This is a genomic window from Algoriphagus alkaliphilus (assembly GCF_900103735.1).
Taxonomy (GTDB): Bacteria; Bacteroidota; Bacteroidia; order Cytophagales; family Cyclobacteriaceae; genus Algoriphagus; species Algoriphagus alkaliphilus.
Window position 1 is genome coordinate 1 of the sequence record NZ_FMXE01000015.1, and the last position, 57,671, is coordinate 57,671.

Annotated in this window: 52 protein-coding genes and 2 pseudogenes (1 of these 54 running past the window's edge); 12 read left to right on the forward strand and 42 right to left on the reverse strand. The window is 43.8% G+C overall.

Translation table 11 applies throughout. The annotated features are described in order from the left end of the window. The 12 genes and pseudogenes from BLQ81_RS11510 to BLQ81_RS11555 all read right to left on the reverse strand — a co-directional run. Positions 1 to 301, reverse strand: a pseudogene (locus BLQ81_RS11510) (transposase family protein); the annotation flags it as partial. Between the two features lie 194 nt (positions 302 to 495). After that, a complete protein-coding gene (locus tag BLQ81_RS22000) occupies positions 496 to 669 on the reverse strand; it encodes a Blp family class II bacteriocin (RefSeq protein WP_139183619.1) in 174 nt (57 codons plus the stop codon). Positions 670 to 912: 243 nt separating this feature from the next. Continuing rightward, complete coding sequence (locus tag BLQ81_RS22490; RefSeq protein WP_217636663.1) at positions 913 to 1,083, reverse strand: hypothetical protein; 171 nt, start codon at positions 1,081 to 1,083, stop codon at positions 913 to 915. 288 nt (positions 1,084 to 1,371) lie between these two features. Beyond that, the gene (locus BLQ81_RS11520) at positions 1,372 to 2,019 is read right to left on the reverse strand and encodes a CPBP family glutamic-type intramembrane protease (protein ID WP_092730112.1); all 648 of its coding nucleotides are present in this window, start codon (positions 2,017 to 2,019) and stop codon (positions 1,372 to 1,374) included. A 44-nt stretch (positions 2,020 to 2,063) separates the two neighbouring features. Beyond that, positions 2,064 to 2,717, reverse strand: a complete 654-nt coding sequence (locus BLQ81_RS11525) for a CPBP family intramembrane glutamic endopeptidase (protein WP_217636664.1) — start codon at positions 2,715 to 2,717, stop codon at positions 2,064 to 2,066. 118 nt (positions 2,718 to 2,835) lie between these two features. Then, positions 2,836 to 3,024 (reverse strand): hypothetical protein, encoded by a 189-nt coding sequence (locus tag BLQ81_RS11530; protein WP_092730114.1) that lies wholly within the window; start codon positions 3,022 to 3,024, stop codon positions 2,836 to 2,838. Continuing rightward, on the reverse strand, positions 3,005 to 3,181 hold the full coding sequence (locus tag BLQ81_RS22005) for a class IIb bacteriocin, lactobin A/cerein 7B family (protein WP_139183620.1): 177 nt from the start codon (positions 3,179 to 3,181) through the stop codon (positions 3,005 to 3,007). Before BLQ81_RS22005 ends, BLQ81_RS11530 begins: the two co-directional genes overlap by 20 nt. Positions 3,182 to 3,289: 108 nt before the next feature. Continuing rightward, positions 3,290 to 3,616: a DNA-binding protein gene (locus tag BLQ81_RS11535; RefSeq protein WP_092730116.1), complete on the reverse strand. Its 327-nt coding sequence runs from the start codon at positions 3,614 to 3,616 to the stop codon at positions 3,290 to 3,292. 111 nt (positions 3,617 to 3,727) lie between these two features. Next, complete coding sequence (locus BLQ81_RS11540; RefSeq protein WP_092730118.1) at positions 3,728 to 5,878, reverse strand: peptidase domain-containing ABC transporter; 2,151 nt, start codon at positions 5,876 to 5,878, stop codon at positions 3,728 to 3,730. 12 nt (positions 5,879 to 5,890) lie between these two features. Next, positions 5,891 to 7,063 (reverse strand): HlyD family secretion protein, encoded by a 1,173-nt coding sequence (locus tag BLQ81_RS11545; RefSeq protein WP_092730120.1) that lies wholly within the window; start codon positions 7,061 to 7,063, stop codon positions 5,891 to 5,893. Beyond that, entirely contained in the window at positions 7,053 to 7,328 is a 276-nt protein-coding gene (locus tag BLQ81_RS11550) for a hypothetical protein (protein WP_092730122.1), read from the reverse strand. The genes BLQ81_RS11545 and BLQ81_RS11550 overlap by 11 nt, the downstream gene beginning before the upstream one ends. Positions 7,329 to 7,792: 464 nt before the next feature. After that, positions 7,793 to 8,491, reverse strand: a complete 699-nt coding sequence (locus tag BLQ81_RS11555) for an SDR family oxidoreductase (RefSeq protein WP_092730124.1) — start codon at positions 8,489 to 8,491, stop codon at positions 7,793 to 7,795. 149 nt (positions 8,492 to 8,640) lie between these two features. On the opposite strand from BLQ81_RS11555, the gene BLQ81_RS11560 reads away from it, so the two are divergent. Continuing rightward, on the forward strand, positions 8,641 to 9,933 hold the full coding sequence (locus tag BLQ81_RS11560) for an amidohydrolase (RefSeq protein ID WP_092730126.1): 1,293 nt from the start codon (positions 8,641 to 8,643) through the stop codon (positions 9,931 to 9,933). Positions 9,934 to 10,055: 122 nt separating this feature from the next. Beyond that, positions 10,056 to 11,333, forward strand: coding sequence for an amidohydrolase (locus BLQ81_RS11565; protein ID WP_175454224.1), 1,278 nt, complete (start codon positions 10,056 to 10,058; stop codon positions 11,331 to 11,333). 156 nt (positions 11,334 to 11,489) lie between these two features. Here the strand turns inward: BLQ81_RS11565 and BLQ81_RS11570 are convergent, their stop codons facing one another. From BLQ81_RS11570 to BLQ81_RS11580, 3 genes are all read right to left on the reverse strand, one after another. Further along, positions 11,490 to 12,596 (reverse strand): DUF4249 family protein, encoded by a 1,107-nt coding sequence (locus BLQ81_RS11570; protein WP_175454220.1) that lies wholly within the window; start codon positions 12,594 to 12,596, stop codon positions 11,490 to 11,492. Next, positions 12,593 to 15,007: a TonB-dependent receptor gene (locus tag BLQ81_RS11575; protein WP_092730132.1), complete on the reverse strand. Its 2,415-nt coding sequence runs from the start codon at positions 15,005 to 15,007 to the stop codon at positions 12,593 to 12,595. Before BLQ81_RS11575 ends, BLQ81_RS11570 begins: the two co-directional genes overlap by 4 nt. A gap of 240 nt (positions 15,008 to 15,247) precedes the next feature. Next, positions 15,248 to 16,066 (reverse strand): purine-nucleoside phosphorylase, encoded by an 819-nt coding sequence (locus BLQ81_RS11580; RefSeq protein WP_092730134.1) that lies wholly within the window; start codon positions 16,064 to 16,066, stop codon positions 15,248 to 15,250. 97 nt (positions 16,067 to 16,163) lie between these two features. Between BLQ81_RS11580 and BLQ81_RS11585 the strand changes: the two genes are divergently transcribed. Then, complete coding sequence (locus BLQ81_RS11585; protein WP_092730297.1) at positions 16,164 to 16,688, forward strand: NADPH-dependent FMN reductase; 525 nt, start codon at positions 16,164 to 16,166, stop codon at positions 16,686 to 16,688. A 3-nt stretch (positions 16,689 to 16,691) separates the two neighbouring features. Here the strand turns inward: BLQ81_RS11585 and ftsZ are convergent, their stop codons facing one another. The 16 genes from ftsZ to BLQ81_RS11665 all read right to left on the reverse strand — a co-directional run bounded on the left by ftsZ (position 16,692) and on the right by BLQ81_RS11665 (position 35,891). Then, a complete protein-coding gene (gene ftsZ, locus BLQ81_RS11590) occupies positions 16,692 to 18,311 on the reverse strand; it encodes a cell division protein FtsZ (protein WP_092730136.1) in 1,620 nt (539 codons plus the stop codon). Positions 18,312 to 18,432: 121 nt separating this feature from the next. Continuing rightward, a complete protein-coding gene (gene ftsA, locus BLQ81_RS11595; protein WP_092730138.1) occupies positions 18,433 to 19,740 on the reverse strand; it encodes a cell division protein FtsA in 1,308 nt (435 codons plus the stop codon). A gap of 9 nt (positions 19,741 to 19,749) precedes the next feature. Then, a complete protein-coding gene (locus BLQ81_RS11600; protein ID WP_092730140.1) occupies positions 19,750 to 20,505 on the reverse strand; it encodes a cell division protein FtsQ/DivIB in 756 nt (251 codons plus the stop codon). Continuing rightward, on the reverse strand, positions 20,502 to 21,908 hold the full coding sequence (murC, locus tag BLQ81_RS11605; protein WP_092730142.1) for a UDP-N-acetylmuramate--L-alanine ligase: 1,407 nt from the start codon (positions 21,906 to 21,908) through the stop codon (positions 20,502 to 20,504). The genes BLQ81_RS11600 and murC overlap by 4 nt, the downstream gene beginning before the upstream one ends. Further along, positions 21,905 to 23,014 carry an undecaprenyldiphospho-muramoylpentapeptide beta-N-acetylglucosaminyltransferase gene (gene murG / locus BLQ81_RS11610; RefSeq protein WP_092730144.1) on the reverse strand — a complete coding sequence of 370 codons (1,110 nt, stop codon included), beginning with the start codon at positions 23,012 to 23,014 and terminating at the stop codon, positions 21,905 to 21,907. Before murG ends, murC begins: the two co-directional genes overlap by 4 nt. 12 nt (positions 23,015 to 23,026) lie before the next feature. Then, entirely contained in the window at positions 23,027 to 24,199 is a 1,173-nt protein-coding gene (locus tag BLQ81_RS11615; protein ID WP_092730146.1) for an FtsW/RodA/SpoVE family cell cycle protein, read from the reverse strand. Beyond that, complete coding sequence (murD, locus tag BLQ81_RS11620) at positions 24,196 to 25,551, reverse strand: UDP-N-acetylmuramoyl-L-alanine--D-glutamate ligase (RefSeq protein ID WP_092730148.1); 1,356 nt, start codon at positions 25,549 to 25,551, stop codon at positions 24,196 to 24,198. The genes BLQ81_RS11615 and murD overlap by 4 nt, the downstream gene beginning before the upstream one ends. A 108-nt stretch (positions 25,552 to 25,659) precedes the next feature. After that, entirely contained in the window at positions 25,660 to 26,871 is a 1,212-nt protein-coding gene (gene mraY, locus BLQ81_RS11625) for a phospho-N-acetylmuramoyl-pentapeptide-transferase (RefSeq protein ID WP_092730150.1), read from the reverse strand. Position 26,872: 1 nt separating this feature from the next. Further along, positions 26,873 to 28,336 (reverse strand): UDP-N-acetylmuramoyl-L-alanyl-D-glutamate--2,6-diaminopimelate ligase, encoded by a 1,464-nt coding sequence (locus BLQ81_RS11630; RefSeq protein ID WP_092730152.1) that lies wholly within the window; start codon positions 28,334 to 28,336, stop codon positions 26,873 to 26,875. Then, a complete protein-coding gene (locus BLQ81_RS11635; RefSeq protein ID WP_092730154.1) occupies positions 28,333 to 30,441 on the reverse strand; it encodes a penicillin-binding protein in 2,109 nt (702 codons plus the stop codon). The genes BLQ81_RS11630 and BLQ81_RS11635 overlap by 4 nt, the downstream gene beginning before the upstream one ends. Then, the gene (locus tag BLQ81_RS11640) at positions 30,438 to 30,824 is read right to left on the reverse strand and encodes an FtsL-like putative cell division protein (protein WP_092730156.1); all 387 of its coding nucleotides are present in this window, start codon (positions 30,822 to 30,824) and stop codon (positions 30,438 to 30,440) included. Before BLQ81_RS11640 ends, BLQ81_RS11635 begins: the two co-directional genes overlap by 4 nt. After that, positions 30,821 to 31,732 carry a 16S rRNA (cytosine(1402)-N(4))-methyltransferase RsmH gene (gene rsmH / locus BLQ81_RS11645; RefSeq protein WP_092730158.1) on the reverse strand — a complete coding sequence of 304 codons (912 nt, stop codon included), beginning with the start codon at positions 31,730 to 31,732 and terminating at the stop codon, positions 30,821 to 30,823. The genes BLQ81_RS11640 and rsmH overlap by 4 nt, the downstream gene beginning before the upstream one ends. A gap of 4 nt (positions 31,733 to 31,736) precedes the next feature. Continuing rightward, a complete protein-coding gene (mraZ, locus tag BLQ81_RS11650; RefSeq protein ID WP_092730160.1) occupies positions 31,737 to 32,171 on the reverse strand; it encodes a division/cell wall cluster transcriptional repressor MraZ in 435 nt (144 codons plus the stop codon). A 406-nt stretch (positions 32,172 to 32,577) separates the two neighbouring features. Further along, entirely contained in the window at positions 32,578 to 34,608 is a 2,031-nt protein-coding gene (locus tag BLQ81_RS11655; protein WP_092730162.1) for a M56 family metallopeptidase, read from the reverse strand. Between the two features lie 2 nt (positions 34,609 to 34,610). Continuing rightward, on the reverse strand, positions 34,611 to 34,979 hold the full coding sequence (locus tag BLQ81_RS11660) for a BlaI/MecI/CopY family transcriptional regulator (RefSeq protein ID WP_092730164.1): 369 nt from the start codon (positions 34,977 to 34,979) through the stop codon (positions 34,611 to 34,613). Positions 34,980 to 35,090: 111 nt separating this feature from the next. Beyond that, positions 35,091 to 35,891: an SDR family NAD(P)-dependent oxidoreductase gene (locus BLQ81_RS11665; RefSeq protein ID WP_092730166.1), complete on the reverse strand. Its 801-nt coding sequence runs from the start codon at positions 35,889 to 35,891 to the stop codon at positions 35,091 to 35,093. Between the two features lie 107 nt (positions 35,892 to 35,998). Here BLQ81_RS11665 and BLQ81_RS11670 point away from each other — a divergent pair, with 107 nt between their 5' ends. The 5 genes from BLQ81_RS11670 to BLQ81_RS11690 all read left to right on the forward strand — a co-directional run bounded on the left by BLQ81_RS11670 (position 35,999) and on the right by BLQ81_RS11690 (position 39,917). Continuing rightward, on the forward strand, positions 35,999 to 37,111 hold the full coding sequence (locus BLQ81_RS11670; protein ID WP_092730168.1) for an alkene reductase: 1,113 nt from the start codon (positions 35,999 to 36,001) through the stop codon (positions 37,109 to 37,111). 52 nt (positions 37,112 to 37,163) lie between these two features. Beyond that, positions 37,164 to 37,928 carry an NRDE family protein gene (locus BLQ81_RS11675; RefSeq protein WP_092730170.1) on the forward strand — a complete coding sequence of 255 codons (765 nt, stop codon included), beginning with the start codon at positions 37,164 to 37,166 and terminating at the stop codon, positions 37,926 to 37,928. Positions 37,929 to 37,934: 6 nt separating this feature from the next. Continuing rightward, the gene (locus BLQ81_RS11680; protein ID WP_092730172.1) at positions 37,935 to 38,909 is read left to right on the forward strand and encodes a YpdA family putative bacillithiol disulfide reductase; all 975 of its coding nucleotides are present in this window, start codon (positions 37,935 to 37,937) and stop codon (positions 38,907 to 38,909) included. Between the two features lie 80 nt (positions 38,910 to 38,989). Next, positions 38,990 to 39,457, forward strand: a complete 468-nt coding sequence (locus BLQ81_RS11685) for an antitoxin Xre/MbcA/ParS toxin-binding domain-containing protein (protein WP_092730174.1) — start codon at positions 38,990 to 38,992, stop codon at positions 39,455 to 39,457. Between the two features lies 1 nt (position 39,458). Then, positions 39,459 to 39,917 carry an RES family NAD+ phosphorylase gene (locus BLQ81_RS11690; RefSeq protein ID WP_092730176.1) on the forward strand — a complete coding sequence of 153 codons (459 nt, stop codon included), beginning with the start codon at positions 39,459 to 39,461 and terminating at the stop codon, positions 39,915 to 39,917. A gap of 94 nt (positions 39,918 to 40,011) precedes the next feature. On the opposite strand, the gene guaB is transcribed toward BLQ81_RS11690, so the two are convergent. The 4 genes from guaB to BLQ81_RS11710 all read right to left on the reverse strand — a co-directional run bounded on the left by guaB (position 40,012) and on the right by BLQ81_RS11710 (position 44,093). Beyond that, the gene (gene guaB / locus BLQ81_RS11695) at positions 40,012 to 41,490 is read right to left on the reverse strand and encodes an IMP dehydrogenase (RefSeq protein WP_092730178.1); all 1,479 of its coding nucleotides are present in this window, start codon (positions 41,488 to 41,490) and stop codon (positions 40,012 to 40,014) included. Positions 41,491 to 41,632: 142 nt separating this feature from the next. Continuing rightward, on the reverse strand, positions 41,633 to 42,400 hold the full coding sequence (locus BLQ81_RS11700) for a hypothetical protein (protein WP_092730180.1): 768 nt from the start codon (positions 42,398 to 42,400) through the stop codon (positions 41,633 to 41,635). After that, positions 42,393 to 42,830, reverse strand: coding sequence for an ABA4-like family protein (locus BLQ81_RS11705; protein ID WP_092730182.1), 438 nt, complete (start codon positions 42,828 to 42,830; stop codon positions 42,393 to 42,395). The genes BLQ81_RS11700 and BLQ81_RS11705 overlap by 8 nt, the downstream gene beginning before the upstream one ends. 63 nt (positions 42,831 to 42,893) lie before the next feature. Next, a complete protein-coding gene (locus BLQ81_RS11710) occupies positions 42,894 to 44,093 on the reverse strand; it encodes an RsmB/NOP family class I SAM-dependent RNA methyltransferase (RefSeq protein ID WP_092730184.1) in 1,200 nt (399 codons plus the stop codon). Between the two features lie 107 nt (positions 44,094 to 44,200). Between BLQ81_RS11710 and prmC the strand changes: the two genes are divergently transcribed. The 4 genes from prmC (at position 44,201) to BLQ81_RS11730 (ending at position 48,252) form a co-directional block, all read left to right on the forward strand. Then, a complete protein-coding gene (gene prmC / locus BLQ81_RS11715; protein WP_092730186.1) occupies positions 44,201 to 45,043 on the forward strand; it encodes a peptide chain release factor N(5)-glutamine methyltransferase in 843 nt (280 codons plus the stop codon). A gap of 82 nt (positions 45,044 to 45,125) precedes the next feature. Further along, positions 45,126 to 45,527 (forward strand): DoxX family protein, encoded by a 402-nt coding sequence (locus BLQ81_RS11720; protein WP_092730299.1) that lies wholly within the window; start codon positions 45,126 to 45,128, stop codon positions 45,525 to 45,527. 277 nt (positions 45,528 to 45,804) lie between these two features. Beyond that, positions 45,805 to 45,996: a hypothetical protein gene (locus BLQ81_RS22010; protein ID WP_139183621.1), complete on the forward strand. Its 192-nt coding sequence runs from the start codon at positions 45,805 to 45,807 to the stop codon at positions 45,994 to 45,996. 888 nt (positions 45,997 to 46,884) lie between these two features. Further along, a complete protein-coding gene (locus tag BLQ81_RS11730; RefSeq protein WP_245693249.1) occupies positions 46,885 to 48,252 on the forward strand; it encodes a Fic family protein in 1,368 nt (455 codons plus the stop codon). Between the two features lie 235 nt (positions 48,253 to 48,487). Here BLQ81_RS11730 and istB read toward each other — a convergent pair whose 3' ends face one another. From istB to BLQ81_RS11770, 7 genes and pseudogenes are all read right to left on the reverse strand, one after another. Further along, positions 48,488 to 49,231, reverse strand: coding sequence for an IS21-like element helper ATPase IstB (gene istB, locus BLQ81_RS11735; RefSeq protein WP_092730192.1), 744 nt, complete (start codon positions 49,229 to 49,231; stop codon positions 48,488 to 48,490). Positions 49,232 to 49,248: 17 nt separating this feature from the next. Further along, on the reverse strand, positions 49,249 to 50,784 hold the full coding sequence (gene istA, locus BLQ81_RS11740) for an IS21 family transposase (RefSeq protein WP_245693250.1): 1,536 nt from the start codon (positions 50,782 to 50,784) through the stop codon (positions 49,249 to 49,251). 195 nt (positions 50,785 to 50,979) lie between these two features. After that, positions 50,980 to 51,225 (reverse strand): annotated as a pseudogene (locus BLQ81_RS11750) (transposase); the annotation flags it as partial. A gap of 303 nt (positions 51,226 to 51,528) precedes the next feature. Then, the gene (locus BLQ81_RS11755; RefSeq protein ID WP_092730198.1) at positions 51,529 to 51,870 is read right to left on the reverse strand and encodes a hypothetical protein; all 342 of its coding nucleotides are present in this window, start codon (positions 51,868 to 51,870) and stop codon (positions 51,529 to 51,531) included. A gap of 1 nt (position 51,871) precedes the next feature. After that, positions 51,872 to 56,119, reverse strand: coding sequence for a DUF6443 domain-containing protein (locus BLQ81_RS11760; RefSeq protein ID WP_092730200.1), 4,248 nt, complete (start codon positions 56,117 to 56,119; stop codon positions 51,872 to 51,874). Next, the gene (locus BLQ81_RS11765; RefSeq protein ID WP_092730202.1) at positions 56,116 to 56,577 is read right to left on the reverse strand and encodes a hypothetical protein; all 462 of its coding nucleotides are present in this window, start codon (positions 56,575 to 56,577) and stop codon (positions 56,116 to 56,118) included. The genes BLQ81_RS11760 and BLQ81_RS11765 overlap by 4 nt, the downstream gene beginning before the upstream one ends. Positions 56,578 to 56,588: 11 nt before the next feature. Next, positions 56,589 to 57,671: the end of an RHS repeat domain-containing protein gene (locus BLQ81_RS11770; protein WP_092730204.1), read on the reverse strand. Its footprint extends 1,833 nt past the window's final position; only the last 1,083 of its 2,916 coding nucleotides appear in the window; the start codon falls outside the window, past its right edge — the gene reads right to left on this strand; it ends in the stop codon at positions 56,589 to 56,591.

Sequence of the window (57,671 nt, forward strand, 5' to 3'; positions counted from 1 at the left end):
GAACAGTCTTTACTTTACCACTGGAAGTTGTAATTCGGGGAAGCTTACATCTGAGGAAGGTCTTATACTGCATCGTGTCTAAGTGACGCCATTCCCGTGAGGGTGCATGATCATAAACCCGGCAAAGCTCCCCTGTTTCAGCATCTTCCAACTCGTCCAAAACACACTCAATTTGGATATATATCTCTTCTTGTTTAAAATCAGTTTCTACCCATTCTACAAACCATCCATCTTCTAATTGAAGCAACTTGGTGAAAAGTCCCTCTGTAAACATGTTTTTGACCAAAGGTAGGAATTCCATTAAATTCGTGGTAGACCATATTTTCAAAATCTACTCTATCAATTACAGATTCCATATTTTATGTTAGTTATGATAAATACTTATTCCAATTCCTATAAATACCCCTACCAAGAAAGCACCAAGCACTATAAGATGTAAAGTCTTTCTTACTTCGACAGGGAACAAATCGTTGAAGAATTCCATATTTTATTAATTTAATCAACTGCTATCGCTACCGCTGTTCCAGCTGCAACTCCGGCCAGAAAGAAAGTTCCTGCGGCTGCCGCAACTTGAGGAGCGGTATACAATACCCCCCAAATCAAAAGAGGAACAAAACCTCCATCAATCTCCTGCATCTCCACGACGCTTAGTTCTTTTAACTTTTTCATCTGTTTGTTTTGTTTTCATTTTCCCGACCTTTTCCGGGCGTCGGAATTCCCAATCACAGCACCTCTAAGATCGGTAGCTAGCATTGATCTCGAGGACTGATCATGATACTAACTTAAGTTCGCTCCGTCTAAAATAATGGACGCTGGGAAAAAATTTAAAATTTTTCCGCCATTTATTTTTGCCTCTTCCTCTTGATGAAGGACACTAAAGAAAAATTCAAGATTGATTCACCCTATGGGCATTCAGCCAGACTCGAAACAAAATACTACCTGAAGCGAATTGCAAATTCGCAGGGAGGCCAGAAACTTTCCGAATCGCTCTCCCAATTCAAAAACCAGTATAAAGACCAGTAAATTGACCCCGATACTCAGGACAATCAGGAGAGAGAGCAACCTTTCGTTTTTTGGATTCATAGATTATGGAGTTGACTTATCCTTTTTTCTTGACTTGGCAATTTACGAACTCAAAAAAACGAACGAAAAAAACAGATATACCAGCCCTGCTATCCATTTATTGGTTTGCCAAATGCTGAATAGCCTAATCTCATCCCCAGTGGATGTGAAAAAGAACACATAAAAAGCATTCAGTCCGTAAAGCATACCGAAGGTCAGGTAAAAAACACGAGTGATTTTGTTCAACATAGTTCAGTCAGCAACAACTGGAATTACTTGGTTTAATTTAATCAAATTGAGACTTACCAATCAGCCTTCATAGAAATAAACCGCCGGAATGATCAGCACCGCATTATACACCCCATGAAAGATCATGGACCATTTCATCCCATGATTCAGTCGGATATAGCTCAGCACCAATCCTATCATAAACTGTGCACCGACCATGAACGGAACCCAATAAAAGTATTGACCATAATCAAAATCTTTAAAGTTTCCTATATGAACCAAGGCAAATAAGGCAGAGGAAATCCAGATGACATACTTCAGGCTAGGTGGATTTCCTTTACTCACACTATACATCAAATAAAACAAGTACGCCCAAAGCAAAGCCACCGGCCACCATACCTCACTCAGCATAAGAACCGAAAGCCCAATTCCCCACCAAATGGAAGATTTCTTCAAGTCAAGATGAAGCCGGAATATAGGTTCCTCCAATAGTGGAGCTAGGAAAATAACTACAATGGCTACCACCCATTTGTTGTCTTTAAGCAATTCCTCCAGTTTATGGTCAAACTGATCCATACCTGCTGCTTCTAAAATAAAAGCGTAAGGGATGATGATTGCCAAGGTCAAAACCATTAAGATCAAAAAGGTTTTTGGCTTGATGGGGGTATAAGTTTCCGGAATGTTGGGAGACTTGAGGAAGGAAAGGAGCTCGGCTAAGGTGGTTTTCATAAACTTGTGGGATTACAAAATCATAGTTATCAATTACCTTTGATTTAAGGTAGGTTTTTAATATTTAAAAATTGGGGATTTGATTTTTTCCAAGGATAAATAACAAGTGCAATCAATATAATTAACCGCATTGCCAATCCTGCCACACTACCTTCTGGACCATGAGGCTCGCCATTCCAAAGAATGCTTTCTGTAAATTGAAGTTCTAAAAGGCCGGAAGAGGAATTACCAGAAACTGAAAATCCGAAAATCGAACCTTGTATAAAATTCCATGCAAAATGAATTGCCACTGGAACCCAAAAATTTTGAAACTTAAGATAGGAATATCCATATATTAAACCTCCTAAGAAATAACTGACTATGAGGATTGTGTTAGGTGGAAAATGAACTGCTGAAAAAATTGCAGAAGTTAATATTAGTAATAAAATACGATTTTTAATGATATCCAATAACCCAATAAATAAAAATAGTCTAAAAAAGACTTCTTCAAAAAAGGCAGTGTGTAAATTACTTAAAACATCTTGAAACAAACGGAGAAAATTGTTTGTAAAATTATATTGCAAAAAATCAAATTTTAGATTTAGAAAAAATAGAGAATTAAATAACAAAATTGATAAAAAAAAATAAAAAAATGATGCAATCATGTGACTTAAGTCAAATCCTAATCCTCCAACTGTCTTAAAATTGATTCTATTCAAATAGGAAAAAAATATTCCCCTAATGATAAGCAAGAATCCAAAAAGAACGAATAGTATTTCAAGTACCCCCATTATTGAAAAAGCAAGCCAAAAATGTTTGGCTTGCTTTACTTTAAAATTATTTAGTGTTCATTCCAGCATAATAACCATATGAAGCATGAGGCTGACCTGCTTCAATACCTGCCCAAAAAGATCCAAGATATCTGAAAACTGCTTGAGTAATATTATCTCCTCCTGAAACAGATTTACATTCTTCTGCTGATAATTCAACTAAGGAATTTGGCGATTTACTTTTTAAATGATTCATAGCCTTCATTAAATGCTTTTACATTATTTTCCCAATCATTAACCACTTCATAGAGAAAGTTTGTGGCCAAACCAACTGCAATAGCACCCCAGACCCAGACCAATCCCCCATCAACCTCCTGCATCTCCTCAAAACTCAACTCTTTAAATCTATCCATTTTTTTTAAGAATTTAATTTTCCCCGACCTTTTCCGGGCGTCGGGATTCCCAATCTCAGCACATCTTCAATCGGTAGCTAGCATTGATCTCGAGGACTGATCATGATACTAACTTAAGTTCGCTCCGTCTAAAATAATGGACGCTGGGAAAAAATTTATGATTTTTCCGCCATTTATTACATTTTCTTCGTCCTGCCGCAAGATGCGAAAAGAGAATTCCAAGTTTATTCCTCTACAGGCTTCATATTCAAAGGAATTGATCCGTTTATTGAACTTAATAAAGACATTTCTATCCCGAAGTTCTTCCAGGATTAGGTAAAGCTTGGCTCTACTTACAGCCAGTCGCTCGGCAAGCTCTTCTGGACTCCCTGTTCGCTTTTCTCTTACTAGCTTATTCAATAGCTGTAATCGCTCGATCTGCTTAATAAATTCCATGGCTCCTTACCTTTAAAGTTTATAATTAATCTTTTCCTTTTCTATCCTAGCTCTACATCTTACTTTTCTTGATTCTTAATACCAGCTACTTGATACTTCGACTTGCTATTTTCAAAGCATCACCAGTTGCTTGCGGATCATCTGATAATACTTCCCCTCCTTAGCAATCAGCTCCGCATGGGTACCTTCTTCGACAAGTTTGCCTTTGTCCAGCACATACAGCCTATCAAACTCCTGAACGGCTGCCAATCGGTGTGTGATGAAAATGATTGTCTTTCCTTCAGTAGCCAGCATTCGGATGGACTGCTGTACAAACTGCTCCGAGTCGGGATCGAGGGAAGCCGTAGCCTCATCCAAAATCAGGATCTCCGGATCACGATAAAGGGCCCTCGCTATAGCTATTCGTTGCTTTTGCCCACCAGACAGCGAGGCTCCATTTTCTCCCAAATAAGTCCCGAAGCCATTGGGCAGGCTCTCGACAAAATCTATCATCCCCAGTCGGTGACAGATCTGTACTACCCGCTGCATATCGGGTTGATAGTCTCCCAAGGCGATATTTTCCAGTACGTTTCCGGCAAAGAGGTCAATCCGCTGCGGGACTACGGATACCAATCGTCTCAGGGAGCTGTTATCCACGAATTTGATATCATGGTCTCCGATGTAGATGTTGCCGGATTGGAGGGGATAAAGGTTCTGAAGCAGGGAAACCAAGGTGCTTTTACCGGAACCGCTTTCCCCGATGACTCCTGAGATTTTACCTTTGGGGAAAACCAAGGAAAGATTTTCGAACACATTGGCCCGGGAACCATAGCGAAAAGAAACGTTCCGAAAGGTAATGTCACCTACATCTGTTTTCTTAATCGGGAAGGTTTCCTCAGACTTTTCCACCTCCAAGTCCATGATTTCAAAGAGTCGGTCCGCGGCAATCAAGGCGTTTTGAATGGTCTTATTCATCCCGATCAGACTGGAAACCGGCCCGGTCAGGTAGCCGGTCAAGGCGTAAAATGACATCAATTCCCCTGGGGTAATCTCATTTTGCAATACATAGCCTGCACCTACCCAAAGTAGGATAATTGTAAACAGCCTAGATACCGCCTCGGAGGAGGTTCCAGAGAAAATACTGTTCAGCCCTGAGCGATAGACGGTTCGAAGCAAGGCGATAAACCGCATCTCGGTCTTGATATTGGCATGGTCTTCTGCCCCAAAGCGCTTGATGGTACCGGCCGAGGTGATGGATTCGACGAGTTGGGATTCAAGTTCGGCAGACTCTTCCATCAGCCTACGTTCGGCTTTTTTATTCAGACGATTGGATATCCAGTAGATGATCGAATAGAATGGGATCAACAGCAGCATGACCAAGGCGAGCTTCCAGTAGAAGGTAAACATCAGCGCAAAGGAAAAAATGATGATAAACACATTGACCAAAAAGCTGATGGACACTTCATTGATAAAAGCGCGGATTTTCACCGCATCATTGATCCGGGAGATAATTTCCCCCACCCGCATCGTATCAAAAAACCGCTGAGGCAAGGACAGCAGGTGCTTATAGTAGCCCAAAATCAATCGAGCATCAATCCGTTGACCCACCTTGATGATGAAGAGCGTCTTGAAAGTTCCGATCACTCGCTGAAAAACCAAGAGCACTATCATCGCTACCGAAAGCAGGTTGAGCAAATTAGTGTTTCTACCTATAAATACATGATCAATAATCTTCTGCACATAGATCGAGGTAGAGAGTCCCAAAACAGTGTAGATCACTGCCCCAAGTAGGGATTGGATCATGACTCCACGGTGTGGACGAACCAAAAACCAGAACCTTGTCCAGGTGCCCACTTTTTGGCTTAACGCCTGAAACTCCTCATTGGGCATCAGCAGCACCAAAACCCCCGTCCACATTTCCTTGAAGGCATCAGGAGTCACCTTGTGGATCTGTCCATCACCCGGATCCATGTATTCCACCTGCTTGTCGGTGACTTTGTACAAGACGACATAGTGATGCAGGACTTTTTTCACAATGACATGGGCGATGACGGGCATGGGGACATCCATCAAGGCATCGAATTCCCCGCGGACCCCTTTGGCCGAAAAGCCCATTTTGGTAGCTGCCTCGATCAATCCCAGGACATTGGTTCCTTTTTGATCCGTGGATGCCATCTGTCGGATCTTTGCCACGGGCAATTCCAGTTTGTAAAAAGCGGCTACGGAAGCAAGGCATGCTGCCCCACAGTCGGTAATATCTCGTTGTTTGGTTTTGATGCTCATGGGTCAAAAAAATTAAGCCGATTTAGCCATCGATGGATTTAGCCAGTTATCTACTTTATCATATAGTAGCTGGAAAAGTGATCGCCTCGCTACGACAAAGCGGGCATTGAAGGTCATCCCTTTACGGATCTCTCCACTTTGTCCACTGGGCAGCTTTAGTGTCAAAGAATCCAATTTGCAGGTCACCAAAAAGCCTGCTTCCTTTTCCGAAATCAGGGCAAGGTCATTGGCTATTTCGACCACTTTGCCCGTAGCGACTCCCCACTGATTGTAATTGTAAGCATCCACTTGGAATTTGACCTCCTGACCAATTTTCAAAAAAGCAATATCGGCGGGAGAGATGTAAGTCACCGCCATAAGTTCGGAATCAGGTGAAATCTCTGCCAACTTTTGATTGTGATAGACAAAATCACCGGCATTCAAATTCTGGACATTCATCAGCGTCCCTGAAGTACCGGCAATGACCTTAAACTGATCCATTTGTTCCTGAGAAACTTCGAGTTGACTGATGATGCGATCTCGTTCAGTGCTATGGTTGACGAGTTCCTGCCCCCATTGATTGAGGCGTTGCTTTTTGAGTAGTTCCAGCTGCGTACTTGCCTGCTGATATTGGACCTGAACTTCATCAAATTCTGCAAAAGCGATCGATTTGCTCTCGAAGAGGATCTTTGCCCGTTGAAAGTCCCGATCCAATTTCTTTACCAAGGTTTCTTGATTGAGAAGTTGGGACTGATATTCATACAAGGAAGCTTGATAGAGATTGGATTTCAATCTTGGGTTATAGCCTTCCTCATGAGATGGATGGTTGATCAACAAATTCAAATCCTGAATAAAATCCTGAAGTAAGTCTAGCCGCTCTTTCAAGGCTTTCATTTCCAGATTGAGCTGCTCTCCTCTGATGACAGCAAGGACTTCTCCCTGCTTCACCTCCTGATTTTCGGAAAGGTTCCATGACTCCAATCTTCCTCCCGTGGGGATTTGGATAGGGTTTCTTTGGATACTTGACTGAAAGGTTCCTCTGGTTTGAACGGCTACATCCACTACAATCAAAGGAAGAGAAGCTAGTGCCAAGAGAATAAGTCCAAGTGCGATCAGATAAATCACTTTGGATCGGATTCGGATCTGTGAATCGTATACCTCGACGGAGTTATTTAAAATGGCGGAAGGGAATATTTTAGTCTCCATTTTTTAAAAAATCAAAAGTTCCAAAATCAGGATAGCGAACCAGCCCAACAGGCAGTAAATGCCAAGAGGAAAAATAACCTGTTGTGTCGTTGGAAGGCCGAACGTCCTTTGTGTTACTTGGTAAAGATCTCGACCAACTCAATTCAACAAGGCTGTAAGAACTACCCTGCTCATGTCGATGGGAGACTACTGTACTTCGCAACTGCAACCACCCTGTCAATAAAAATGTAACCGCATACCCCGCGATCAATCCTAAAATCCTCATAAAAATCCGTTCAGGTAAAAATTAAACCTTAATTAATCGAATAACTAAAAGAGAATTCTAAATTCCAAAAATTGTTTAAGCCAGTTTATTCTTGGATAAATTCAAAAAATACATAAAACTAAATTTAACGAAATATTATTCTACCCCCCCCCTAATAATTTAATATGAATTCAGAATTTAGTTTTGTTTTTGCCTAAAAAATTAATTAAAATATTTTTACACTTTTATTGAAAAATTTTATTGAATTAACATGAGTTTGCCGGGTAGCTTAAAAAAGCTTTAGCTTTTATACTTTGTGTCCTTGAAAAGGATTGATTTGGCCAAGACCAATGAAATTCATGTAGAGATTAATACTGCCTTTTCCCTCTTCTTAGCGCAGCCTGTGCGGTTAAAAAAAAGTTCTAACAAGTGAGGTGTTATTGGAATTTAAAGTCTCCAATAACACCGCTTTCATGAATTTGATTTCACTTCTTCCCTTTCGGTCTCAACGGTCTGCATTCCACATCTGCCACAAAATAATTTGGATGCGTCTCCAATGTCTGAACGATTGTCTGAGCGACATCTTCTGGACGCATCATGTTTTCATTCGTCGTCGTTCCTTCTATTTTGTCAAAAAAGTTGGTTTGGATAGAGCCGGGATAGAAGGTCGAAACCTTGATTCCGAAGTCGCGCAACTCCATGTACATCGAATGTGAGATTCCTCTGACCGCATGTTTGGTCCCTACATATCCAGCAAAATTGGCCACACCATTCAATCCTGCAATGGAGGCTACATTGAGAATATGCCCCTCATCAGCCGCTTTCATGGCAGGAACCAATCGCTTGCTGACATAGAAAATCCCATGCACATTGGTATCAAACATCGATTTCCAGTCATCCGAGGACATATCTTCAAATTTCCCTGCCACACCAAACCCGGCATTATTGACCAGAATGCGAATATCGGATCCCAGCTTCTCAACAGTTGCCAAGAATGCTTTTTCAACTTGTTCTTCCACAGCGACATCGCAAACGAAAAAGTGGAAATTGGCATGCTTCAAATCAGGAGCCGTTCTACCCCAGCCTGCTACAACAGTCCCTTTTTCCAATAATTGTTTTACTACTTCAAGTCCTACACCTTTACTGACTCCGGTGACGACTGCAATTTTATCTTTCAATTCCATATCCTGTTCTTTTGTAGAGTAAAGGATTAATTGAATGAAAAGTTCTCCAATCAGAGATTTAATCCCAATAGGGAAAGCTTTGTAAAACTTCTATCTTTATTTTCACCCAATCAAATAGCCACGATCCATACCATCAAACTTATTAAATTATGAAAAAACTTACGCTAGCCCTGATTTTAATCAGCGGAACGGCATTTGGCCAAACCAAGCTTCGTCCGGAAATTGATAAAAAAGCTGCTTCCATTGAAGCTAAAGTCATCGAGTGGAGACGCGACATTCACCAAAATCCCGAACTCGGAAACAGCGAATTTCGAACTGCTAAAAAAGTGGCTGATCACCTTCGCGCATTGGGAATTGAAGTTCAGGAAGGTGTTGCTGTCACTGGCGTGGTAGGTATTCTGAAAGGAGGAAAACCAGGTCCAACCGTGGCACTTCGTGCAGACATGGATGCACTTCCTGTCACTGAGCGAGCAGATTTACCCTTCAAATCTACAGTCACCACCATTTACAACGGTCAAGAAACAGGCGTCATGCATGCTTGTGGACATGACACACACGTGGCGATTTTAATGGGCGTGGCCGAAGTATTGGCAGAAATGAAAAATGAACTTCAGGGTACGGTGAAATTTCTTTTCCAACCTGCAGAAGAAGGGATCTATCAGGAAGGTGTGACCTCCTGGGGTGCCAAGCAAATGGTAGAAGAAGGGGTAATGAAGGACGTGGATGCGGTTTTCGGGTTGCATATCGGTTCGCAGATGGAAGTTGGGAAGATAGGCTATCGATCGGGACCAGCCCTGGCAGGCGTGGATAATCTCGAAATCACGGTACATGGCACTCAGGCCCACGGAGCTTCTCCTTGGTCCGGAGTGGATCCTATCGTCACCTCAGCACAAATCATAAATGGACTTCAAACCATTATTTCAAGGAATGTAAACATCACAGCAGCGCCTGCAATTGTTACTGTTGGAGCCATCCATGGTGGAATTCGCCACAATATAATTCCTGAAAAAGTCGAAATGATCGGCACGATCCGAACGTTTGGCGATGAGCAGCAAAATCTCGTACACAAAAGGATTACAGAAATCGCCACTAACATTGCCTTGAGTGCCGGTGGAAAAGCCGATGTCAACATCACCAAACTTTACCCTGCCACCGTCAATGATCCTGTACTGACCAAGCAAATGGAGTCTACAATTTTGGCTGCTGCAGGGGCTGGTAATGTAATTATCAATCCACTGATCACCGGAGCCGAAGATTTTAGCTTTTTCCAACGTGAAAAGCCGGGATTGTTTATTTCCCTGGGAGGAATGAAAAAAGGCGGCGACCCGACCAAAACTCCTTCGCATCATACGCCTGATTTCTACATCGACGAAGGTGGATTCGTATTGGGAATGCGCGTAATGAGCTACTTTGTTGTGGATTATATGGGGATGAAAAAGTGAAATAGACCATAGTTGATAGACCATAGTCCATAGAAAACCCCTGCTGAAGTGATTCGCGAGGTGGAAAAATTCTAGTTCCATAAATAAAACACTATTAAATAAAAAAATTGAAAAAGCTCCTTATGTTAAGCTTCCTGATTTCTGCAGGCAGCTTCGGACAGTCTAGTTTGCACGCAAAAATTGATAAATCAGCGGATAAAATTGAATCCAAAGTCATCGACTGGCGAAGAGATTTTCACAAACATCCTGAATTAGGCAATCAGGAATTCCGCACCGCCAAAATTGTCGCTGATCATCTGCGGTCCTTGGGAATGGAGGTCACCGAAAATGTAGCTGTCACCGGTGTGGTAGGGATCCTCAGAGGTGGCAAGCCCGGGCCGATGGTTGCACTCCGTGCAGATATGGACGCACTTCCTGTGGCAGAGCGAAATGATCTCCCCTTCCGATCCGTAAATACCGGGACATACAATGGGCAGGAAACAGGAATAATGCATGCATGTGGACACGATTCCCATGTGGCCATTTTGATGGGAGTGGCGGAAGTTTTGGCAGGAATGAAAAATCAATTGGAAGGCTCGGTCAAATTTATCTTTCAACCTGCAGAGGAAGGAATCTACGAACCGGGAGTGACCACTTTCGGTGCCAAGCAAATGGTGGAAGAAGGAGTGATGACCGATGTAGATGCCATCTTTGGGCTACACATTTGGGCAGCGATAGAGGCTGGAAAAATCGGCTATCGGTCTGGACCTTTTATGGCAGGAGTGGATAATCTGGAGGTAACTATTACCGGTACCCAGGCCCACGGTGCATCTCCCTGGTCTGGTGTAGACCCCATAGTAACTTCCGCCCAGGCTATTCTAGGACTCCAAACTATTCTTTCCAGAAATGTCAATATCGCAGAAAATCCGGCAGTGGTGACCGTTGGCGCTATTCATGGAGGAATCCGCCACAACATCATTCCGGAAAAAGTCGAAATGATTGGCACTATCCGAACCTTTGGTGAAGAACAACAGACACTTGTCCATCAAAGGATCCACGAAATAATTACCAACATCGCTAAAAGTGCAGGAGCCAAAGCAGACGTGAAAATCGGAAAACTATATCCTTCAACTGTAAATCCACCTGAGCTCACGGATAAAATGCTGCCTTCCCTCAATGCCGCAGCAGGAATCGGGAATGTGATTTCCATGGACCCGGTGACGGGATCAGAGGACTTCAGTTTCTTCCAAAAAGAAAAACCGGGTTTCTTTATATTCTTAGGGGGCATGAAAAAAGGGGGAGATCCACTGACTACACCCTCCCACCATACACCTGATTTCTACATCGACGAAGCCGGATTTGTGCTGGGCGTACGGGCAATGAGCTACTTTGTGGTGGATTATATGGGTATGAAAAAGTAAATAAAACCCTAGCTGATAGACCATAGCCCATAGAAAACCCCTCCTGAAGCAATTGGGAGGGGTAAATTTTTTCTCAAAAACAAGTGAGTCAATAAAGCAGGCTTAGCCAAGGATCCTAAATATTTCAATTTTTAAATCTTTCAATATTCCAATCCCTTAATCATCAAACCACCACTCGGGATACTCCATTTGACTGTTCGGAAATGCGTTGCAGTTTAAACAGGTTGGCAGATATTGGTCTAGCCGCTTGCTAGGAATATATTCGCAGCTTTTTCCCAAAAAGAAAGGGACATCCGCAAATGTGGTATAGATTCTCGAAACCTTGGCCCTTGCCACTTCAAAATACCCTAGAACTACTTCATCTGGATTGTTGACATTATATAGATTTCCCTGAATCGAAGCCGGTGGAGAATCAAATACAGAGCCTGTATTATTAACCAATTCTCTCACCCTTCTCCAATATTCGTAGGTATTTTTTGAAATACTCAATTGTCGGACTGTGAAATAATGCCTGCTGAGAAAGGACTGATCAACCAGTCGCTTGGCGACGATTTGCGTGCTTTTCCCTCCCGGTTTATTGAGAAGGTCCCCATTGATCAGTGTGATTCGCTCAGGGTCGGGAAAACCAAATACGATACAGGGAGGCGGAGGCGTATTAAACGGATTTGGAAAAAAGGTCAAATCCCAAAAATATGCCTCATCCACTGCCCAACGCAAGTAATAATCCCCAACTTGATCCGGCAAGGTCACCGCTGTCTTAATCAATACCTGAGCCGCATCAGGATTATCCTTCAACCGGGTCCGCTCAAATGAAAAACTCAATTCATCCGATCCGATTACCTCAGGAATTTTTTGAGGTCTAGAGCGATATACCCGATCTCCTACTCGTATCTCCAGATATAATTCTGAATTTGACCCAGTCCCCAGGTAGTCAGATAGCTCATACTTGCCGGGCTCGGTTTCTTGATAGACCCATGGTCTCCCCTGACTGGCATCCACTAAGGTTACCCTTGCACCCTGCAAAGGCCTTGGCAAATCATTTAATGTAAAAATCCTGTTTTCTTCGTCTGCAAGTAGCGGCTTTCTGGCTTTGGAAGTCGTCTCTGATAGAAAAACAACCTGTGGTTCATTCAGATTGGTCAATATGCCCGATACGATCAATCGTTCCCGTTCTAATTTTTCCAACTCAAATTCAATCTGCTCCACACAGGAATTAAGGCTAAGGAATACAATCAATACGCCTAAAATTTTCAACTTTTTCATTGTTTCCCTCCCCATTTAATGCTGTAAGTAATCGAAGGAAAAATTGATCCCAATATTGCCAGACGATAAGGTCTCAACTGCTTCGAATCTTCATCTTTTTGCCAAAAAACCGAATACGCATTTTTCCTTCCAAAAAGATTGTAAATACTGAAATTCAAACTGTCTCCTTTCTTGGAGAATACTTTTTCGATTGTGTAAGAAACGTCCACCCGGAAGTAATCTGGAATTCGATATTGATTTCTATTGGAATAATCCGGCACTACAAGCCCACCATTCAGGATGTACGATGCACTCACTGCACTGACCGGACGGCCGGTGGCATAATTGACCGAGAAGTTGAAAAGCCCTCTCGGGTACATCTTACGGCTAAGGATAAAATTGACCTCGTGCGGTTTGTCATAGTTCGAAGGGAAACGCTCATTCCTATTGATTTGCTCTTCGCTAAACTCACTTTGGGAAGTAAAAAAAGAACGGGAATACGTATAAGCCAACCATCCTGTCGCCACGCCAAGGTTTTTCTTGATCAGAAACTCAGCACCATAGGCCTCCCCCTTTCCAAAAACCAATTCAGTCTCCATGTGCGGATTTAGAAATATCTGCGCAAAATCCCGGTATTCCACTTGGTTGACACTTGTCCTGTAAAAGGCGTCAATGGAATATTCCCAGCTGTTGTCTTTCGCATTTTTAAAGATCCCAAGGGAGAAATTATCCGAGCGCTGCGGTGGGATGTAGCTTGTGCTCAATTGCCAAAGGTCTATCGGAGTTGGTCCAAACGTATTGGACACAGACTGAATGTACTGAAAGAGTCTCGCATAACTGGCCTTCACAGACAGTGTAGCATTCAGATTTTGTCTGAGTGAAAATCTGGGTTCAAAACCCGAATACGACTTAATTTTCCCGGAAGGAAATGGAGTTTCACCTGTGATATTACTTTCACTGATCGGCCCGTTCGGATTGTACTGATACACTGTATCCGCACCCAATTGGGAATAACCTGAATACCTCAAGCCTCCGACAAATCCGGTATTTTCTCCCAGCTCATATTCCAAAGACAAAAATCCGGATAGTTCCATTCCCCGCTCTTTCCCAACTTGCTCTTCCTGAATGGCGGAGAATTCGTCAAATGGAGAAATTCGCTCTGGTTTTCCCTGATAATAAATCCCTTCCAAACCACCTGTTAACGCAAGTTTATCATTAGCCCAAGTGCCAGACACTTTTCCTTGCCGGTAGCGCATCCCATTCTTCACTTTGGCAGCATCGACACCTTCAGGGTCAAAAAAAGCATTATCAAAGTTGCCGTCAGCCAATAAACCGGTGATGGAAATATTTTCTCCTAAAATCCCTTTATATCTCAGCGAACTGATCCGGTTTGCCCATTCGTATCCAAATTGATCCGAAAACTGAAAGTCGTCGGCTGTCACCAGCGTGTTGGCTTCAAGCAGATGCCCCTTGCCCAGATCCCAGTTCAATCCTAGGTAGCCGTCATAAAAATTCAGCCTACTATTCTGAATATCCAAGTCCCGCACCTGTCCAAGGAGCCAGTTCACGTTCGAAACTCTACCACCAAAAATCACCGATACCTTGTCTTTTACAACCGGTCCTTCGATTAATACTTTGCCATTGGATGTTCCAAACCCGACTTGGCCCTGCCAGCTTTCACTGCTTCCGGGCCTCATCAGGATATTCAGTGCAGAACCTGCTCTTCCTCCAAAGTTAGCCGGTAGATTTCCTTTGTAAAGCGTGAAATTCTCTGTCACATCAGTATTGAAGCCTGACAGAAATCCAAGAGCATGATTGGAACTTAAGACCAATACTTCATTCATCAGCAAGAGATTTTGATCTGCCTTGGCCCCACGGACATTAATTCCGGAGGTCCCTTCACCTACAGAACTCACGCCGGGTAGAAGCTGGAGCCCCTTGAAAATATCTGCTTCACCCAGAAATGCAGGAATAGCTCTCAGTTCAGTGGTCGTCAGTTTGGTGACTCCCGTGATTGGATTTCTCACATTTCGATCAGGCTCTTCGGACAGGACTACCACACCATCAAGTTCGAATGCTTTTTCAACCATTTGCACACTAACAACGGCGTTTTCATAAAGCAAAATCCTGGTAAAAACCGGAACGTTGGAAATATGCCGAAAGGCTACACGATGATCTCCGGGAGTAATAGTCAAGTAATACGTCCCAAATCGATCTGTACTTACGCCGGTAAAAACTCCGTCAACATGTACACCTACCCCTTCAATTGGCTTAGCACCATCTTTTGAAGTGACTTTACCTGTTAAAATATAGGTACCGGGATGGGGGCCTTCTATTTTTCCAAAAGAAAAACGAAGCGAATCTGTCTGTCCGAAAGTCGGAAAACAAAAAATCAAAATGAGAAAAAGTGAACTAACGTAAAATCTTATCATAACAAGTTCAAGAAACCAAATTTACCGAAAAGCACAGGTCCTTTTATTGTAAACGGGCCAAAAATCCTTTCGCTACAAAACTAAAAAAGAATAGAGGCTCTGGAAGTGTGAAAGTACCACGGCGTAAAAATGGATAAAAGCTAAAAATCCGGTTACTTCAAAATCACATCGTCATCAATAGAAACTAAGAATCCAATCTCTGGTGAAGCAGGATTCTTAGTTTTAATTTCCGCAAACGAATTAAATGACGGCGACCAATTCTTTCAAAATCATCCCCATGACTGGTTCGGCCTTGGCTGCGGCAGCGAGTACATAGGCGATATCTACTTTATGGATTCTACCCTCAATACCCATATCGGTAATCGCTGATATCCCGAATACTTCCATTCCGGAATGCCGTGCAACCAACACCTCGGGAACAGTACTCATGCCCACCGCATCGCCTCCAATAATTCGTAAATATTTGTATTCAGCAGGGGTTTCCAGGTTGGGCCCTTCCACTCCTGCATAAACGCCAAGATGAAGTTTGACCCCATTTTTTTCAGCAATTTTGAGCGCTTTTTCGATCAATTCATGCGAATAGGCATCGCTCATATCAGGAAATCTCGGGCCTAATTCATCGTAATTTTTGCCGCGTAGTGGATTATCCGAAAACAGGTTGATGTGATCGGTGATAAGCATCACGTCTCCGACTTCCTGCGCAGGATTTAGCCCGCCGCAGGCATTGGAGACCAACAAAGTGCCTACACCCAGTTTTTTCATTACCCGCACCGGAAAAGTCACTTCTTTCATCGAATAGCCCTCGTAGTAATGAAACCTCCCTTTCATTGCCATTACTTTTTTACCTGAAAGGGCACCAAAAATTAACTTCCCAGAATGGCTTTCCACTGTGGAAACAGGGAAATGAGGAATGTCTTTGTAATCTATTTCAAGTTCGACTTCAATCTGATTTCCGAGACTTCCCAGACCAGTACCTAAAATAATTCCTATCGGAACTTCCGATGGGTGTAGCTTTTGGATAAATGAAACAGCGTCTTGAATTTGATTGAGGTAGTCCATGTTTTTTTTGGAAGATTTACGGGCAAAGATAGGATTTTGGTCCAGGCTTAGAACTTTTCAACCTACTTGCTTGTATAGGAAACATAAAAATCTCCTTATGGTTAAAATTATCGTTGGCACAAACCGTAAAAATTCAGTTTCCAAGGTCATAGCTGAATTTTACCAATCGATTCTACTTGAAAAAGGTGCAGCATCCGAAATCTTGGAGCTGGAGCATTTGCCGGCAGACTTTATTGCTACAGCACTTTATGAAAATAATGGGAAAAACGATGGCTATAATGCCTTTCAAGGCCGGGTTAATGCCGGGACAAAGTTTGTTTTCATCGTACCGGAGTACAACGGTTCTTTTCCGGGAATTCTCAAATCATTCATAGACGGAATGACCTATCCGAACACTTTTCGGAATAAAAAATGTGCATTGGTTGGAATTTCATCTGGAGTTGGCGGGGGTGGCATCGCTTTGAGCCACCTTACCGACATCTTCCATTATCTGGGTATGCATGTCCTTGCTCTCAAGCCGAAGCTTGCCAAAATCGAGCAAAATATGTCAGATAACCTGCTCACCAACAGGCTGTATGTAGAACTGCTGCAAACCCAGGCAGACATGCTGCTTGAATTTTAGGAATTAATCCACATTATCATGCAGGAATCTGTTGTTGCCGAGAATCTCGTTCTCGTCGCTCAGATTGTACTTGCTTGTCTCAGACTCTGAACTGTGCTGTGGTTCATTCAGTACCACATTCTTGCGCTGATATGCCGGCACGTTCATTTTTTCTTTCAGTTCCTCAGGACTTGGATTGAACGCCCGGTTACCTTTCAGTTTTTCAAATCGCTCATGTGCACGCTGGATTGCCTTCTGCTTCATCTGCTCGTAGTAATCATTTGCAAATAGCTGTGGAACTGGCTCTGATTCCTTAGGAAGGACTTCAGACTGCTTCTCAGAATCATCTTCCAATTTGAAAACAATCTTTTCGGACTTCACTTCCTGAGTAATTTCCTCATGGTCTTCCTGAATTGGATTTACCCGGAAAACAAACTCTTCCATTTCTTCTTCAACCGGCTTCAGCGGCGCAGCAGCAGGTGCTTTTGGCAGATTGAAAGTGAAAGTTGCCCCACCAGAAATCGGCTCCTCTTTTACTTTTTGGCTTTTGCCTGAATCCAGGTTGATGACAGTCTTCACTATCTCGGGATTTGCTACAGGCGTGTTGGCAATTGGATTTGCGAATGCTGAAACCGGAGCAGAAAATTCTCTGTTTCTACGCTTTTCAGAGAGTTTATCCATTTCAAAACCAGTAGCGATGACCGTCACACGGATAGCTTTGCCAAGTTCCGGATCGATACCCTGACCGAAGATTAGTTCAGCATTGTCACCGGCTTTTTCTTGGATGTATTCAGTGATTTCGCTGAGTTCGTCCATAGAAAGTTCCTCATCTTCACCAGACATGATGGAAAGAAGTATTTTTTGAGCGCCTTTGATATCCACATTATTGAGCAATGGAGAAGAAATAGCAGCTCCGGCTGCGCGGATCGCACGACCTTCACCTTCTTCAGTGGAGGATCCCATCACTGCCGCTCCGGCCTCCTTCATGACAGTCTTCACATCCTCAAAGTCGACGTTGACATCCTGATGGATTGTAATGATTTCGGCGATTGATTTCGCTGCGGTAGTCAGGATATCGTCTGCCTTGCTGAATGCAGTGCGGATAGCCAGGTTACCGTAGATTTCACGCAGTTTGTCATTGAGAATCACCAATACAGTGTCGCAGTTTTCTCTTAGCGATTCAATGCCTGCCTGAGCTACAGCCATTTTCTTTTTCCCCTCAAACATGAAGGGAGCAGTCACGATACCCACGGTCAGGATATTGAGTTCTTTGGCGATTTTGGCTACAATCGGCGCTGCACCTGTGCCTGTACCACCGCCCATTCCTGCAGTGATGAATACCATTTTGGTATTATCCGCAAGTAACTCGCGGATCTCCTCTTGAGACTCAAGGGCAGCGTTTCGTCCTTGCTCCGGATTGGCACCTGCACCCAGACCTTCTGTCAGGTTTGCACCAAGCTGCAGTCTCAATGGAACGGGGGACGATTTCAAAGCCTGTGCGTCCGTGTTGACCACGACAAACTCCACGTCCTTAATTCCCTGTGCGTACATGTGGTTTACGGCATTGCTGCCGCCGCCTCCTACGCCAATTACCTTGATAATCGACTTTTGATTTCTCGGGAGGTCAAATCTGTAATCTTTCATGCTATCTGACATATTTTTTGATTTGGTGAATAGTTATGGTTGTTGTGTTTCATAATGGAAGAGGGTTAAGAAGGAAGTAATCTGCAAGGCGGATTACCTCCTCAATCATAAGCCCTAGTTATTAGTATTCTTCCCCGATGTCATCGGAGATCATAGTTTTCAAGCGATCAGTAATTCCTTTGAAGAAATTATTGGCAATTGCCTCTCTTTTCACCACGATAATGGGCTTGATTCCGGAGTTGGCTTTTCTTTTCAGATAGCCTTCCTCGCGATTGTCCAAAGCCTTGAACCCGGCTAATACCAAGCCCACTGATGTGGCATACATCGGACTTTTCACATCTTCAATCACTGACTTGCCGAGATGCTCGTTTGGAAATCCGATTCTGGAATCCAGTCCGGTCATGTATTCAAACAGCTGGGAAATGCACTGCAACTGTGAACCTCCACCGGTGATTACTATACCTCCAGCCAATTTTTTATAGTAGCCACTTTGCATGATTTCGTTTTGGACGATTTCGATGATTTCCTCCATTCTTGCCTGGATAATTGAAGCCAGGTTCCGGATGGAAATTTCCTTTGGTGGCCTGTTTCTAAGTCCCGGTATGGATACGATTTCGTTCGGATTGGCTTCTTCCGCTATTGCTTTACCAAAGCGGGTTTTGAGCAATTCTGCCTGATTTTGCATCAGCATGCAGCCTTCCTTGATATCGGCAGTGATGATGTTTCCTCCAAGTGGGATTACCGCAGTGTGACGGATTATATTTTCATAGAAAATGGCAATGTCAGTGGTGCCGCCTCCGATGTCAACCAGACATACGCCTGCTTCCTTTTCATCGTCGCTCAATACTGAAAGTGAGCTGGCAAGGGGTTCCAAAATCAGTTGTTTGGATTCAAGAGAAGCCTTTTTCACACACTTGTTGATATTGTGAATAGCAGTAGTCTGGGCGGTGATGATATGGAAATCTGCCTCAAGACGTGTACCCGCCATTCCTACAGGATCTTTGATTCCACCTTCGTAGTCCACCGTGTAATCCTGCGGCATCACATGGATAATGCTGTTTCCCGGAGGCACGACGATGTTGTGCATATCAGCGGAAAGTCGCTGCACGTCTTCCACCGTAATCTCATCCTCAGTAGGCTGGCGCATGATGCTCCCATGCATGATTTTGCTTTGGATGTGCTGTCCGGCGATTCCGACGATAACCTCTGCGATATTCACATCGGCCATATTGGAGCAATCCTCCACGGCTTTCTGGATCGCATGTACAGTCTTCTCGATATTGGTTACGATGCCGCGATCTACTCCATCAGAGACTGCCTTGCCCATGCCTAGGACTTCGAGTTTCCCAAACTCATTCTTGCGTCCGATGATCGCGCAGATTTTGGTCGTCCCAATGTCCAGACCTACGATTAATTTGTCGTTTTCCATATCCAAGCTTTATTCACAAACAATTTGATTTTTAAATTTCACGCTGATCCGCTCGTAAGCATTCCAGCCTTTTCTTGGTAAAATCTCTTTATACAGCACTTCGATCCGTCTGAATTTGCTCTCGATGTCGTGCGCATCTCCAAACTCGATCACTTGCTTCCCAACTTGCTGATGCAATCGGATGTCGTCCTTCTTATTAATCTCCAACTCACTCACCTGAGCACTCCAAAACTCATCTTCAGTGACAAACCGGATCAAGGACATCAATTCAGGCATCGAATCAACACTTCCCTGATCCATCAATTGCTCTGCAAAAGCACCTTCCAAAATCAGCACCCGACTGGTATAAGTAGGTGAGGTGGGGATGATCAATCCCTCCGTAGTGATATATCCGTCGGCTGCCATCGGTCTGGCAATTCTAGCGATGGGCTCGTGCTGATGGATAGTCATTTTTAGGATTCCTTTTTGCCCGACAGATGTTTCCACCGATTTGATAAATGGATGTCCTGAAAGTCTTTTCTCAATCGCTGCCAAAGGAACTTCCCCCATCGGAAGTCCCGATTTCAGCTCAGGAAATGCAGACATTACTATTGCTTCAATTTCTTTCTCCTCTACAAAATAGACTCCGCTGACAGCCTTGAGGTCTACTTCAAATCCCTGATAGACTTTGAGCTGATTTTGCTTTTCCACAAACCCGATGAATCCGACCAAAACCAGACAAAGGGTCACCAATCCAAGCGCTTTTTTAAGTTTTGCCTTATTCATGCCTCACCCTGTTTGGTTCTTGAATCCATCCAGGCCGCTATACCCGGAACCAATCGATCAATATCTCCCGCACCCATAGTCACCAGGACTTCGGGACGGGATTCCAGCAGGTAGTCCATTACCTGTTCTTTATTCATCAGCGTCTTTTTACCCGTCTGAATTCCATTCAAAAGCATCGCAGAAGTCACTCCTTCAATGGGAAGTTCCCGGGCTGGGTAAATGTCCAGCAGCACCACTTCATCTGCCAACGACAGGCTTTCAGAAAATCCTGCCGCAAAGTCTCTTGTCCGTGTAAACAGATGAGGCTGGAAAATCACCGTGAGTCGCTGTGTAGGGTACATAGCCCGCACAGAGCTCAGGCAAGCTTTGATTTCCTCGGGATGATGCGCATAGTCATCGATAAAAATATGTCCCGGCACGGTGGAATGTATCTCAAACCGACGTTTTACGCCTTTGAATGACTTGATACCTTGCCGTATCTGCTTCTCACTTACACCATGATCAATTGCGATGGCTATGGCAACCAAAGCATTTTCCACATTGTGAAAACCCGGAATGTGAAGTTCCAATCCTTTGATTTGTGCTTTGGTCCCCATGTAATCAAAGAGGAAAATTCCCGGTTTAGCGATGATATTATCGGCATGAATTCCAGAGGACCTCAATCCATATTCTCTAATCCCTGCACTGATCCCCATGTTCTCTCCCAAGCGATACCATGCATGGGATTGGATGTAGAGTTTACCCTTTTTATCTACCAACTTGATGAAGTCACGGAAACCATCCAATATCGTGGCCTCATCGCCGTAGATGTCCAGATGATCCGCGTCTGCACTCGTGACCACTGCCTCGTTTGGATGAAGCTTCAGGAAGGAGCGGTCAAATTCATCTGCCTCGACCACGACAAGTGTTGCTACTTTTGATTTGCCCGGCAAAATCAAGTTGCTGTTGTAATTCTGAGTAATCCCTCCTAGGAATGCAGCGACAGGTTTGCCTGCCGATTTCAGCAAATGAGCGATCAGGGAAGAGGTGCTGGTCTTACCGTGAGTTCCCGCTACTGCTATGGTATAAAAATCCTTGGTAATCATCCCAAGAACTTCGGATCGCTTCTTTAATTGGTAATGAGCCTGGAAGAAATTTAACAGCACACTATTCTTTGGGATAGCAGGGGTCCAGACAACCAAAACCTCATCCGGATTGGAGGTAAATTCAATCGGAATATCCGCTGCAGAATCCTTGAAACTGATCACCATGCCTTCCTTTTCCAGCTCCTCAGTCAAAGGCGAAGGAGTCTTGTCATACCCTGCCACAGGATATCCTTCATGTCGGAACCATCGGGCCAAGGCACTCATGCCGATGCCCCCGATTCCGAGGAAGTAGACGCTATTTATTCCTTTGAATGTCATTTGACCAGTTTTTCCAACTCAATTACAATGGCATTTGCCGCATCCGGCTTGGCCAACTTCCTAATATTTTTCCCCAATGCTTCGACTAGATTTCCGTCTTGCATCAGTGCATCAATTTTGCTTTTCAATTGCCCGATTGCTTCGGCATCTTTCAGCAGCACCGCCGCCTGATGATTGACAAAGGCCATGGCGTTTTTGGTTTGGTGATCTTCCGCCACATTGGGAGAGGGAATGAAAATCACAGGCTTGCCCACAAGGCTAAGCTCCGAAACAGAAAGGGCTCCAGCTCTGGACACAATGAGGTCTGCAACTGCATAAGCCAGGTCCATTTCGCGGATAAACTCCCTTAGATGGACATGCTTTAGATCCGCGTTTTCAAGTGTGGCCAACATTTCCTTGAAATAAAATTTCCCGCACTGCCAGAGAACCTGGTAGCCGGATTCTTCCAGCTTATGCATGTCCTTCAAAACCGCCTGATTAAGGGTTCTTGCTCCCAAGGAACCTCCCACAACCAAAACCGTCTTGCGGTCCGCTGCCAGCCCGAAATGCTCCAGCCCGATTTCTTTTTTGCCGGACAAGTCGAGAATATCTTTTCTGACAGGATTCCCGGTAATTTTAATTTTACGGGAAGGGAAAAACTTCTCCATGTTCGGGTATGCCACACAAATTGCATTTGCCTTTTTGGCCAAAAGCTTATTGGTCAATCCCGCATAGGAATTTTGCTCCTGCACCAAGGTTGGAATTCTTTTATTTTGCGCAGCATAAAGTACCGGTCCGCTTGCATAGCCACCAACACCTACTACTGCATCAGGCCTGAAATCCTGCACGATTTGGTAAGCAGCACGAAGGCTTTTGACAAGCTTGAAAGGGAAGCTAAGATTGTCCAAAGTCAGGCTTCGCTGAAGTCCCGCTATTGGCAGACCCTTGATTTCATATCCTGCTTCAGGGATTTTTTGCATTTCCATTTTTCCCAAAGCCCCCACGAAAAGAATCTCACTGGCAGGATGTTTTTCCTTCCATGCGTTGGCAATGGCGATGGCAGGATAGATATGCCCGCCGGTGCCTCCACCGCTGATGAGAATTCGATATGTCGTCTGAGTGCTAATGGCTTTTTGGGTTTATGCTGTTTTTAATCGATTTCGTACTTCGGGCACTGCCACCACTTCATCCGAGTGATCTCCGCGACTCACACTCAGAATGATCCCAAGTGCGGTTCCTGTGAAAACCAAGGACGTCCCACCCATACTAAGGAGTGGAAGAGGCAAGCCTGTAATCGGGCCCAATCCCACGGCTACGGCCATATTGACCAAAGCCTGAATGACCAGGGCGAAACTTAATCCTGCGGAAAGCAAACCTCCGAAGGCTTTGTTGGAATTAGCTACAATCCGCATCCCCCGATACAGGAGAGCGAGGTAAAGGAATAGCACGGTTGCCCCTCCTACCATTCCGTATTCTTCAATGATGATGGCGTAGATAAAATCTGAGTACGGGTGAGGCAGTGAATTGCGCTGTTCGCTGTTTCCGGGGCCTTTACCGGTGACTCCGCCTGTAGCGATTGCGATGTAGGATTGCTCGGCTTGAAAAGGAATCTTGCTGTCGTCATTTTTTGACTCCCAGAAGGCTTCGATACGGGAATAAAAGGTTTCCCCACGCTGTCCTGCAAAAACTGCTATGGTCAAACCCATTACTCCCACCATGACGACCAAAAGCAAATATTTCAATGGAACCCTGCCGATAAACATGATCAACAGGCAGGTAGCCAAAAGAAGAATCGCCGTAGACATATTGGCCATACCAATCAGCGCACAAATCACCCCGATGGCCAGGATAATAGGCAAGAAAGTCCCGGTAAAGTCTTTGATGTTATTTTGACTCTTGGCAAGCATGGCCGCCAAGGCAGCGATTAGAGAAAGCTTTGCCAAATCCGAAGGCTGGAACGCCTGATTGATCACAGGAATTGTAATCCAGCGATTGGCATCGTTGATATTGGATCCGAAAAGGTAGGTAAATGCCAGAAGTGGGATGGATAAATACATGAATAGCCGGGCATAAAGCGCGTACTTCTTGTAGGGCATCTTATGCGCCAACCACATCACAAACAAGGAGACGATTACTAAAAAGGAATGTCTGAGCAAATACAATTCAGTATTTCCTCCGGCGGTCTTGTATGCCAAAGTACCTGTGGCAGAATACACGACCAAGATGCTGAACAGAGACAGCAAAATCACGATCGCCCAGATGATGGGATCGCCCTTAAACTGCTCGTCTATCCATGCCTTCAGCGTAATCATGCTTTCTGTTTTTCTTTTAATCCTAAAACCGCTGAGCGAAACCGATCACCGCGATCTTCATAATTTTTGAATAAATCAAAGCTGGCACATGCCGGAGAAAGCAAAACCACTTCTCCCTTTTCAGCCAATTCCTGACCCCAAGCCACAGCTTCACTTATATCCTGGGTTTCTTTGATTGTGGAAATGATCCCCACAAAAGCCTTCTTTAGCTTTTCATTGTCTGTTCCCAGGCAAATCAGAACTTTTACTTTTCCATTATCCACCAAGTCATTCAGGATGGAATAATCATTTCCTTTGTCCACCCCACCTGCAATCCAGATCAAGGGCTCGACGTAGCTTCCCAGCGCGTAATAGGTCGCCTCGACATTGGTTCCTTTGCTGTCATTGACAAAGCGAACCCCGTCCATTTCCCGGACTAGCTCCATGCGATGCGGCGCATTTTTGAATGTTTTATAGCCTTGGATTAATTGAGGTTCGGTCAATCCTGCCATTAGTGCAGCCGTCCCGGCACACAGTGCATTCAGAATATTATGTTTCCCTTGTATGGAAAGTTCCGAAACAGAAATACTCGCGGAATTTCCATTTGCAGCAAGCTCCAGTGTTTTCCCATCGCTGTACCCACCCTTGCCCGGCTTCTCGGATAAGGAAATCCAATGGAAATCGGTCTTGAGCTTTTTCAGCTCCAAGCCTTTCTTTGTCAAGGGATCCTCTAGAAATGCAATTCCCTTTTCGCGCAGAGTCATGTTTTTGAACAAGCTCATTTTGGAAAAGATGTAGTTGTCTATTTGGTATTCGTAGCGATCCAAATGATCCGGAGTGATATTGGTCAATATCCCGATGGTCGGTTTAAAGCACTGGAAACCGTCAATCTGAAAGCTTGAAGCCTCAATTACCCACCAGTCGTGGTCCTGATTGACCAGCTGACCTGCCCAACTTTGACCTACATTTCCTGCCAATCCGACATCATAGCCTGCTTCTTTGAGTAAGTGAAAGGTCAAAAGTGTGGTAGTTGTTTTCCCGTTTGTTCCGGTGATGGCAATCACTTTCCCCGCACTGTATCTATAGGCAAATTCCAGCTCATCTACGACCGGAATCCCTTCATTCATCGCCTTTTTCACCAAAGGAGACTTGGTCGGAATACCGGGGCTTTTGATTATCAGATCGCAGGAAAGAACTTTTGACTCGTCATGACCACCTTCCTCAAAGTCGATACCTGCATCCAGAAGTGCATTTTTCCGCTCGGCTGCTATAATTCCTGAATCAGATACCCAAACCCCATAGCCTTCCCGCTTGGCGAGCAGTGCTGCTCCCAATCCGCTTTCTCCGGCTCCGAGGATGGCTATTTGCTTCATGTGTTAATAATTTGTTTTTTAGCGGCCACATGGAATCCCGCACGGATTCCCCGATAGCTCGGGGCATCCCTCTGTGTGTCGCTTTGGATCATGCTTGATTTCATTTAATTAGCGTAGTTTCAAAGTGGCTAAAGAAATTACCGCCAGCAGAATGCCGATGATCCAGAAGCGGGTCACAATCTTCGCCTCAGGTATTCCTTTCTTTTGGTAATGATGGTGAAGTGGAGACATCAAGAAAATCCTGCGTCCTTCACCGTATTTTTTTCGGGTGTATTTGAAATAGCCCACTTGGAGCATGACACTCACACTTTCGATCAAGAATATTCCACAGGTGATCGGGATCAAAAGCTCTTTGCGAAGCGTCAAAGCCAAAACCGCAATCACTCCTCCGAGCATCAATGAGCCTGTATCGCCCATGAAAACCTGCGCCGGATAGGCATTGTACCAAAGGAATCCAATACATGCGCCGATAAAAGCCGCAGAAAAAATCACGAGCTCCCCGGAATTGGGGATGTACATGATGCCGAGGTATTGGGAGAAAATAGCGTTACCGCTCAGGTATGCGAAAATCGCAATCGCCAGGCCTATGATTGCGGAAGTTCCTGCAGCCAAACCGTCGATTCCATCGGTGATATTCGCACCGTTAGAAACAGCTGTAATGATGAAAATCGCAACCAAAATGTATAGAACCGGAACCATGGACTCTCCCATGAACCCAAGTACACGCTCATAGTCCAACTCGTTGTTTTTAACAAAAGGAATGGTAGTCCGTAGCGCTTTTACATCCTGAAATGATGGGGTCTCCACAATCCCTTCCTCGATGGAAACCGGAGTGGAAAACTTACGGATAACGACATCATCATTATAATAGAGCGTAGCCCCTACGATAATTCCGATTCCGATCTGACCGATGATCTTGAATCGGCCTTTAAGTCCATCTTTGTTTTTGCGAAATACTTTGATGTAATCATCCAAAAACCCAATCAATCCCAGCCAAACCGTGGAAATCAGTAAAAGAATAATGTAGACATTGTTCAGATTCGCAAACAGGAGGGTTGGAATCAGGATTGCAGCGATCATCATCAAACCACCCATGGTAGGGGTTCCTTTCTTCTGCGCCTGGCCTTCCAATCCCAAATCACGGACAGTTTCTCCGATTTGCTTTCTCCGGATCCAGTTGATGATGGCTTCACCAAATGTGATGGTGATGATCAGTGAAAAAACCGCTGCCATACCCGCACGGAACGAGATGTAGCGAAACACTCCCGTTCCCGGAATGTCCAATACTCGATCTAAGTAGTCAAAAATGGGGTATAACATATCAGTTTCTCGTCAATTGTTCTAGAATCTCAGTCACGACTTCCGCATCGTCAAAGTGGTATTTTACTCCTTGGATTTCCTGATAATCTTCGTGTCCCTTTCCCGCAATCAGGATGATATCTCCTTTTTTGGAAAGCATCACGGCTGTTTTGATCGCTTCTCGTCGATCTTCAATAGTCAGGGTTTTTCGGATCTCTGAAAGCCCAACTCCTGCCTGCATTTCCCGAAGTATCGCCATAGGATCTTCGAAACGGGGATTGTCTGAGGTGAAAATGGCCTTATTGCTTTCGCTTACCGCCAACTTGGCCATAATGGGACGTTTGGTTTTGTCCCGATTTCCTCCACATCCGACCACGGTGATCAGTTGTTCGTTTCCGGTGCGCACACCGTTGATGGTTTTCAGGACATTGTCCAGCGCATCCGGCGTATGGGCATAATCTACAATTGCGATGATCCCGCCGATGGATATTCTGTCAAATCTCCCTTTTGCCCCTCTGATGGCCGACAGCGCACGAAGGACTTCATCCTCATCCTCTCCCAAAAGCGAGGCAACACCTAAGGCCCCAAGCAAATTGTAAGCGTTAAATGCTCCGATCATCCGGAACCAGATCTGTTTGCCGTTGATATCCAGCTCGAGTCCTTCGAGTGTATTCGAAATAATTTTTGCCTTAAAATCTGCTGAAGTCTTCAATGCAAAAGTGCGGTGTGCCGCCTTACAGTTTTGAAGCATGACGGAGCCACGTCTGTCATCTCCGTTTACCAGTGCAAAAGCATCCTTCGGAAGCTCATCAAACAGCTTTTTCTTGGCTTTGATGTATTCATCAAAGGTCCCGTGATAGTCGAGATGGTCGTGGGTGATATTGGTGAAAACAGCTCCTGCGAGCTTTAATCCCGCGATCCGCTCCTGAACAATTGCATGTGAACTTGCCTCCATGAAGCAATGCGTACAGCCTTCATCTACCATTTTGCGAAGCAAGGCCTGCACACTGACCGCATCCGGTGTAGTATGGGTAGCCGGGATGACTTCCTCGTTGATCTTATTTTCTACTGTAGAAAGCAATCCCGTGCTGTAGCCCATCGCAACAAACAGCTGATGCAATAGAGTCACGGTAGTGGTTTTTCCGTTGGTGCCCGTTACTCCGACAACCTTGATTTTTTGCGAAGGATTATCAAAAAAGTTAGAGGCGATGATCCCCAATGCTTTCGCGGAATTCACCACCTGGACATAGGTTATTCCCTCAGTGATTTCCTCAGGAAGTTTTTCACAGATGATGACAGTTGCCCCTTTTTTTTGGGCAGTGGCAATGAATTCGTGCCCGTCTACCTGAGTTCCCGCAATAGCAACGAAAGCACTTCTTGCCATCACATTTCTACTGTCAAAGACAATACTGCTCACCCGAATCTCCATGTCTCCAATGGTCGAGGTCAGTGATACTTTATACAATATGTCCTTGAGTACTTTCATCCTAATACCAAGTTGATTGTTGCATTTGGGCTAAGCTGTGTGCCCGGAGCAAGCGATTGCTCCACCACACGACCTTTGCCACTGTAGTTCACCTTAAGCCCCTTATTTTCCAGGACAAAAAGTGCATCTCGGAGTGGCATGCCAGAGACATCCGGCACAGTCGGCTTTCCAGTCTCATTGATTCTCAAATCAAAATTTTCAGAGATCAGGGAAGCTTTCACCCAATCCTCAGTGCTTGGGCTTTTCACTTTGATACCCAATTCATCAAAAATCCCCTGAAGCTCCTCCCCTTTTCCGGCAGTGACATAGGGCATTTTGCTGATTTGATTTTCAGCCTGGAAAATTTTGGATTGATCCACCGGATTCAATTCCATGTCCAAAGCATAGATTCGGTCTGCAATTTCTTTGAAAACCGGAGCAGATACATCGCCCCCATATGCAGCAATACCTTTTGGACTATCGATCACGATGATCATGCTGTACTTGGGTCGATCAGCAGGAAAATACCCCGCAAAGCTGGTGTAGTAGGTTTCGGTATATTTCCCGTTGACGATTTTCTGGGCTGTCCCGGTTTTTCCTGCGATTTTATAGTTATCGTTCAGGATGTTTCTTGCTGTGCCTCTCAACACCACCCCTTCCAAAAGCTCCTGAAGATGCTTTATCGTTTTTTCAGAGGCGATTTGCTTTCTCAAAACCTGAGGCTCAAACTTCTCCATCAATGTATTGCCTCTACCTACTGCTTTTACAAACAGCGGCTTCATCATGACTCCGTTATTTGCCACTGCGTTGTAAAGTGCCAAGGTATGGATGGGATTAACCTTGGATTCATATCCTATGGAAATCCACGGAAGCGAGGTCCCGTACCAGGTTTTTGACCCCGGCTTTTTGAAAAATGGTTTTCCTTCCCCTGTAAGCTGCAGATCGAATTGCTGGGCAATACCTGCTTTATCCATGTAAGCCATAAACTTGGATGGACTGGATCCAAAGTGCATATCTACCAGCTTTGAAATCGCCACATTGGACGATTTTTCGAAGGCTTCCCGAATGGTGATTGTGCCATAACCGCCATTTTTGGCATCATACATCGTCTGATTGTAGAATCTGTGCGCACCGTTTCCGGTTTCGATTGTCTCATTCAGACTGATTTTGTTTTCTTCCAAAAGCGCCAACATCGAGACCAACTTGAAAGTCGATCCAGGCTCGGTATTTCCGATATCCCCTACTGCATAATTGTAACTTTCGGAATACCCAAGGCCACTCTTGTTGCGTTGCAAATTGGACATTGCCTTGATGTGGCCTGTCTTTACTTCCATCACAATCACGGAGCCAAAAGCTGCATTTCGGTCAGTCAGTTGTCTCCTCAGCGCAGTCTCCGCTACATCCTGAATGTTTACATCCAGGGTGGTGAACACATCTAGGCCATTGTCAGGCTTAATGTCTTCCGCATCAAAAACAGGCTTCCAAATTCCTCCCGCCAGTCTTTGAAACAAGGCTTTTCCGTCTTTTCCTTTGAGGTAATTATTGAAGCTGTATTCGATTCCTGCACCGTAATCGTCTTCATTCAAAAAGCCGACAGTTCGGCTTGCCAATGAATTAAAAGGTCTGTATCGCTTTTCTACTTTTTCGAAAATCACTCCACCACCCAATCGGCCTTCTCTGAAAATCGGCCATGCGGTCATTTTTTGCATATCCTGATAGCCAATCTGCTTTCTGTTGAGAATTAGGTAGCGCTTTTTGTCCCCTCGCGCATCTTGAATCATCCGCTTGTATGCGGTTGCAGACTTGTCTTTATAGTAGGCGGATAATTTTCTTGATAGGGAATCGATGCCTGCTTTGAATCGGGCATCTTTTGCCATCGTCGGGTCTATCGCTACCCGATAAAAGGGTAAGCTGGTAGCCAAGAGGCTCCCGTCTGTGGCATAAATGTTTCCCCGTGTGGCTGGCACTTCCCGGTATTGGAAGTTGACTTGCTCGGCTTTTGCCCTCCATTTCTCTCCCTCCCTTACCTGCACCACGGCGATCTTGTATGGGATCGCGCAGGCAGCCAAAGCAACCAGGATGAAAATCACCCTCACTCGGAGCACTATGGAGCGTTTTATATTCACTTTTTTACCTCGATTTTGATCGGTGGTTGATTCAATTCATAAATTTCAAGCTTAGCCACTCGCTTAGCCACTTCTGACTGCATGCTGCTTTGCATATATTCTGCCTCCAGCGTGGTGACATCAGCCCGAAGGTCTTCTACTTCCTGCTGGGCTTTTTCGATTTTCCGAACCATACTTTCAGCTCTATGATTGCTGAAAATGTAGATCAGCGCAAGCAATACCAGAAAACCCACAGGAGGTACAAGCTGTACAGGTACCCCTTCTCCTAGGATCCCTTTAACGTCCAACTTATCTTCCATCCAAGTGAAAATCGTCTTCCCCGGGCCTGCTTTTTTTGGAGCATTCCCAGCCTTTAGTTTCTTCTTAAAGGTATTCTGACTCATTTCCCTGTCTTTTTCGCTATTCTCAATTTGGCACTCCTTGCTCTTGGATTTGCGGCTACTTCTGCCTCGTCTGCTACGACTGATCCCCTACTAACCGGCTCCAGGGGCCTGATGAGATTTCCGTAAAAATCCTTCTCTACCTCTCCTTGGAATTTGCCTTTGGCAATCAGGTTTTTGACGAGCCTGTCTTCCAGACTGTGATAGCTCATCACTACCAGCCTGCCCTCAGGCTTCAGTAGCACCACTGCGCTAAGCAACATTTCCTCCAAAGCCCCCATTTCATCGTTGACTTCAATCCTTAAGGCCTGAAAAACCTGTGCGTAATATTTGAAGTCTTTGCCACGGGGAGCATATTTTTTCAGAAAAGCAGTAAATCCTTCCGTCGTTTCAAAAGGTGTCTGGACTCGTTCGGACACGATAGCCTGCGCCAAAGTTTTTGCGTTTTTTACTTCTCCATAGATTCCCAGAATCTTGTGAAGCTTTCCTTCATCGTAGGTATTCAAAACCTCCTTGGCACTCAGATCAGCGGATTGATTCATTCGCATATCGAGTTCGCCACTGAATCTGGTCGAAAAACCGCGTCCCGGCACATCTATCTGATGCGAGGAGATCCCCAAGTCAGCGAGTATTCCGTCGACTTTCTTTACCCCGTACAGCCTCAAGTATCTTTTAATATCCCGGAAATTGGCCTGCACAAAAGTGAACCGCTCATCCTGTGGCGCATTGGCCAATGCATCAATGTCTTGGTCAAATCCATAAAGATGACCTTTGTCCAATTGCTTCAGGATTTCTCGAGAATGCCCTCCGCCTCCAAATGTCACATCGACATAGATCCCGTTAGGGTCAATAGCCAAGCCTTCAGTGCATTGGGCGAGCATCACTGGGATATGATAATTAGCGGATGTCATAGCTTCAGAAGAGATATTTTTCCATCTGTTGTGACATTTCGATATCGTCTTCGATTACAAAGTCCTTATACCGATCCGCACTCCACATTTCAATTTTGCTACCCACTCCAACCAGAATCACATCCTTATCGAGACCTGCGTACTCCTGAAAGGCTTTTGGAATCAAAAAGCGACCAGCGCTGTCCAGTTCTACCTCAGTGATACGAGTGAAAAAAGATCGCTTCAATCTGCGAGTCTCTTCATTGTGATCCGAAAGCGCATTTACCTGACTTTCCAGTTTTCGAAACTCAACCATCGGATAGAGTTTAAGACATTTGTCAGCTGCCATTTGAAGCATAAGCGCACTCCCATTGGCCTCCGGTATTGCCCCCTTTATTTTGGAAGGCAAAACCAGACGTCCTTTGGGATCCAGCTTACAATCATATCGACAATTGAACATATCCTGACTCTTCTATTTGATGAGTTTTAAGTAAAAACAAAAGTAGCAAAATGAACTTCACATTCTACCACTTTCCCCCACTTTTTACCACTTTGAATTAAAAGTAGACAAAAGTTTCATCCAAGCCAATGTTTTTTCAAAAAAATCGAAGAAATTTTTATTGATAGTCAAGGCGTTAAGCTCCTCCACAAAGTGTCCCTAAAACCCCCATATTCAAGTAAAAAAGGCCGTTTTACGGCAATAAGAGCATCTCAAAAAAGGAATTGACTTCAGAGATTTCAATTAAGTGGGTGAATTTCCCATAAATTTCATTGAGAAATCAAAAAGTGGGCGAATTCCCAGGCGAAAAAATAAAAAAGACCTGCCCAAAGGACAGGTCTTTATCTAAGCATTAACACACAATTAATTATTTATTGTCATCTTTTTTGAGTTCTTGTTGTATCAGTTTTTGAAATTCCTGAAGCTTGGCCTGATGCTCCTTTTGCCATATTTCCATCTTTCGTTGGAACTCCTCCATTTTTGGTTTTTGAGCGGCTTCCCATTCTTTCATTTTTAGTTCGAGATCCATCATTTTGGGCTTATTGGCTTTATGCCATTCGTTCATCTTGGCCTCAAATTCTTTCAACTTAGGCTCGTGTGCAGCTTGCCACGCTGCCATCTTCTGTTCGAATTCCTTCATCCTAGGGCCATTTGCTGCCTCCCATTCTTTCATTTTGATTTCAAATTCTTTGAGTTTGGGCTGAAATTCCTTTTCAAATTTGGCAGCCCATTCTTCTGAATTTTTCTCCCATTCTTTGGCGGCGATTTCTGCCTTTTTTGCCCATTCCTTGGCCCACTTTTCTTTTTCCGCTTTGCTCATTTTCGTAGTGTCAGTACCAAAGACATGAGGAGCAAAATGTTCAGCGAATGGAAAACCAAAGTCTGCATCCATGGCAGGCATGGACGGCATTACGAAATCCATGGCCGGCATTGGAAATGCAGCCATATCCAATGGAGGAATCGGAGGAAAAGTAGCCATCACAGGCATGCTAGCCCCAAAGTCAAAGGCAGGAATCGGGGCCATGGCCATATCTACCGGAAACACGGGCGCCATCGGCAAATCCAAATGAGGCATGTTTTCAGCATTGAAAGCCTTGAATCTTTCCAAGGACGATTTGGCATTGGGGCTAAGCACGACAGTATCCCCTCCTGAAATCAACAGATCTCCGACGATCTGATATCTATTTCCATTGTCATCAGTGATTACCATGCGATTCTTTTCGATGCCTGACTTAGGGGCAGGAGATTTCGGCTCGGATGAATTTCTGATCGTATCCTGCGCATCTGGGGCCGGAAACGTCGGTTCAATAGCTACAATCGGGGCTTTGGGAGCCACCAGGCTAGTTTGCTTTGGAGCGTCCTGTTGGGCACTTGCCATCAGTCCGACGCTGAGAAATAAGGTAAGTAACATAGGGATAGAAATAATAGGGTTTTGAGGATAGTTTTGAGCGGGATAACCTAGTATCCGCTTGATTCGCTGAAGTGTTGGATTTCTTTTTTTGCCTGCGGCAAGTGCCAACTCGGGTGGATTTTGCTGTGCAAAATTGATGACTTCCGCCAAGCTGGTTGCTAGATTTTTGGGATCAATTCCAGATTTCAAGACTAGGTCATCTGCGGCATTTTCACGGAGTTCTTTTACAGTATTGTTGATCCACCAATAACAAGGATGAAAGAAGAACAAGACTTCCATGACCGAAAGAAGCAAGTTGGCGAGGTAATCATTGCGCTTCACATGCGCCAATTCATGTGCAATAATTGCTTCGAGCTGGGCAGGTGAAAGCTGAAACAGCAATCCTGCAGGGAGCAGAATAATAGGTTTGAAAGTTCCAAAGGTGAGGGGAGAAATACACACTGAGCTAATTTTCAGTTGGACCGCTCTACTCACACCCATTTTGTTTGCTAAACGGTAAGCAACCCGTTGAATCTGAAAATCAACCACCGAAGAAGAGGATTTTCTTAAACTCCGTATTTCTGAGAAACTATTGACAAGTCTGAAAAGAAATAAAAGCACTCCTAAAAACCAGAAGTTAACCAGCAAGAATATGTTTTGCTCAATCCCATCAGTAGCCAGCCGGATTCCTGACTCAAACTTCGATTCACTCAAAAGTATTGCCGAATTACCGAAGAAGATCTGAAGATCCCCACTCGCTGCTATATGTGTGGCAACGCTGGGCTGTGCCTCATATTGATATGCGAATGTCAGCATTGAAACTACAAACGCTAAGGCCAAAGCCCCTACCGCAAGTCCATACTTAGTGGAAGGTTTTGCCCGGTGAGCAATTTTCAACAAAATCCAAAGAGCTGCCGCAATTAAAATGAGCTGCCAAACGGAATGCACCAAAGTCCATCCCAAGGCATTCAGCAGATTTTCTGATATCCAGTCATTTAAAAGTCTCATTGTTAACTGTTTTCAAGTTGATCGAGAAATGCTCTGATTTCATCAATTTCATCCTTGGAAGGATTGTCCTGCCCCAAGGCTTGCATGACCAATGCCTTTGATGAACCTCCGAAGGCAGTGCTCATCAAGCTTTTCAAAAGGGAATTTTGTGTTTCCTGTTGATTGGTTTTAGGCCGGTAAATATGCGATCTGTTTTCTTCATCCCGGGTTACCATTCCTTTGGCATACATGATCTGCATGGTCTTCAGGGTGGTGGTGTAGCCCGTATCCTTAGTCTCCGCCAATCGCTCATGGATTTGGCGCACACTGGCTTCTTTCATTTCCCAGAGTAGGGACAAAATTTCCAATTCTGATTCAGTTGGTTTATTCATAAGATCGTCTACGATTACTTTCGTACCAAAGATATACGAAGGAATTCGTATTTTCAAAAATAGGTACGATTTTTATCGTATTAAAAAATGTTAAGGCTTTTTTCCAGCTAATTACTTTAATTTCTGAATGGCTTCTTGGCCTTTTGCCTCCAGTGATTTGCGAAAAAGCTCTCCGATCATTGGCCATGCTCCAGCGATTTTTGCAAGGAAACCTCTAGACTCGGGAATACAGACCTGAACACGCGGATTTTCCATCAACTCCAATATAACACGAGTGATGTCCTCTGGTCTTAACACCTTTTTTGGGCCGCTGAATGATAATTTAGATTCTTCGGGATAATCCAATTGCGTGGTAAGCATCGGGGTATCCACCAAATCAGGACAAACTACGGAAACAAAGATTCCAAAATCACGAAACTCCGCAGCCGCAGCCAATGAAAAGCCTCGTACGGCAAATTTGGAGGCGGTGTACAAACTCAAGCCTGAAACAGGAGCGATTCCAGCTAAAGAGGCAATATTAATAATATGTCCAAACTCCTGAAATTTCATTTCTTTTCCGATGATCGAAGTATCCAGGATGGTTCCTTTAGTATTGACATCGAGATGAAAATCAATATCAGCCAAGGCATAATCAGCTACAAATCCCGGCCGAATAACTCCCACACAATTGATTAAATGTGAGATCGGCTGGCCCAAATTTTTAGCATGGTTAATGGCATGGTTCCAAGTTTCTGCTTTTGAAATATCCCCTGTCATAACATGGACTGCTGAACTCCCATTAAACTTTTTTTCAATCGCAGGTGTGCTCAAGTCAACCAAAAGCAACGTGAACCCCCTATCAAAAAGAGCTGCTGCCAGATGTAGACCAATGCCACTTCCGGCACCAGTAATCAAAATTAAATTTGGGTTCATTGCTATCTAGGTAAGGTGAAGTCAATTTATTTTTTTCCTTTCATCGGAACTATCAAGTATGAATTTTAATTGTATATACATCTAATTTAAACGATTAACCAACTAGTATGAAAAGTACCGATCAACCACTTTTACAGCCGATCAAAGTAGGCGATTTAACACTGAGAAATCGAGTCTGGATGGCTCCAATGACCAGAAGCAGGGCAGCCAACCCAGCGAAAAAGGTTTTTGAACTTCACGATGATTATTACAGACAGCGAGCCACGGCAGGCCTTATTATAACGGAAGGATCTCAAGTATCGCCTCAAGCAGTCGGGTATATCAATACTCCGGGAATTTATTCTGAAGCCCAAACCGAGGCTTGGAAGAGTGTCACAAAAGCGGTCCATGAGGAGGGTGGGCATATTTTCATTCAGCTTTGGCATGTAGGCAGGATGTCACACCCGGATTTTCATAATGGGGAATTACCGCTTTCAGCATCAGCTACCAATCCTCATTCAAAATCCTACACACCTGAAGGCTTCAAAGAAACAGTTGCTGCTAAGGCCATGACTTTAGCAGAAATCAAGCAGACAATTGCTGACTTCAAAAATGCGGCAAAAAATGCGATGGAAGCTGGATTTGACGGAGTAGAAATTCATTCCTCCAACGGCTATTTGTTTCACCAATTTTTCAATGGCACCTCCAATCATCGGACCGATGAATATGGTGGAAGCATCGAAAACAGAGCCCGGATTCTATTTGAGGTGATTGAAGCGATCATAGAAGTGATGCCTGAAAAGAGAATTGGACTAAGACTGAATCCTTCCCTACACGGAGTGTTTGGTATGACTATGGATGAGGATACTATCCCGACTTTCGATTACATCATCAAAAAACTAAATGATTACAACCTAGCCTATCTGCATCTTTCTGAGCCATTCACCGACGTGAGCGAAGTCCCCTTTGCTGAGAAAAATATCGCCAAACGATATCGTCCGATATTTAAAGGAACTTTGGTCATCAACAGTGGATTCGATCAGGAAAGCGGAAACCGTGTGATAGAGGCTGGCGATGCGGATGCAGTTGCTTTTGGCAAACCATTTATTTCAAATCCAGATTTGCCAGAGCGATTTGCCGAAAACGCAAGCCTTGCTGAATGGGATCAGCGCACATTTTATACAGTTGGAGAAAAAGGCTTTACAGACTATCCAAGTCTCCAAGAGGCAAAAGTTGATTAATTCACCATTGGGGGCTGTCCGAAAACCAGCCCCTTTTATTTACCTTTAAAGTATGTGTCTAGTAGCCATTTCCTGGAAAAATCATGATGAGTTTCCACTTGTCATCAGTGCCAACCGGGATGAATTTTTTGACCGACCAACTGCTGAACTTCATTCTTGGAATAGTGGATTGATCGCAGGCAAAGATCTCCGTGGGGGAGGAACTTGGATGGGTTTTCATCCCAACGGGAAATGGTCTCTTTTGACGAATTACAGGGATTTCTCCAAACCTAAGAAAGGGGAAGTAAGCAGGGGTAAGCTTGTGGAAACTTATCTTGAGGGAAACTTGGAGCCCGAAACTTACCTCAGGGAAGTTTTCAAAGAAAAAGACCGATACGAAGGCTTTAATTTGCTGGTTGGAGATAGCGAAAAGCTATTTTATCTCAGCAATTACGCTGAAGATATTCAGGAAATTCAACCCGGGATTCATGGATTAAGCAATGGCTTGATCAATGATCCCTGGCCAAAAGTAGACTTAGCCAAAAGTCAATTGGCAAGGGTTCTTTCAACCGAAATCTCCGCCGAATATCTACTCCAAATCCTGAAATCCGATGAAACTTACTCGATTGAAACCTTGCCTAACACAGGAGTTCCTGAACAGATGGAAGTTGGACTTTCTTCACAATTGATCCGAATCCAGCCTAATTACGGTACAGTTTCAGCCACAGCCGTTTTAAAAAATTGGCGCGGTGAAACAAAAATCACGGAACGAACTTTTAATTGGAATCCTTCTATATTTTCAGATCGACATATCAGCTTTACGACTACTACAAAGTAAAATATTATGGAAAAGTTACTTGACTTGATCATCATCGGCGGCGGTCCAATAGGCCTTGCTTGCGGTATTGAGGCTCAAAAGGCTGGTTTGGATTATCTGATTTTGGAAAAGGGAGCTTTGACTAATTCGATTTACAACTATCCAGTCAACATGACTTTTTTCTCCACTTCAGATCGATTGGAGATGGCCGATATTCCATTCATGTCGGTAGGTGTAAAACCTACCCGAACGGAAGCTTTGGAATATTACAGAAGGATTTTCTTTCATTTCAAACTCAAGGTAAACTTATACGAGGCAGTTCAAACCTTATACAAACAAGATGATGTTTTCCATGTCAGCACTTCCAAAGGGGAATATGATTCGAAAAAGCTCGTATTGGCAACGGGGTTTTATGATTTGCCAAACCTGATGAACATTCCCGGAGAAGACCTTCCAAAGGTACTTCACTATTACAAAGAGCCTTGGCCTTTTATCAATCAAAAGGTATTGGTCGTAGGTGGGGCAAATTCTGCTGTAGATGCGGCCTTGGAAACCTGGAGAAAAGGTGCCGAAGTCAGTATGGTGTTGCTAGGAGATGAGGTGGACGAAAATGTAAAGTATTGGGTTCGCCCGGATATTCTGAATAGGATAAAAGAGGGATCTATCAAGGCGTTTACACGATCCAAAGTCAAGGAAATACGCCTGCACGAAGTCGTCATAGAAAGCCCTGAGGGTGAAGTCACCTTAGAAAATGACTGGGTGTTGGCAATGACAGGCTACAAACCTAATTTTTCGCTTCTCGATCAATTGGGCGTTGAAATGAGTCTGGACGAAAAACGACAACCCTGCTACGATCAGACCAATCAAGAGTCCAATGTTCCGGGTGTTTATTTGGCAGGAGTTGTTTGTGGCGGATTGAACACACGGGAATTTTTTATCGAAAACAGTATCGTCCACGCAGCATCTATCCTAAAAGACATCAAAGCCAAAATGGAAAAGTAAAAAATATTGCAAAAAGGAGTATTAGAAATTGCAAATAGGAATTTTATTTGTAACTTTCTGGAGGTCATAATAATTTAGCAATGAGCCAGACTTGGAAGATTCGATTTTCGGCAGACAATCCTGAAGTAATTGAGACCGGGATTCGGCCCTATCATTTTTTTCAGGCTTCACCGGCTATAGTAAATGAAAGCAGAGTGCCTTATGGGGCAGTTTTGGATTTCCATGAGACGGGGCAGTTTTTTGACTATTTGGATTTCACCACCAGCGACATTGCGGAGGTGATGGAGGTAGATCCAAGTACGCTTTTCCGCTGGAAAAAGGAAGACCGAAAGCTCAGTAAGTCACTCACCAAAAATCTATTAGAGATGGATCAGATTATAGCCAAGGGTATTCGGATTTTCGGTACGGAGGAGTTGCTTTCCCAATGGCTTCACACTCCAAATACCGCACTGGGCGATCAAAAACCCGCTCATCTCCTCAAAAATCCCTATCAGATTTCTTTGGTGGATCAGGCATTGGAGGCGATCTCATGGGGAAATATCCTATGACATGCGGTATTTTCGGCTGATCGAAAACTTACTGGGAAGAGACAGTCTGGGTTACGGAATTGGACCGGGTCGATGGAATCAATTTGGCACCCCGATGATCTATGCCTGTGCGATGAGTTCGCTCAATTTCCTGGAATTGCTCAGCATCAAGGGACCGGTCGTGACCCAAAGCAAATGGAAATTAGTCATCATGGAAATGACTGGGGAAATCCCTGAATTGGATGCTGATTTTCTTCCGGCTGACTGGAAAAACAGGCCGTATTCAAGATCCACGCAGGAGTTTGGTACAACCTGGGCAAAAGGAATGATATCTCCTTTGTTGAAAATCCCTTCAATTAGAATCCCTATTTCCAGTTATCCTCAAGAACATAATCTGCTAATCAATCCCTTTCATAAAGAATTTTCCAAAACTGTGAAGATCGTGGATGAATGGGACGTAAGTTTTGAGGTGAATGGATGAAGGATAGGATTCGGATTTTTTCAGCAATTTCAAAAATAACCTACATTAAAATCCTAAAAGGCCAAATCCTAAATGGAATTGGCCTTTTTTTAAATTAAGATTTCAAACTATAATTTGGCGCTTCCCTCGTCACACTCACATCGTGCGGATGAGATTCCTTTACACCCGCAGTAGTGATTTTGACAAATTTACCGTTGTCCTGAAGGTCTTTGATAGTTTTAGTGCCACAATAACCCATTCCGGCTTGCAGGCCACCGACTAGCTGATACAAGACTTCAGACACGAGTCCTTTATAAGGAACACGACCCACGATTCCTTCTGGTACCAATTTTTTGATGTTGTCTTCAGCATCCTGGAAATACCGGTCTTTGGAACCGGACTCCATTGCCTCCAAAGAACCCATCCCGCGGTAAGATTTGAATTTTCTTCCTTCGAAAATGATCATTTCTCCAGGAGCTTCCTCAGTTCCAGCCAAAAGTGATCCGATCATGATGGAACTTCCCCCAGCGGCTATTGCTTTGACCAAATCTCCTGAATAGCGAATCCCTCCGTCAGCAATCACAGGGACTCCACGGTCTTTCAAGGCTTCAGCACATTCAAATACTGCCGAAAGTTGTGGCACTCCCACTCCGGCAATGATGCGAGTAGTACAAATCGAACCTGGGCCAACACCAACTTTCACGGCATCTGCACCTGCATCTGCCAAGGCAATTGCCGCTTCGGGAGTTGCAATATTCCCCACAATCACTTCCAAATCAGGAAAAGCAGCCTTTATCCTTTTGCAGGTTTCAATTACTCCTTTGGAATGTCCATGGGCTGTATCAATGGAAACCACATCTACACCTGCATTTCTTAACGCTTCCACGCGGTCTACGATATCGGCTGTTACGCCGACGGCCGCACCCACTCGAAGACGACCGTATTCGTCTTTGCAGGCATAAGGCTTGTCTCTTCTTTTGAGAATATCCTTGTAAGTAATCAAACCCGAAAGTTTGTACTCCTCATCAACGATTGGAAGCTTTTCAATTTTATATTCCTGAAGAATTTCCTCAGCTTGTTCCAGGGAAATCCCTGACTTTGCTGTTATCAAATTTTCCCTCGTCATGATATCACGAATCAGACGGTTTTGATCTTTGATAAAACGAAGATCTCTATTGGTAATGATCCCTTTCAGCACTTTATCACCATCCACCACTGGGATGCCTCCAATGTGATATTCTCGCATGATGGTCTCCGCATCACGAACTTTGGAATCGATATGAAGCGTAATAGGATCGAGAATCATACCCGCTTGTGATCGCTTTACTTTGCGTACTTGAGCGGCCTGCTTTTCGATTGACATATTTTTATGAATGAATCCAAGTCCACCTTCCAGCGCAATCGCAATTGCGAGTTCGGCTTCAGTTACGGTATCCATTGCGGCGGATACCAGAGGAATATTCAATCTGATTTTTTTGGTAAGTTGGGTCGAAGTATTAGTCTCGCGAGGGAGCACTTCGGAATAACCCGGAACAAGAAGCACGTCATCGTAGGTGAGTGCTTCGTAAAGAAACTTCGAGGAATTTGTATTCATGGCAAATATTGGTTGTAGGTAACCCTATTTGCCCGTCAAAGTTACACACAAAAAGTAATGCCATCCCAGCCCAAAACAAAATTAATATTGAAAACCGAGGTAAATGTTACTCTTTTTGAAAGAAGCTTTGGAAATCAATAATTTAAAAGGGCCAAATTCCTTTTCCTTGAATTGCCAACCAAAGCGTGGCTGAGCTTAGTATAAAATAAACGAAGCCTACTATTCCAGAGATTTTAGCGTGGTCTTTCCAGAAAAACCAAGCCAATAGCGGCAGAATTTGGAGGGCATGTAAACCCAGAAAGTGAAAAACACGCAAATCTCCGTAGGCTTTGGCCCAACCCAAAAGAAAAATACCATCCTGTCCGTCAGTGGCGCCAACGGTATGGCCCAGCCTTCCTGCCATCACAAATCCTTCAAATCCTGCTATCAAGAATATAATCAGACCAATTCGGATTGCCAAGGCATAGCCTGATGGCAAATGACTCACTTTTCTGAAAAGGATGAAAAACCAAAGCACTACCAATGAATTCAACAGAATTGCTACACCCATCGTCTGAAAAATCATGATATCCCAAAATGAGCTGATGTTGAAGTGGGAAAGTTTGCCCTGTGCGGCCTGATAAGTAATCAAAGTCAACTCGATGACCATCAAAATAAAAATCCAAAGACTTATCTTTTTTACTTTCTCTGATTCATTCAAATGAGCCATCATCCAAGCCATTGTCCAAAAAAAGATACCTACAGAAACGAAAAACTTCAATGGCTTTATCCAGACATTTACACCTTGTAGTACTCTCGGATCGACTAATGGAAAGAATACCAGCATCGCCGCCAGTAAAAAGCAAAACATTCCGGATTTTGCTAAAAAGGGGTTTCTTAGATTTAATTCAAGGTAAAAGGCTTTAAGCATAGGGATCCTGAGGGAATTTTTTCAAATAAATCATTCGAATTAGGATGTAAAGCAGAAGACCCACGGGACCAAGCATGAATGTCAACAGTAAGCAGGGTAAAAGTATCCATCGGTTGATTCCCCTGATATCTGCATCATGACAAATCCACATGCCCACAAAAAGATCGAAAACGAGGTAATGAATCCAACCTGCAAGAACCGCCTCATCTTTAGTAAAGAGCAACTTGACATTTGCTAACGTATCAAATCCACCCCCTCCACCTCCCGACAATCCTTTTAGAATATAAAAAAGGTATACCAAGGCCATCGCCGTAAAAACAAACGAAAATAGCGTTCGGAAAACCCAACGCTTATGATAAAGCACAAACAGAAATATCCAGCAAATGAATGCCGTGGTATTGACAATTGAAAAAATCAGCTCCAGGTTCATTTCAGTTTTTTTACTGAAATTAAAAACATGAAGCTGATTTTGAAACCATTATGGAAATAAACTTTAATCGGCAGTGGTTTTTTTCAGCAACCTTGCAATGTAAAATCCATCAAATCCGCTTTCCTGGGCCAATACTTTTTGATCTTCGATCAATTCAAAGTTCTTTCCTGCTTCGCTTTCTAAGAATTTCTTGACTTGAAGTTCGTTTTCCGAAGGGAGAATACTACAGGTAGCATAAACCATTTGACCTCCGGGTTTGAGCATTGACTGGTAACTTTGAAGGATCTCCTGTTGGGTTTCCCGCACTTTTTGGATGGAATCCATGCTTAGTTTCCACTTTGTATCGGGATTCCTTCTGAGTACTCCGAGCCCCGAGCAAGGAACATCAAGTAACAGTCTATCTGCTGATTCTTTTAGGCGCTTGATGGTCTTTGTACCTTCGATAGCTTTGGGTTCAATGATCGAGACCCCATCTCTTCGTGCCCGAAGTTTAGTTTGCTGAAGCTTCCAATCTTCCACATCCATGGCCAAGATTTTTCCTTTGTTTTCCATCAAGGCAGCCAAATGAAGTGCCTTCCCTCCGGCCCCTGCACAGGCATCAATCACCCTCATCCCCGGCTCCACGGCCAATGCCGCAGCTACCAATTGAGAACTCGCGTCTTGAACCTCAAAAAGTCCTTCCTTGAAGGCGGGGTGACGAAAAACGTTTTCTCTTTCCTCTAAAACCAAGGCATCAGGATATCCTTTGAGGATGTAAGTATTAATGCCATCTGCGGCGAGTTGATTTTTGAGTCGCTCTCGTGTAGTTTTCAGCGTATTTACACGGAGTACTACTTCGGCTTCTTCATTTAGCGAATGGATTTCAGATTCCCATTTCTCTCCAAGCTCACTTTTTCCCAACTTATGGAGCCACTCCGGGATAGACTCCAGCATGGCAGGATCTTCGATTGACTCATATTTGCCCTTCAACTTGTCTGGGTTGATTCTGGCAAATTCCTCCCATTCCGGCAGCTGATTTCCCTGCATCAGCCAATACGTGCCAAACAGATCCCAATAATCTTTGGAAGGGCTCAAATGACCAATCAGCCTCCACCAACGAACCATTTCGTAGGTAGTTTCGGCGATAAAAGAACGATCCCTGGCACCCCATTTTGGATTGGATTTGAGGGTTCGCTCGATGACTTTATCAGCGTATTGGCCTTCTTCGAAGATGGCTTGAAGTGCGGTATGTACGCCGCGGATGGTGTTGTTATGTAGCTTCATGAAAGGAAATTCTCCCCACAAAGGTAAGGGGAAATGTCGAGGAATAGATTTCGATCAGAATGTCAGCTAATATTCAGACAAAACGATTCCCCTGATTACCTTTGAAAATGTCACTTTCCTACCTACAACTTGTCAAAAATTTGTCAACTCAATTAAATCAGTATAATCCAATTGAAGCGGAAACTTTAGTGAATTGGCTCCTAGAGCATCACCTGGGAATGAGGCGAGTTGACATAATGCGCTTTTTAGAAGAAAAGGATTTACCAGGACCTCTGAAAAATGATTTTGAGCGTCTTAAAGCCGGCGAACCGATTCAGTATATTTTGGGACATGGACCTTTTTACGGACGGGAATTTAAGGTGAGTCCGGCTACTTTGATCCCAAGAAACGAAACCGAAGAGCTGGTTCACTTGATTATCAAAGAAAACCCCCGACCAAATCTTCGAATTCTGGATATCGGTACAGGATCAGGATGCATTCCGATTACATTGGCTTTGGAGATGCAGGAACCGGAAGTTTTTGGAGTGGATATTTCAGAGGAGGCCTTAGAGATTGCCACATTCAATGCGAAAAAACTGAAAGCAGATGTGACCCTCTCCAAATGTGATATCTTACTAGAAACCCCAAAACCAACCGGGTTGGATATTTTGGTTAGTAATCCTCCCTACATCCCAATTGAAGAAAAAAAGTTAATGCATCAAAATGTGCTTGATTTTGAGCCGCATCTCGCGCTTTTTGTTTCAGATGGAGATCCTTTGATCTTTTACAAAAAGATAGCTGAAACAGGAATGAAACTCCTCAAACCATTCGGGAAAATCTACTTTGAAATCAATGAGCGATACGGAAGAAATATTGCTGACCTTCTTTCTGAATCGGGATATGATAAAGTCAGAGTAATCCAGGATCTAAATGGAAAAGACAGAATGGTTTCAGGCCAGATTTCCAAATAATCCCTCGTATTCATTTGTTCCGTAAAAACGCTTTCACTGATTTCCAATTTAGCTTAGGTTTGTAGCAATGAAACTTGAAAACATGAAAAACGCAGTTTTGAAAGATCTGGCATTGTTGGCTATTAGGATTGGCGCGGGTGCGATGATGCTCACCCACGGAATCCCGAAAATTGGGCGATTTTTTGGTGAGGGACCAGTCAAATTCGCCGATCCCTTTGGTTTGGGACCAGAGATTTCCCTGGGAATGGCGATTTTTGCGGAGGTAATCTGCGCAGTTTTGGTAATGATAGGATTCAAGACCCGTCTTGCTACAATTCCTTTAATTCTTACAATGTTGACTGCTGCTTTTTATGCGCATTGGAATGACCCATTTGGAAAGAAAGAACTCCCCTTACTTTATGTATGTGTCTTCTTGGGAATATTGGCATTTGGGGCGGGAAAGTTCGCTGTTGATAGTTTTTTGAAAAAGAAGAAACTATTCTGAATCTGGTTTCTTATCAGTTCCGTATATCTGTTTTAGTTAGATGGTAAAATTTAAAAAATACCCAGTACTGGGTATTTTTAAGAAAACTTAGATAGCTACCTTAGTCTCAATAAAATTTCAAGGACCAACAGATTGGATGGAACAGCAGGGATCAAAAGTGAATGAAGTTGAAAAAAATAACTCAATGAGTTTTTCGGGATCCAATAAACCCGACGAAAAAAATCTGAAAGAAATTTCCAAGGGCAATTCGAACACCTTACTTTTTAATAGAAAGAAAATGAGATTGAACTCAGAAATAAAATCCGCTTTAGTAAAACTCAATCCCCAAAAAGCGCATTTTAAGCGCGACTTAATTCTAAAAAACCGTCAGGAGAAACTTCAGAAATTCAGAATAAACTACATTCCTCTTTGTTCGGATGAGGATTGGGAAGCAATGGCTGCATTTTATGCCAAAGAGGAGAAGAAATAATGGTGAAGAAGGTTTTCAGGAATCTTGCGATTTAAAAATTGTGGCAACCCGGAATTTCAAGCATAGGCATTTTTTACAATCACTTATAAAACATTGGTGATTTAAGCCTTTAACTCTACTTATTAAATCAGACGTAGTTGTAAACGCCTTAGAGGAAACTTTTTATTCGATCATTTTGAAAAATCGGAATCGCATCGAATCCGGAATTGAGAATAAAAAAAAGGATACCGACTGGTATCCTTCGAAGTAGCGGGAACAGGACTATTTTAAAACATTGATTTACAGATTATTATCAACTATGGAGGACAAATAGGGGGACAGACTCATTTTGGCGGAAAAAATTTAAATCCATTTGAATTTATTTTAATCATACTGTAGGATTCTTTCCAAAACTAAGATTTATGAGGTATTCTAAAGGCCAGAATCTTGGAAGATTCTTTCTTTTTGTTGTTTAGGGCTGAAAATCTAAAGACTTCTCTTGGGCATTTGCCGGAATCAAACAATCGAATTTTGAATGTTCCGTCGGTTAGCCAAATTTCAGGCATTGGAAATTTAACCGATTTGAATGATTTCGAATTTCGATCCTCGAACAATTCGTATGGTACGAGAGGTACGAAGCGTACGAACTGTACGAGTGAAGCATTTTTCTTTTTGCTGTTTGAGCCAAATATTATAATTACCGACACCATCTTATTGTTTTGCCTTAATCTTTCATTTTATGCACACGTTGTGTGCAAAATTCGGTAGTTTACCTTGATGGGCTTTATCTGCTACCATCTTTTACATTTCACGACAATCTTTCACTTTCGCGACACGTTTTTGTCGTAAAATTATTTTTGCGACAATTAATTGCTATCATTGTCGAATAAAGGGTGTAGGATTATGAACATGAAAAATGAGCTCGATGATATTTTACTTGCTTTGAGGTCATTCTCCAATGGCGCAAGTCTCGAAGAGTTGAATGAATCACTCTCTTCTTCTATTGAAAGACGAACCCTACAGAGAAGATTAAAGAAACTCAAAGAAGACAACCTCATTTATACCGAAGGAGGGTCTCATGCAACCCGATATTTTTTTAAGGATACAGCTGCTTCTCAATCCAAGATTGCAACAAAGGACGACTCTTCAATGACTCTCCCTCTTTCACAAGAAGGGAAAGACGTTTGGGCCTTGGTCTCCCGTACTGAAGCGCAAAGAAAACCTGTCGGTTACGAACGGGATTTTTTGGAAAATTACCGTCCCAATATCGACAGCTACCTCAGCAAAGAAGAAAAACAAAAACTGGCAGAATGGGGAAAAACAAGGAATGAAGAACAACCTGCCGGAACCTATGCCAGAGAGATTTTGAATCGATTGTTGATCGACCTTTCATGGAATTCAAGTAGACTGGAAGGCAACACCTATTCCCTTCTGGATACGGAGTTGCTTATCCATAACGGAAAAACCCCCTCGAACAAGTCTCCGATGGAAACGCAGATGATTCTCAACCATAAAGAAGCCATTGAGTTTTTGGTGGAATCGTCTGGTGAGGTAGGCTTCAATCGCTATACCTTTCTCAATCTTCATGCTTTGCTGTCGAACAACCTGCTACCAAATCCGGCTGCATCAGGAAGGCTTAGGACTTTTGGCGTAGGAATCACCAATTCAGTATTTACTCCTCTAGGGATTCCACAACTCATTGAAGAATCCTTTGATCTAATCCTGGCAAAAGCAAGCCAAATCCAAAATCCATTTGAGCAGGCTTTTTTTGTACTGGTTCAGTTGCCCTATCTCCAACCATTTGATGATGTTAATAAACGAGTATCCAGATTGGCTGCCAATATTCCGTTAAACAGACATAACCTTGCTCCACTTTCATTTATAGATGTGCCGGAAGAAAGCTATGTCAAAGGAATGCTTGGCATATATGAATTAAACCGTATCGAGTTATTCAAAGATGTTTTTTTGTGGGCTTATGAGCGGTCAGCCTTAAGGTATGCGGCCATTCGCCAATCCCTTGGGGAGCCAGATCCTTTCCGAATGAAATACCGAGAAGAAATACGAGCGATAGTCAGCCAAATCGTGAGGAATGCAATGGATAAAGAAGCTGCATCCCAAGCAATAAAATCTGAAGTCAAAAAATTACCAGAACCAGATCGATCAAGATTCACAGAGGTAGTAGAAACCGAACTTCTAGGATTACATGAAGGGAACTTTGTCCGGTATCGAATAAAACCCTCTGAGTTTTCTGCTTGGAAAAAAACATGGGATTCTTAAAATAGGATTGGAAGGCCGCTATAAACCAAATATTTATATAAAAACATCTTTACTTATTTAAACAAAAAAACAGAACGACTTTGATTCAAAACCGTAAAGTATTAAGATGAATTTCAAAGAATAAGACTATGTTGCATATAGCGATCAAAATGACCCCCTATCAGCGCTGCAAAATGACCCCCCAGAGTTAAGTGATTTTTTTGTTCAGGAATAGAGGACTTACATCAGCTTAAAGTTAGCGGTTTTCGGGTTCGATTTTTCGTTGTTTCCGAAGGGATTCTCCCTTTAGTTCGATCCGGTGAGCATCGTGGACTATTCTGTCCAAAATAGAGTCTGCAATCGTCTGGTCCCCGATGATTTCATACCATGTACTGACCGGCAACTGGGAGGTGATGATGGTTGACTTTTTGCCATGTCGGTCTTCGATTATTTCCATTAACAACATCCTGCTCTGGATATCCAAGGGCTGTATTCCGAAGTCATCCAGGATCAGCACATCGAGTTTTTCCAGTTTGAGCATCTCCTTGATGGAAGAACCATCAGCCTTGGCCATTTTCAGCTGGGTAAGCAATCGGGTCGTATTTGCATACAGGACTTTGTATCCTTTGCTGCAGGCTTGGTTGCCCAAGGCACAGGCAAGGTAACTTTTGCCTGTGCCTGTACTGCCTGTCATCAGAATGTTTTCTCCTTTTTTGATATAGCCTCCGTCTGCAAGGCGCAGGAGCTGGTTTTTGTCCAGCTCCCTTCCGGGCCGAAAATCCAGCTCCTCGACGGTGGCCTTGTAGCGGAACCGTGCTCCGCGAAGACTGCTTTCCATTCTGCGGTTTTGCCGGTCGTCCCACTCGTTTTCAACGAGCAGGGCGATTAATTCATCCGGAGTCAAGGATGCCATAGAATCGGATTCTGTGGCGTGACTGAAGCTGCGTGACATGCCATACAGCTTCATCTTTTTCATCTTTTCAAGTGTTTGTTGGATCATTGGAATTGGTATTTGGTTTAACTGAAGTACTTGTTGCCACGGATGTTGTGGTGTTTGGGCATCTGGGAGGATTCATCCAGCTGCTCATCGGAAAAACTGATTGCATCCAGATTTTTGGAAAGGATCTGCTCAATCATTGGATAGGTGTAAACCCCATATTCTGAAGCTCTTTTACAGGCTCCGGTGATCCGTTGCGTTCCCACTTTGCGGGCAAGATGAAGGATGCCGGAACAGGATTTATAGCCCTGCTCCCGGTGGGGAATGGACTCCATCAGACTGGCTAGGAATGTGCCTACTTCCTTGCCGATCTTGTTGCCCTCATCCACAAAAAACTCATAACTCCATCCAGAAACATACTTGTGGTTTCCGGCCAGATGATCCCGAAGGGTCGTGTACTTGTGTTTTCTTTTGTCGCGTTTATGCTTGGCTATAGGATGGTATTGGTAGAAGATCTCTACCCGGTCATCGTTGAACAGAACCTTGACTTTCTTTCCCATATACTGATGGGGGACGCTGTAATAGTGTTTGTCCTCTCCCAGACGGATGTGTGTGTTTTTCATCACCGTGCATACTTTGACCTCCATCAGCTGATAAGGGAGTTCCGGCAATGCCAGCAGACTGTTGCGCTCCAGTGTTTCAAACTGTTCCCTGCGGCTTTCCTGGCCACGAAGGGCGTAGTCATTGTAGTTGTTTACCAAGGGCACAAGTGCTTCGTTGAGGCTTTCCAGGAAAAAAAACACCTTCCCTTGCAGCTCGACATAAATCCGCTGATAAACCAGTCTGACCGCACCTTCGACCAGCGACTTTTCTCTGGGCTGCCGCGGTCTTGCAGGAAGGATAGTGGTATTGTAATGCTCAGCAAAGATCTCAAAGGTCTCGTTCAGGACAGGAGAATACTTGCTCCCTTTGGTGACCGCAGACTTGAGATTGTCCGGGACAATAACCCGGGGCACGCCGCCAAAGAATTCCAGCATCCGCCTGCAGCTTCCGATAAAGTCGGGTTTCTTTTGGGTAAAAGTGGCTTCTACATAGGTGTATTGACTGCAGCCAAGTGTGGCTACAAACACTTCTACAGGCACATACTCTCCGGTATCCGGATCGGTCACATGGAGTTTTTTGCCCGCATAGTCGATGAATACTTTTTCTCCTGCCGGATGCTCAAAATGCATCGTCAGGCGCTGTCTGCCCACGTATTCACGGATATATTTGCGGAACTGGCTGGACTGAAAACCGTCAGGATGCTTCAGCCGGTACTCTTCCCAGAGACGCTGGCGGGTCATTCCTTTTTTGCGGAGTTGCTTGACGATTCCCGGTAACAACGGAAGCAGAACTTCCAGCCTGCCACTTTTAAGCAAGGGAGAAGGAGGGCCGAGGATCAGCTCGGCAAGGCCCTCATCGGAGAGCTGGTTTGCCTCTTCGAAGAGCATGCCTGTCTGCTGAAACCTTTTCAGGTAGGACTTGATGGTGTTTCGGGAGACTCCTGTCAGTTTACTGAGCTGCTTGGAGCCATGGCCTTCAAAATGACCTCGTAAAATTTGTCGGATCTTGTTCATGGTAAGGGGGCGATTGGCCATGGAGAATGTGAAGTTGTACACACATCCAACAGGCCTAAAAAGTCTCCTATTCCATTCCAAAAAAATAACTTCCCAAGGGGGTCAATTTACATCACCAACCGGGGGTCAGTTTGCATCACCAGCCGGGGGTCAGTTTAAATCGTCAGCAAGGGGTCAACTTCATCGTTTTTTGCAGTAAAACGCCTTCAAAAGACCAAATTTGACTTTGTGGAACAAGGTGTCTGCACTGGGGCTTTCGGTATCACTGCACTTGTTGCAGGTTCTGGAAAAGTCTTTGCGGATTTGACTGCCCTTGTGGCCGCACTTCCTGCATGTAAATCCCTTATCCCACTTCAGTTCACTCAGGTATTTTTTACAATCTTCTTCGGTTTTGAAGCGTTGAGTAAACTCTATGAGGCTCTGTCCTTTATAAATGTCCATTTTCTGTGTCTGATGATAGATAAAGATATGAAATTAAATGGTTACCTCAGTTAATATAACTAAAACTATTTTTTTCATAAAAGACTATTATTAAACTTATCTACCCACAAAATAAAACATTTAATCTCTCAATTTTTTTAACAAAATGAATATAATTTATTGCTCGGTTAATCCGAAAGCCCTAATGTTATATAAAAACGAATTTACATATAGACCAGTAGTAGAGTTAAAAAAGTAATGTGTTTCTACTTTTGATCCATTTATAATTTATAAACCTAAATCATTCCTTATTCTGAAAAAATCTTACTTAAATATGAATTTTTCTGTAATAATTCCGTCCCATTCTTCCCCAAAAGTAACCAGTTCTATAAAATTCACTTTCCCGCCAGAAATATCAAGCTCATAACATAAGCCATTATTTAAGCCATCTAATACAATGGTCTCATTTGTACTTAATGAGGTATTTTTAATATCCGAATCTAACTCTTTTACAACACTTTGATTGTAAACAAAATTAATATACATTCCAACTCCAGTTAATTCTCTGCTTTTAACCTTAAGGAATGGTATATGGAAAGTTAAGCTTGGGTATTGCTTTGAAAGCCTATTCAGAATTTCCTTCTCAAGTCTATTTAATTCTTCCATACTAAAGTCCTTTTCTACTAAATGACGAAATAATTACTTTTCCATTTTCAGCTCTTCCCCCAATTAATCTTACATTCATACCTCCTACATCAATTATATTCCCCAAATTACCTGACGGTAAAACTCCATTTGCGTTTGGAGTTAATTTTCCTGTTTTTAAGGCAAGATCAGCCGCTTTTTGAACTGCGTTGTAAGCCTTAGCTTCTGAACCAAACTTTTTCACCAAACTTTCTAGGGCATGCTCTGATTTTCCAAAAATATGATGTAAACGATTCGCTGATATTGCATTTTTACCAAAATTGAAAAAACTTCTAAAATTCCTAATTGCACTAAAGAAATTCTTAATATTCCCCCAGCCACCAATCCCGCCTGGAAGAAAAGGGACAGTTCCTCCAATTGGCTGCTGCTGAATTATTCCAAGATCACTTAATGAAGATGTACTTGCTCCCCAATACCCATTAATCTTGATTCCCTCTTGTCGATTATCATTAATTCGCTCTCCGGTAACAACAACTTCAGGAAGGGAGGAGCAATTCTGGCACAATCCTGGATCACTTTCTTCACCATTAACAACACTTTTGACTAAGGGATCCTCAGGTTCCCTTTCCCCTGTTATAACTGGTGTCCCCATCACAGAATATGCCTCCATCCCGTCTGGATCGATAAAACGCATCGGGTTATTCAGGGCGTAGTTATACGGACTATGTCTTCTAGCCTTCTCCGCCAACGGGTCAACAACAAACCATCTCCCAATCGCAGGAATATAGAATCTTGCTCCGTAATCGTACATGATCACGCCCAATCCGCTGGTCAGCTCTTTGCCGTTGTATAAATACGGATTTGTTTTGATTCCTCCATATTGATAACCTAGTCCCGAGAGGTCCACTCCCCAGGGATCATAATGCGTCTCTTGCACGATCAGCGGACCTGTACTCATGATCCTGAACTGGTCAAACCAGACGTTTTCAGCCGTTTCATTGACTAAGTAGGTTTCGATATAGCCATCTTTTTTGATCGCCAGTTTTTGAATCAGTTCCTCATGCTTGTTTCGGGCTTTTTTGGATAGTATGACCTTTCCTTGTTCATACAGATTACTGTCTGCATCATAAAGCGAATAGCCCATATAAGCCTCGGGGGCAGGTTTTTGCTGGATTTCTGATATTACCAAGGCAATCACATTGGCAATGGCGATTTCGTTGGGAGAAGCAGCCAGATTCTGACCATACTCACCAAGGGTACTGATTATTTTTTGGTCCAATCCTGTACGAACGAAACTGGCCGGGCTTAGCTTGACTTTTTTAGGATCGACATACTTTCCAAAAACCCCGATCTCCACACTGTCTCCCTGTTGGACCTCTTGGCTACGAGAGGGACCAAGTACCCTTCCACGATCGGCATTCAGCCAGGCAGTGGCATAGCCGCCCGGAGTCTTGTTGTGCTCGGAGGCTCCCTGTCTGGATTCGCGGATATTGTCAAATAGCTCCTCTTCCTCTTCCGCCTTTTCCGGCTCCATGGTCGCTATTCTCAGCGCGGACTGTGGCGCACGAACTACCTGACGGACATTGCCCAGATGGTCTTTGATGAAAAACTCGTATTGAAACGCTGAATTCTCAAAGGTCGCCCGGCCTTCCTCATGCATGATATAGGACAGGGTATTGGCTCCCGAATTGATTTTTTCAAACACGAATTCACCCAAATAATCCAAGGTGGTAGTAGTAGCCCCTTCTACATTCACCTGTCTCACCTTCACTCCCTCTGCATTATACCAATACGTGAGGCTTCTTCCTGTACCTGAGAATATGATGGACTTGGGAAGATTGAGGTGATTGTAAGTAATCACCACGCTGTATTGATCATTATTCCCCAATAGGTTCCCGTTAGCATCGTAATTGTAGGTGCTGGTGCCTAAGTTTTTGTAGTCTTTGGCCAGGTAGGTTGGATTAGTTTGGTAATCATAGACATAGGTTAGCTTATTGCTATGCGTCCCATAGCTGTAGGCAAGATTATCCACCAAAGCCCAAATACTAGCCGTTTGCTGATTTACACGTTGAAGTGTGGTAATATTTCCATTTGGATCGTAGTTGACATAGCCGATATTGAATCGTCCATTCTGCCAACTGTAATCTGGTACGGTGTAGAGTGCATCCTTGATCCGGTTGTTAGCATCATAGAAATAGTTATAAACACGCTTGGTATCGTCTTGGCCTCGCCACTCTGCTTTTGAAATATTTCCGTTGTATTGGGGAGTGGTGCCTCCCGATTCATAAAACAATTCCTGAGCAAACACTTTGACTGTGGCATTGCTTACCTGAGGATTGTTGATTCGTTTCAGCCAGCCTCTGATATTGTAGGTATAATTCATCGCTGCATTGGCAGCCACCGGGAAGGTTTTATTTGTCAGTTGTCCGAGTTGGTCATACTGGAAGTTAACCAAGGTGACCGCAGGGTCTGAATTGATTTTATGGGTAATGGAGGTCAATAGGCCCGCATTGTTATAGGTATAGTTCTTGGTTATGGTCTGGCTTCCCGGGGTAGTAAGTTGGGAAATAGTTTCGATTGGCTTGTTTTCAAAATCAAATCGGGAAGAGGCCCGGATCGTTCCGCCTAGATGATGATCCTCAAAGGTTTGGATCAAGCGGCCCAAATCATCGTAATAAATGGCTGTTTCATACAGGGTATTGTTGTCCAGATTCCGAACCAATTTTCCTGTCAGCAATCCGTGAGTTTTGGTCGTCTGATCGTGATAGGAAGAATTGGGCTTGGAATACGTCAGCGTCCCCTTTCTGAAGCTGTAATGGTCAAAATAGTTAACTATTAGTACTTCTCCCTCTCCCCCGTCTAGGGCTCTAGGGAATCCTCCGGCGTTGGTGGTACCCGTTTTTCCTGAAGTTGCATTGATCACCGCATTGTTATTCCCCAAGGTATTGACAGTCGACTGGAGGGCAGCTCTAGTGGAAGAATTGGTCACCAATCCGGTCATTACTTCCCTTCCCAAAGCATCATACTTGGTGTAAAGCCACTTGCCCAGACCTGCCAGATTAGCATCCCGATAAGCCACCAGACGATCCTGAAGATCATAGACCAGTTCTTCGGTGCCTTTGTCCGGTAGTTTCTTAGTGATTTGCCGGCCTCGTTCATCGTAGGTATAGAGGTAATACAACCCGTCCCGGATGGTAGTAGCAGTTGAACTTTGGCTATTGGTAATGATTTCAAAAACTGCCTTGGGAGGCATTACTACCCGCAAGCGGCCAAAAGTATCATACACATAATACGTGCAAAGCCAGCCTGTATGGGAAATTCCAGGGCTTGTTGATTCCTGGACTTTTTTCAAAATCAATCTTCCCAATTTATCTTTGTATTCAATTACCCGTCGAAGATCTTCATCCAAGACCTCTGTTTTGGTCAGGGTTCCTGTGGCAAAATTTGCGGAGGTAATGGGTAACCCGGATCCATCCAAGGTCCAGATCCGTACCTCTTCGGTTGCCGTATTGGTCAACTCGTTGATTTGAATATCCTTACCCGTCCAGGCGGTTCCGGGGACCCCTTGTTTGATCACCCGATTTAAGGGAGAGGATTCAAACGTTTTGTCTGCATATCCTTTCGAGTCAGTGTATGCGGTAGTGTAGTAGGTGGAGTTAAGGGAAGCTGCATTGGTTCGGAATTTTCCTTTGGTCCCCGAATCGTTATTTGGGAAAGGCAAATAGTCCCTATACTGCCTACCAAAGGCATCGAAGGCGAGGGTTCCGATCACATCCGATCCATCCGATGAAGCTGAGAGTTGGACAGTTTGAACAGTCCTTCCCAATCCGTCGTGGTAGTTGGTCGATTTATAAGATACCTTTTGAGCAGAGCTACGAAGCGAATAGGCGTTTGTGAGCGTATCCCGTGAACTGAATTCCCTGACCCAGTTGAGATTTTCCGGATAAAAATATACCCAAACAGGCACCTTGGTCGTGAGGCAACCGGTGGACGTGTGATAATACGCCAAATAAAACAGCCGGGAAGTTGTAATAATCGGAGTACTGAAAATCTGGCTGCTGGACATCAAGGACACGCCGTCAGTATCATACCATCGATAAGTAAACCCGGAAGGGGCGACACTTGCGGTCAAGTTTACCGAATTACTGGAAGTAAGGGTCTCCGATGCCGCAGAGGGAATCACTGTCGTGCAGGCAGAAGAGGACACTACCTGAGCATAGCTCGTAGCAGTAAGACCTACAACAAAAATTAGGGTAAAAAATGATTTCATGAGCCTAGACGTTTAACAAACAATACATTAAATTCTTCTTTTTCCTTCCTCAAAGGCTTCCACAATTGCCCCTTTTCCCGGTAGGTGATCTCATAGGTATTGGATTCCTCTTTAAAAACCAGAACTAATACCATCACAGATTCATCAAAGGACCAAGTCCCTTCTTCTTCCTGAAGAGTGCCATTTTCCACCCATGCCTTTAGATAGGTTTTATCTTCCCTGAGGTGGCAAATCCAGGATTCGTTCTTCTTCCAGAATTTCTTTTCTTCTATTTGCCCTTCTTCATCAGATTTGAATTTTTTCGCAGAAGGTCCTTCAACTTTTTGATTGGGAAGATCAAGTTTCCAAATGCCCAACATTTTTTGCTCTCCTTTGGAAAGTGTATCCACTTGAGTAGGTTCTTGGGCAAAACCAGTAAGGGAAAAGCTGATCAGTATAAGTAGGACTAAATATCTCATGGCAGATCGTATTAATAGCTGATGTAGGTGTATTCGTAATGCTTCAAAACATGACCCAGATCATTGGTTACCGTTTCTAACCTTCCAAAAGGATCATATTGGTAGAACATCCCTTGGTTTCTAGGATCCAACTGGGACCTTATCCCTACCAAAGGACGGTGGGTGTAGGTGGTCATTTGGCTCATCGTCGGATGCACCCTCAACTCATCCACAATTGTCCCAGACCCGCTGATGGTCACACTGCCTGACCCGCTAATTTCTACCAGTCGCCAGGTATTGTCAATCGTTCCTGTGTAAGCAGTGCCGTTAATCGCCAGGGTTCCTGCTGTCCCTGAATTCCTCCTTATCCAAAAACTCAGTTTATAGGCACCTAATCCAGACTTGGTGATCTGACCATTGTTGAGCAAATAGACCTTGCTCCCTGATTTGGCTTCACCTGACATGACTGAAGACTCTACTCCTGCATAGGTCCACCCTCCTTTTTCTGAGGTCTCAAAAGAAGTGAAGGCGATATTACCAACAGTGGTATTACTCGCTTCTGCTACTACATATTCTCCCTCATACCCATAAAGCATGGAATGGGTGCTGCCATCAGAAAGGCTGTATTGAATCAGATTTCCCCGGGAGTCGTAGCCGGTCATAGACATCCTGAGCTTATACCTGGTGTCCCGTGTCAGGGAACTGGTCCCGGAGGTTGCAACTACGGAATATGCCGTTGTAAGAATTGGAGAAGCAGTTTCCAAAAAGTAAGCTTGGGAAGGCATATACCAGGTAGTACCGGAAATTAGACTATAATCAGTCACCTGACCTGCTACAATCACATTGGATTTGGAAGCCTCCCGCACTTGGGTATATTGTTCTACAGGTGCTAGGATATTTTTCAAAAGCAATTGACGAAGGGCTTCAGGATAGCCTGTGTAGGTAGTACTTACATTGACTATGTCGTAATTATACCGGGTAACATTACGTACCGATTGCGGATTGGGAAAGGTGCTGCTTTCCTCATAGCTTGTTTTAAGGTATGTCGGGTGAAAGTCACGGGTAGTCAGATTTTCTACTGAATCCGAACCGTAATAAAGCGTCTGCTTAGAGGA

What these genes read in the sequence shown, in the direction of transcription:
- prmC (WP_092730186.1), top strand. Translation starts at nt 44,201, where the DNA reads ATGTCACTTTCCTACCTACAACTTGTCAAAAATTTGTCAACTCAATTA.
- ftsA (WP_092730138.1), bottom strand. Translation starts at nt 19,740, where the DNA reads ATGGAAAACGACAAATTAATCGTAGGTCTGGACATTGGGACGACCAAA.
- BLQ81_RS11720 (WP_092730299.1), top strand. Translation starts at nt 45,126, where the DNA reads ATGAAAAACGCAGTTTTGAAAGATCTGGCATTGTTGGCTATTAGGATT.
- BLQ81_RS11700 (WP_092730180.1), bottom strand. Translation starts at nt 42,400, where the DNA reads ATGCTTAAAGCCTTTTACCTTGAATTAAATCTAAGAAACCCCTTTTTA.
- BLQ81_RS11665 (WP_092730166.1), bottom strand. Translation starts at nt 35,891, where the DNA reads ATGAACCCAAATTTAATTTTGATTACTGGTGCCGGAAGTGGCATTGGT.
- BLQ81_RS11640 (WP_092730156.1), bottom strand. Translation starts at nt 30,824, where the DNA reads ATGAGTCAGAATACCTTTAAGAAGAAACTAAAGGCTGGGAATGCTCCA.
- BLQ81_RS22490 (WP_217636663.1), bottom strand. Translation starts at nt 1,083, where the DNA reads ATGAATCCAAAAAACGAAAGGTTGCTCTCTCTCCTGATTGTCCTGAGT.
- BLQ81_RS11560 (WP_092730126.1), top strand. Translation starts at nt 8,641, where the DNA reads ATGAAAAAACTTACGCTAGCCCTGATTTTAATCAGCGGAACGGCATTT.
- murD (WP_092730148.1), bottom strand. Translation starts at nt 25,551, where the DNA reads ATGAAGCAAATAGCCATCCTCGGAGCCGGAGAAAGCGGATTGGGAGCA.
- BLQ81_RS11730 (WP_245693249.1), top strand. Translation starts at nt 46,885, where the DNA reads ATGAAAAATGAGCTCGATGATATTTTACTTGCTTTGAGGTCATTCTCC.
- murC (WP_092730142.1), bottom strand. Translation starts at nt 21,908, where the DNA reads ATGACATTCAAAGGAATAAATAGCGTCTACTTCCTCGGAATCGGGGGC.
- istA (WP_245693250.1), bottom strand. Translation starts at nt 50,784, where the DNA reads ATGAACAAGATCCGACAAATTTTACGAGGTCATTTTGAAGGCCATGGC.
- mraY (WP_092730150.1), bottom strand. Translation starts at nt 26,871, where the DNA reads ATGTTATACCCCATTTTTGACTACTTAGATCGAGTATTGGACATTCCG.
- rsmH (WP_092730158.1), bottom strand. Translation starts at nt 31,732, where the DNA reads ATGACATCCGCTAATTATCATATCCCAGTGATGCTCGCCCAATGCACT.
- BLQ81_RS11690 (WP_092730176.1), top strand. Translation starts at nt 39,459, where the DNA reads ATGCGGTATTTTCGGCTGATCGAAAACTTACTGGGAAGAGACAGTCTG.
- BLQ81_RS11570 (WP_175454220.1), bottom strand. Translation starts at nt 12,596, where the DNA reads ATGAAAAAGTTGAAAATTTTAGGCGTATTGATTGTATTCCTTAGCCTT.
- BLQ81_RS11760 (WP_092730200.1), bottom strand. Translation starts at nt 56,119, where the DNA reads ATGAAATCATTTTTTACCCTAATTTTTGTTGTAGGTCTTACTGCTACG.
- BLQ81_RS22010 (WP_139183621.1), top strand. Translation starts at nt 45,805, where the DNA reads ATGAGATTGAACTCAGAAATAAAATCCGCTTTAGTAAAACTCAATCCC.
- BLQ81_RS11675 (WP_092730170.1), top strand. Translation starts at nt 37,164, where the DNA reads ATGTGTCTAGTAGCCATTTCCTGGAAAAATCATGATGAGTTTCCACTT.
- BLQ81_RS11630 (WP_092730152.1), bottom strand. Translation starts at nt 28,336, where the DNA reads ATGAAAGTACTCAAGGACATATTGTATAAAGTATCACTGACCTCGACC.
- BLQ81_RS11580 (WP_092730134.1), bottom strand. Translation starts at nt 16,066, where the DNA reads ATGGACTACCTCAATCAAATTCAAGACGCTGTTTCATTTATCCAAAAG.
- istB (WP_092730192.1), bottom strand. Translation starts at nt 49,231, where the DNA reads ATGATCCAACAAACACTTGAAAAGATGAAAAAGATGAAGCTGTATGGC.
- BLQ81_RS11520 (WP_092730112.1), bottom strand. Translation starts at nt 2,019, where the DNA reads ATGAAAACCACCTTAGCCGAGCTCCTTTCCTTCCTCAAGTCTCCCAAC.
- BLQ81_RS11545 (WP_092730120.1), bottom strand. Translation starts at nt 7,063, where the DNA reads ATGGAGACTAAAATATTCCCTTCCGCCATTTTAAATAACTCCGTCGAG.
- BLQ81_RS11765 (WP_092730202.1), bottom strand. Translation starts at nt 56,577, where the DNA reads ATGAGATATTTAGTCCTACTTATACTGATCAGCTTTTCCCTTACTGGT.
- ftsZ (WP_092730136.1), bottom strand. Translation starts at nt 18,311, where the DNA reads ATGAAAGATTACAGATTTGACCTCCCGAGAAATCAAAAGTCGATTATC.
- BLQ81_RS11535 (WP_092730116.1), bottom strand. Translation starts at nt 3,616, where the DNA reads ATGGAATTTATTAAGCAGATCGAGCGATTACAGCTATTGAATAAGCTA.
- BLQ81_RS11660 (WP_092730164.1), bottom strand. Translation starts at nt 34,979, where the DNA reads ATGAATAAACCAACTGAATCAGAATTGGAAATTTTGTCCCTACTCTGG.
- BLQ81_RS11615 (WP_092730146.1), bottom strand. Translation starts at nt 24,199, where the DNA reads ATGATTACGCTGAAGGCATGGATAGACGAGCAGTTTAAGGGCGATCCC.
- BLQ81_RS11530 (WP_092730114.1), bottom strand. Translation starts at nt 3,024, where the DNA reads ATGAATCATTTAAAAAGTAAATCGCCAAATTCCTTAGTTGAATTATCA.
- BLQ81_RS11670 (WP_092730168.1), top strand. Translation starts at nt 35,999, where the DNA reads ATGAAAAGTACCGATCAACCACTTTTACAGCCGATCAAAGTAGGCGAT.
- BLQ81_RS11680 (WP_092730172.1), top strand. Translation starts at nt 37,935, where the DNA reads ATGGAAAAGTTACTTGACTTGATCATCATCGGCGGCGGTCCAATAGGC.
- BLQ81_RS11710 (WP_092730184.1), bottom strand. Translation starts at nt 44,093, where the DNA reads ATGAAGCTACATAACAACACCATCCGCGGCGTACATACCGCACTTCAA.
- BLQ81_RS22005 (WP_139183620.1), bottom strand. Translation starts at nt 3,181, where the DNA reads ATGGATAGATTTAAAGAGTTGAGTTTTGAGGAGATGCAGGAGGTTGAT.
- BLQ81_RS11575 (WP_092730132.1), bottom strand. Translation starts at nt 15,007, where the DNA reads ATGATAAGATTTTACGTTAGTTCACTTTTTCTCATTTTGATTTTTTGT.
- BLQ81_RS11705 (WP_092730182.1), bottom strand. Translation starts at nt 42,830, where the DNA reads ATGAACCTGGAGCTGATTTTTTCAATTGTCAATACCACGGCATTCATT.
- BLQ81_RS11540 (WP_092730118.1), bottom strand. Translation starts at nt 5,878, where the DNA reads ATGAGCATCAAAACCAAACAACGAGATATTACCGACTGTGGGGCAGCA.
- guaB (WP_092730178.1), bottom strand. Translation starts at nt 41,490, where the DNA reads ATGAATACAAATTCCTCGAAGTTTCTTTACGAAGCACTCACCTACGAT.
- BLQ81_RS11565 (WP_175454224.1), top strand. Translation starts at nt 10,056, where the DNA reads ATGTTAAGCTTCCTGATTTCTGCAGGCAGCTTCGGACAGTCTAGTTTG.
- BLQ81_RS11755 (WP_092730198.1), bottom strand. Translation starts at nt 51,870, where the DNA reads ATGGAAGAATTAAATAGACTTGAGAAGGAAATTCTGAATAGGCTTTCA.
- BLQ81_RS11685 (WP_092730174.1), top strand. Translation starts at nt 38,990, where the DNA reads ATGAGCCAGACTTGGAAGATTCGATTTTCGGCAGACAATCCTGAAGTA.
- BLQ81_RS22000 (WP_139183619.1), bottom strand. Translation starts at nt 669, where the DNA reads ATGAAAAAGTTAAAAGAACTAAGCGTCGTGGAGATGCAGGAGATTGAT.
- BLQ81_RS11555 (WP_092730124.1), bottom strand. Translation starts at nt 8,491, where the DNA reads ATGGAATTGAAAGATAAAATTGCAGTCGTCACCGGAGTCAGTAAAGGT.
- BLQ81_RS11585 (WP_092730297.1), top strand. Translation starts at nt 16,164, where the DNA reads ATGGTTAAAATTATCGTTGGCACAAACCGTAAAAATTCAGTTTCCAAG.
- mraZ (WP_092730160.1), bottom strand. Translation starts at nt 32,171, where the DNA reads ATGTTCAATTGTCGATATGATTGTAAGCTGGATCCCAAAGGACGTCTG.
- BLQ81_RS11655 (WP_092730162.1), bottom strand. Translation starts at nt 34,608, where the DNA reads ATGAGACTTTTAAATGACTGGATATCAGAAAATCTGCTGAATGCCTTG.
- BLQ81_RS11550 (WP_092730122.1), bottom strand. Translation starts at nt 7,328, where the DNA reads ATGAGGATTTTAGGATTGATCGCGGGGTATGCGGTTACATTTTTATTG.
- BLQ81_RS11600 (WP_092730140.1), bottom strand. Translation starts at nt 20,505, where the DNA reads ATGAATAAGGCAAAACTTAAAAAAGCGCTTGGATTGGTGACCCTTTGT.